Annotated in this window: 55 protein-coding genes; all 55 read right to left on the bottom strand. The window is 35.6% G+C overall.

Annotated elements, in window-relative coordinates:
* The coding region (locus KQI76_RS07435; RefSeq protein WP_216399526.1) for a transposase at window positions 1–96 on the bottom strand (96 nt) is incomplete at its 3' end.
* A gap of 141 nt (window positions 97–237) precedes the next feature.
* Window positions 238–1,935: a proline--tRNA ligase gene (locus tag KQI76_RS07430; protein WP_216399694.1), complete on the bottom strand. Its 1,698-nt coding sequence runs from the start codon at window positions 1,933–1,935 to the stop codon at window positions 238–240.
* Between the two features lie 182 nt (window positions 1,936–2,117).
* Window positions 2,118–3,374 (bottom strand): RIP metalloprotease RseP, encoded by a 1,257-nt coding sequence (gene rseP / locus KQI76_RS07425; RefSeq protein ID WP_216399693.1) that lies wholly within the window; start codon window positions 3,372–3,374, stop codon window positions 2,118–2,120.
* A gap of 399 nt (window positions 3,375–3,773) precedes the next feature.
* A complete protein-coding gene (locus tag KQI76_RS07420; RefSeq protein WP_216399692.1) occupies window positions 3,774–4,565 on the bottom strand; it encodes a phosphatidate cytidylyltransferase in 792 nt (263 codons plus the stop codon).
* A 23-nt stretch (window positions 4,566–4,588) separates the two neighbouring features.
* Complete coding sequence (locus tag KQI76_RS07415; protein ID WP_216399691.1) at window positions 4,589–5,353, bottom strand: undecaprenyl pyrophosphate synthase; 765 nt, start codon at window positions 5,351–5,353, stop codon at window positions 4,589–4,591.
* Window positions 5,354–5,764: 411 nt separating this feature from the next.
* Entirely contained in the window at window positions 5,765–6,322 is a 558-nt protein-coding gene (gene frr, locus KQI76_RS07410; protein ID WP_216399690.1) for a ribosome recycling factor, read from the bottom strand.
* A 2-nt stretch (window positions 6,323–6,324) separates the two neighbouring features.
* Entirely contained in the window at window positions 6,325–7,047 is a 723-nt protein-coding gene (gene pyrH / locus KQI76_RS07405) for a UMP kinase (protein ID WP_216399689.1), read from the bottom strand.
* A 232-nt stretch (window positions 7,048–7,279) separates the two neighbouring features.
* Window positions 7,280–8,164 (bottom strand): translation elongation factor Ts, encoded by an 885-nt coding sequence (tsf, locus tag KQI76_RS07400; protein WP_216399688.1) that lies wholly within the window; start codon window positions 8,162–8,164, stop codon window positions 7,280–7,282.
* Between the two features lie 139 nt (window positions 8,165–8,303).
* Window positions 8,304–9,062 (bottom strand): 30S ribosomal protein S2, encoded by a 759-nt coding sequence (rpsB, locus tag KQI76_RS07395; RefSeq protein ID WP_216399687.1) that lies wholly within the window; start codon window positions 9,060–9,062, stop codon window positions 8,304–8,306.
* 173 nt (window positions 9,063–9,235) lie between these two features.
* Window positions 9,236–9,697 (bottom strand): hypothetical protein, encoded by a 462-nt coding sequence (locus KQI76_RS07390; RefSeq protein WP_216399686.1) that lies wholly within the window; start codon window positions 9,695–9,697, stop codon window positions 9,236–9,238.
* 13 nt (window positions 9,698–9,710) lie between these two features.
* Entirely contained in the window at window positions 9,711–10,022 is a 312-nt protein-coding gene (locus tag KQI76_RS07385) for a hypothetical protein (protein WP_216399685.1), read from the bottom strand.
* 21 nt (window positions 10,023–10,043) lie between these two features.
* Window positions 10,044–11,414, bottom strand: a complete 1,371-nt coding sequence (locus KQI76_RS07380) for a flagellar assembly protein A (RefSeq protein ID WP_216399684.1) — start codon at window positions 11,412–11,414, stop codon at window positions 10,044–10,046.
* A gap of 263 nt (window positions 11,415–11,677) precedes the next feature.
* Window positions 11,678–12,436 (bottom strand): FliA/WhiG family RNA polymerase sigma factor, encoded by a 759-nt coding sequence (locus KQI76_RS07375; RefSeq protein WP_216399683.1) that lies wholly within the window; start codon window positions 12,434–12,436, stop codon window positions 11,678–11,680.
* 63 nt (window positions 12,437–12,499) lie between these two features.
* Window positions 12,500–13,000: a chemotaxis protein CheD gene (locus KQI76_RS07370; protein ID WP_216399682.1), complete on the bottom strand. Its 501-nt coding sequence runs from the start codon at window positions 12,998–13,000 to the stop codon at window positions 12,500–12,502.
* The gene (locus KQI76_RS07365; protein WP_216399697.1) at window positions 12,997–13,632 is read right to left on the bottom strand and encodes a chemotaxis protein CheC; all 636 of its coding nucleotides are present in this window, start codon (window positions 13,630–13,632) and stop codon (window positions 12,997–12,999) included. Before KQI76_RS07365 ends, KQI76_RS07370 begins: the two co-directional genes overlap by 4 nt.
* A gap of 2 nt (window positions 13,633–13,634) precedes the next feature.
* Complete coding sequence (locus tag KQI76_RS07360) at window positions 13,635–14,114, bottom strand: chemotaxis protein CheW (RefSeq protein ID WP_216399681.1); 480 nt, start codon at window positions 14,112–14,114, stop codon at window positions 13,635–13,637.
* 17 nt (window positions 14,115–14,131) lie between these two features.
* The gene (locus KQI76_RS07355; RefSeq protein WP_216399680.1) at window positions 14,132–16,126 is read right to left on the bottom strand and encodes a chemotaxis protein CheA; all 1,995 of its coding nucleotides are present in this window, start codon (window positions 16,124–16,126) and stop codon (window positions 14,132–14,134) included.
* Between the two features lies 1 nt (window position 16,127).
* Window positions 16,128–17,201: a protein-glutamate methylesterase/protein-glutamine glutaminase gene (locus KQI76_RS07350; RefSeq protein ID WP_216399679.1), complete on the bottom strand. Its 1,074-nt coding sequence runs from the start codon at window positions 17,199–17,201 to the stop codon at window positions 16,128–16,130.
* 257 nt (window positions 17,202–17,458) lie between these two features.
* Window positions 17,459–18,334 carry a MinD/ParA family protein gene (locus KQI76_RS07345; protein WP_253288857.1) on the bottom strand — a complete coding sequence of 292 codons (876 nt, stop codon included), beginning with the start codon at window positions 18,332–18,334 and terminating at the stop codon, window positions 17,459–17,461.
* On the bottom strand, window positions 18,321–19,445 hold the full coding sequence (gene flhF / locus KQI76_RS07340) for a flagellar biosynthesis GTPase FlhF (protein WP_216399678.1): 1,125 nt from the start codon (window positions 19,443–19,445) through the stop codon (window positions 18,321–18,323). The genes KQI76_RS07345 and flhF overlap by 14 nt, the downstream gene beginning before the upstream one ends.
* Window positions 19,442–21,475, bottom strand: a complete 2,034-nt coding sequence (flhA, locus tag KQI76_RS07335; RefSeq protein WP_216399677.1) for a flagellar biosynthesis protein FlhA — start codon at window positions 21,473–21,475, stop codon at window positions 19,442–19,444. The genes flhF and flhA overlap by 4 nt, the downstream gene beginning before the upstream one ends.
* Window positions 21,476–21,499: 24 nt before the next feature.
* The gene (gene flhB / locus KQI76_RS07330) at window positions 21,500–22,582 is read right to left on the bottom strand and encodes a flagellar biosynthesis protein FlhB (protein ID WP_216399676.1); all 1,083 of its coding nucleotides are present in this window, start codon (window positions 22,580–22,582) and stop codon (window positions 21,500–21,502) included.
* A 2-nt stretch (window positions 22,583–22,584) separates the two neighbouring features.
* Entirely contained in the window at window positions 22,585–23,364 is a 780-nt protein-coding gene (gene fliR / locus KQI76_RS07325) for a flagellar biosynthetic protein FliR (protein ID WP_216399675.1), read from the bottom strand.
* A 3-nt stretch (window positions 23,365–23,367) separates the two neighbouring features.
* Entirely contained in the window at window positions 23,368–23,637 is a 270-nt protein-coding gene (gene fliQ / locus KQI76_RS07320; protein ID WP_216399674.1) for a flagellar biosynthesis protein FliQ, read from the bottom strand.
* Window positions 23,638–23,660: 23 nt separating this feature from the next.
* Complete coding sequence (gene fliP / locus KQI76_RS07315; protein WP_216399673.1) at window positions 23,661–24,329, bottom strand: flagellar type III secretion system pore protein FliP; 669 nt, start codon at window positions 24,327–24,329, stop codon at window positions 23,661–23,663.
* A 2-nt stretch (window positions 24,330–24,331) separates the two neighbouring features.
* Window positions 24,332–24,997 carry a flagellar biosynthetic protein FliO gene (locus KQI76_RS07310; RefSeq protein ID WP_216399672.1) on the bottom strand — a complete coding sequence of 222 codons (666 nt, stop codon included), beginning with the start codon at window positions 24,995–24,997 and terminating at the stop codon, window positions 24,332–24,334.
* 4 nt (window positions 24,998–25,001) lie between these two features.
* The gene (locus tag KQI76_RS07305; protein ID WP_216399671.1) at window positions 25,002–25,364 is read right to left on the bottom strand and encodes a response regulator; all 363 of its coding nucleotides are present in this window, start codon (window positions 25,362–25,364) and stop codon (window positions 25,002–25,004) included.
* 20 nt (window positions 25,365–25,384) lie between these two features.
* Window positions 25,385–26,542, bottom strand: coding sequence for a flagellar motor switch phosphatase FliY (gene fliY / locus KQI76_RS07300; protein ID WP_216399695.1), 1,158 nt, complete (start codon window positions 26,540–26,542; stop codon window positions 25,385–25,387).
* Window positions 26,532–27,533 carry a flagellar motor switch protein FliM gene (gene fliM, locus KQI76_RS07295; protein WP_216399670.1) on the bottom strand — a complete coding sequence of 334 codons (1,002 nt, stop codon included), beginning with the start codon at window positions 27,531–27,533 and terminating at the stop codon, window positions 26,532–26,534. The genes fliY and fliM overlap by 11 nt, the downstream gene beginning before the upstream one ends.
* A gap of 28 nt (window positions 27,534–27,561) precedes the next feature.
* On the bottom strand, window positions 27,562–27,978 hold the full coding sequence (locus KQI76_RS07290; protein WP_216399669.1) for a flagellar basal body-associated FliL family protein: 417 nt from the start codon (window positions 27,976–27,978) through the stop codon (window positions 27,562–27,564).
* Complete coding sequence (locus KQI76_RS07285; protein WP_216399668.1) at window positions 27,959–28,189, bottom strand: flagellar FlbD family protein; 231 nt, start codon at window positions 28,187–28,189, stop codon at window positions 27,959–27,961. The genes KQI76_RS07290 and KQI76_RS07285 overlap by 20 nt, the downstream gene beginning before the upstream one ends.
* A gap of 44 nt (window positions 28,190–28,233) precedes the next feature.
* Window positions 28,234–29,094: a flagellar basal body rod protein FlgG gene (flgG, locus tag KQI76_RS07280; protein ID WP_216399667.1), complete on the bottom strand. Its 861-nt coding sequence runs from the start codon at window positions 29,092–29,094 to the stop codon at window positions 28,234–28,236.
* 235 nt (window positions 29,095–29,329) lie between these two features.
* Entirely contained in the window at window positions 29,330–29,704 is a 375-nt protein-coding gene (locus KQI76_RS07275; protein ID WP_216399666.1) for a TIGR02530 family flagellar biosynthesis protein, read from the bottom strand.
* A 13-nt stretch (window positions 29,705–29,717) separates the two neighbouring features.
* Window positions 29,718–30,167: a flagellar hook assembly protein FlgD gene (flgD, locus tag KQI76_RS07270; protein WP_216399665.1), complete on the bottom strand. Its 450-nt coding sequence runs from the start codon at window positions 30,165–30,167 to the stop codon at window positions 29,718–29,720.
* Between the two features lie 3 nt (window positions 30,168–30,170).
* A complete protein-coding gene (locus KQI76_RS07265) occupies window positions 30,171–31,466 on the bottom strand; it encodes a flagellar hook-length control protein FliK (protein WP_216399664.1) in 1,296 nt (431 codons plus the stop codon).
* Window positions 31,467–31,506: 40 nt separating this feature from the next.
* Window positions 31,507–32,097 (bottom strand): MotE family protein, encoded by a 591-nt coding sequence (locus tag KQI76_RS07260; RefSeq protein WP_216399663.1) that lies wholly within the window; start codon window positions 32,095–32,097, stop codon window positions 31,507–31,509.
* Between the two features lie 5 nt (window positions 32,098–32,102).
* Complete coding sequence (fliJ, locus tag KQI76_RS07255; RefSeq protein ID WP_216399662.1) at window positions 32,103–32,549, bottom strand: flagellar export protein FliJ; 447 nt, start codon at window positions 32,547–32,549, stop codon at window positions 32,103–32,105.
* A 5-nt stretch (window positions 32,550–32,554) separates the two neighbouring features.
* Window positions 32,555–33,862 carry a flagellar protein export ATPase FliI gene (fliI, locus tag KQI76_RS07250; RefSeq protein ID WP_216399661.1) on the bottom strand — a complete coding sequence of 436 codons (1,308 nt, stop codon included), beginning with the start codon at window positions 33,860–33,862 and terminating at the stop codon, window positions 32,555–32,557.
* Complete coding sequence (fliH, locus tag KQI76_RS07245) at window positions 33,849–34,613, bottom strand: flagellar assembly protein FliH (protein ID WP_216399660.1); 765 nt, start codon at window positions 34,611–34,613, stop codon at window positions 33,849–33,851. Before fliH ends, fliI begins: the two co-directional genes overlap by 14 nt.
* Complete coding sequence (fliG, locus tag KQI76_RS07240) at window positions 34,606–35,619, bottom strand: flagellar motor switch protein FliG (RefSeq protein WP_216399659.1); 1,014 nt, start codon at window positions 35,617–35,619, stop codon at window positions 34,606–34,608. Before fliG ends, fliH begins: the two co-directional genes overlap by 8 nt.
* A gap of 12 nt (window positions 35,620–35,631) precedes the next feature.
* On the bottom strand, window positions 35,632–37,236 hold the full coding sequence (gene fliF, locus KQI76_RS07235; RefSeq protein ID WP_216399658.1) for a flagellar basal-body MS-ring/collar protein FliF: 1,605 nt from the start codon (window positions 37,234–37,236) through the stop codon (window positions 35,632–35,634).
* Window positions 37,237–37,771: 535 nt separating this feature from the next.
* Complete coding sequence (fliE, locus tag KQI76_RS07230) at window positions 37,772–38,077, bottom strand: flagellar hook-basal body complex protein FliE (RefSeq protein ID WP_216399657.1); 306 nt, start codon at window positions 38,075–38,077, stop codon at window positions 37,772–37,774.
* 19 nt (window positions 38,078–38,096) lie between these two features.
* The gene (flgC, locus tag KQI76_RS07225) at window positions 38,097–38,552 is read right to left on the bottom strand and encodes a flagellar basal body rod protein FlgC (protein ID WP_216399656.1); all 456 of its coding nucleotides are present in this window, start codon (window positions 38,550–38,552) and stop codon (window positions 38,097–38,099) included.
* A 2-nt stretch (window positions 38,553–38,554) separates the two neighbouring features.
* Entirely contained in the window at window positions 38,555–38,947 is a 393-nt protein-coding gene (flgB, locus tag KQI76_RS07220) for a flagellar basal body rod protein FlgB (RefSeq protein ID WP_216399655.1), read from the bottom strand.
* A 694-nt stretch (window positions 38,948–39,641) separates the two neighbouring features.
* A complete protein-coding gene (gene codY, locus KQI76_RS07215) occupies window positions 39,642–40,427 on the bottom strand; it encodes a GTP-sensing pleiotropic transcriptional regulator CodY (protein WP_216399654.1) in 786 nt (261 codons plus the stop codon).
* Between the two features lie 30 nt (window positions 40,428–40,457).
* Window positions 40,458–41,855 (bottom strand): ATP-dependent protease ATPase subunit HslU, encoded by a 1,398-nt coding sequence (hslU, locus tag KQI76_RS07210; protein ID WP_216399653.1) that lies wholly within the window; start codon window positions 41,853–41,855, stop codon window positions 40,458–40,460.
* Window positions 41,856–41,877: 22 nt separating this feature from the next.
* Window positions 41,878–42,423 (bottom strand): ATP-dependent protease subunit HslV, encoded by a 546-nt coding sequence (hslV, locus tag KQI76_RS07205; protein ID WP_216399652.1) that lies wholly within the window; start codon window positions 42,421–42,423, stop codon window positions 41,878–41,880.
* A 15-nt stretch (window positions 42,424–42,438) separates the two neighbouring features.
* Window positions 42,439–43,347 carry a tyrosine recombinase XerC gene (xerC, locus tag KQI76_RS07200; RefSeq protein WP_371817666.1) on the bottom strand — a complete coding sequence of 303 codons (909 nt, stop codon included), beginning with the start codon at window positions 43,345–43,347 and terminating at the stop codon, window positions 42,439–42,441.
* A gap of 388 nt (window positions 43,348–43,735) precedes the next feature.
* Complete coding sequence (topA, locus tag KQI76_RS07195; protein WP_216399650.1) at window positions 43,736–45,814, bottom strand: type I DNA topoisomerase; 2,079 nt, start codon at window positions 45,812–45,814, stop codon at window positions 43,736–43,738.
* 323 nt (window positions 45,815–46,137) lie between these two features.
* Window positions 46,138–47,058 carry a DNA-processing protein DprA gene (gene dprA / locus KQI76_RS07190; protein WP_216399649.1) on the bottom strand — a complete coding sequence of 307 codons (921 nt, stop codon included), beginning with the start codon at window positions 47,056–47,058 and terminating at the stop codon, window positions 46,138–46,140.
* A 171-nt stretch (window positions 47,059–47,229) separates the two neighbouring features.
* On the bottom strand, window positions 47,230–47,505 hold the full coding sequence (locus KQI76_RS07185) for an EscU/YscU/HrcU family type III secretion system export apparatus switch protein (protein WP_216399648.1): 276 nt from the start codon (window positions 47,503–47,505) through the stop codon (window positions 47,230–47,232).
* The gene (locus KQI76_RS07180; RefSeq protein ID WP_216399647.1) at window positions 47,502–49,268 is read right to left on the bottom strand and encodes a hypothetical protein; all 1,767 of its coding nucleotides are present in this window, start codon (window positions 49,266–49,268) and stop codon (window positions 47,502–47,504) included. Before KQI76_RS07180 ends, KQI76_RS07185 begins: the two co-directional genes overlap by 4 nt.
* Window positions 49,249–50,049 (bottom strand): ribonuclease HII, encoded by an 801-nt coding sequence (locus KQI76_RS07175; RefSeq protein WP_216399646.1) that lies wholly within the window; start codon window positions 50,047–50,049, stop codon window positions 49,249–49,251. Before KQI76_RS07175 ends, KQI76_RS07180 begins: the two co-directional genes overlap by 20 nt.
* Before the next feature lie 175 nt (window positions 50,050–50,224).
* Window positions 50,225–51,073 carry a ribosome biogenesis GTPase YlqF gene (ylqF, locus tag KQI76_RS07170; RefSeq protein ID WP_216399645.1) on the bottom strand — a complete coding sequence of 283 codons (849 nt, stop codon included), beginning with the start codon at window positions 51,071–51,073 and terminating at the stop codon, window positions 50,225–50,227.
* A 10-nt stretch (window positions 51,074–51,083) separates the two neighbouring features.
* Window positions 51,084–51,650 (bottom strand): signal peptidase I, encoded by a 567-nt coding sequence (gene lepB / locus KQI76_RS07165; RefSeq protein ID WP_371817665.1) that lies wholly within the window; start codon window positions 51,648–51,650, stop codon window positions 51,084–51,086.
* Window positions 51,651–52,388: the final 738 nt, after the last annotated feature.

Below are 52,388 nucleotides of genomic sequence, written 5' to 3'. Positions count from 1 at the left end.
TATTTCATTATCAAATACTTGTCTGCGATATTTTACAACCAGCACAAGATGATAGTGCAATAAGAACACTGAATGATTATTGTTATCTAATTTCATTGGTATATCAGTCCTTTATCCAGATAAGACTGATTATATCACAAGCTTTGGCTAAAGCCAACCGAAATTCATCTCCCATCTACTCATTGGGCTATCGCCCTTCTCATTCCTTGTGGATGGGAGACTTCTTTCGGAAATCCGTTAAAATAATTCTCTAAAGTAATCTAATAATTCACTTTCATGTCGCTCGTCTTGCTCATTTGATTGACGAATCTTACATTCTACGATTCCATCACTGGCTTTTTTACCAACCGTAATTCGATAAGGTATTCCAATCAAATCACTATCAGCAAATTTAACCCCTGCACGTTCATCGCGGTCATCATATAAGACTTCAAAACCAGCTTCTGTGAGTTGTTGATAAATTTGATCAGCGAGTTCACGTTGCTCAGCCTTTTTATGATTCAACACGAGTAAGTGAATTTGATATGGTGCAAGATGTGTAGGCCAGGTAATCCCTTTATCATCATGGTATTGCTCTACAATTGCTGCCATAACACGTGAAATACCGATGCCATAACAACCCATCGTAACTGTCTCAGCTTTTCCTTGCTGATTCAAATAATTCGCACCTAACTTTTCCGCATAAAATTTTCCTAGTTTAAAGACTTGGCCAATTTCAATCCCTTCGGTGAATTTTATGATCCCTTTACCATCTGGAGATCGGTCACCTTCTTTAATAAAGCGTAAATCCGCGTATTCTACGTCTGGTAAATCGCGAGATGGGTTTACGTTAATATAATGTACACCATCCTCGTTAGCACCACAAGATGCATTAGCTAATGAGCGAACAGCTAAATCACAGATGACTTTTATTTCATCCGACACACCAATTGGTCCTAAAGAACCAAAACCGGTTTTCATTAATTCTAAAGATTTCTCCTCATCTACCAAAGTTACCTCTTTGGCATGGAGGTGATTCTTGAGTTTTATTTCATTAACTTCATGGTCTCCCCTTGTGACCACCAGTACATAGTCTTCATCTACTTTAAATAATAAAGATTTCATTCCTTGATCCAAACTATGATTTAAGAAATCCGCTACTTCTTGCATTGTCTTTTGGTTTGGTGTCTCAACTTTTGCTAATGGTTTTTGTTCTTCGGTTGATACTTCATAAATATCAAGAACCTCTGCTGTTTCGATATTGGCGGCATAGTCCGATTCAGTTGAAAAAGCAATTGTGTCTTCACCAACCTCGGCTAAAGCCATAAATTCGTGAGTGTCCTTACCCCCCATTGCTCCTGAATCAGCAATTACAGCACGGAAATTTAGTCCTAATCGTTCAAATATCCGGCAATATGCTTGGTACATTTCCTGATAACCTTGATCTAGTCCCTCATCGGTATCGTGGAAGGAATAACCATCTTTCATAATAAATTCACGTCCACGCAATAAACCAAATCGTGGCCGGCGTTCATCACGGAACTTCGTTTGAATTTGATAAAGTGTTAAAGGAAGTTTCTTATAGCTTTTAACTTCATCACGAATTAAACTCGTTACAATCTCTTCATGAGTCGGGCCAAGAACAAACTCACGACCATGACGGTCATGTAGGCGAATTAGTTCTTCTCCCATCTTGTCCCATCTCTCTGTCTCTTTCCATAAATCAGCGGACTGTAGAGCGGGCATTAGCACTTCATTAGCACCGATATTATCCATTTCTTCACGTACAATTGCTTCTATTTTATCAAGGACACGCTTTCCTAAAGGAAGAAAGCTATAGACCCCAGAAAAGTTCTGTCTAATATAACCAGCACGTAAAAGCCATTTGTGACTACTTGTATCGGCATCAGCTGGTGTTTCTTTTAGTGTTGGAATTAATGTTTTACTTTGTTTCATCTTATATCCACCTTTTTAATCTATTTATTATATCTAAGTCATTTTAATAAGTGTATTGGCTATTGCCAACCGACTTTCATCTCCCGCCTTTCACTGGCTCTGGTCCTTTACATGCCTTGAATGGGAGTCTTCTATCTGAAATCAAATGAACCGTTAATATCCGATTCCTTTGTCTTAAATACTTACATAAATAAACGTTGTATATCATTCCACGTCACGATAATCATCAAAAGCATTAATAAAGCAAAACCGATAAAATGAACTAATCCTTCTTTTTCACTTGATATCGGTTTACCTCGAACAGCTTCAATACCAATAAACAGCAGTCTTCCACCATCAAGAGCAGGTAATGGTAATAGATTAATAATCCCTAAGTTAACACTTAAAGCAGCTGTCCAATTCATAAAATTCCAAAAACCCGTTTGAACAATTTGATCTGTTGCATCATAAATAGCAACTGGTCCACCTAACATATCAACAGAGAATTGACCGGTAATTAACATCAAAACACTCTCAAAAATAAGCCTAGACCATTCATATGTCTCAGTTAAACTATAAGGTATCGCCTTCATTAGAGATTGTTCTACATATGGCATCACACCAATTTGACCAATCGTTAAATCTTCAATTTGTTCCATACGCGGAACCACATCGATCTCAAGTTTTTCACTATTTCGATCAACAATCATTGTTAATTCCTGTTCTGGATTTTCACGAACGATAGACTGAAACTCAGTCCATCGCGAAATAGACTGATCATTAATAGAAACAATTTCATCCCCCGGTTGAAAACCGGCTAAATCGGCGGGACTATTAGGTTGAATTTCCCCTAGTTTTGCATCTTCACTAGGAACACCTTGAGCCGCACCAATAATTAAAAACAAAATAACAGTTAAGACAAAGTTCATCAATGGACCAGCAAATAATTGCAGGGCACGTTGCCGTTTGTTCTTTGAGCCAAATTGTCGATTATATGGAGCAATTTGAGTTGCTACTTCATCCATTATATAATCAGCATTCTCTGCTACCTGGTAACTCATTGATTGCTCTTCGCCGACTAAACTCCCTTTAATAATTAGATCATGAGTAAGGTCTGCGCTCTCCACCTCAATCACATGTGCGTTTGGATACATGGCTTTATTGTTAATAATTATTTGTTGAACTTTTTCCTGGTCATTAAATAGTAAACCGATATGTTGCCCGGGTTTTAAATCAACGATTTCAGGATCTTCACCTGCTACACGTACGTATCCGCCCATCGGAAGTATTCGAATTGTATAAAGCGTTTCCGACTTTTTAATTGAGAATATTTTCGGGCCAAAGCCAATCGCAAACTCTCTAACGAGCATACCTGTTTTTTTGGCAACAATAAAATGACCAAATTCATGCACAAAAACTAATAATCCAAACATGAGTATAAACGCAATAATTGTGTTCACTGAAACCTCACTCCTCCATACCATCTTATATTTGTGTCAATCTCTCTTATAATAAGCAACTCTTGCAAGCCATTGATCAAGAATTCACTTAGCTAAAACAGATGAGTTCAAACCCCGTACATTAGACTATTCTATCATTTTAATTGTAGATAAGATCAATGTTTCCATCTAAATATATGCCTAACCATAGCTTTATTATAATATAAATTTTTATTTAGAGACTGACAGCCGGATAAACTGCTATTAAATACTAGATCTTTATCAATATAATATTAGTTACTCACTGTAATCTTTTTCGCACTACCTAACATAGCATCATTAACGGATAGATAGACAATTATACGTAACCAGACGAAGTTTTTGGCCAGAAAAATATGCCTGAAAACGCACCTTCTTTTTTCATGCGACAAAATAGATGAAATGTAAAAATGGAAAAACAAATAACCAACTATCAAAACGGTCTAATATACCTCCATGTCCCGGTAATATTCGACCAGAATCTTTAATATCATAATGTCGTTTAAAAGCTGATTCAACAAGATCCCCCATCTGACCAACAATACTTGCAGTAAATGAAACAACTACAACAATTAAAGCTGAATCATGAACAGGTATAATGAATTGATAGACTAGTCCAGCAATGGTTGCTAAAACAATGCCACCAAGTGCTCCTTCAACTGTCTTTTTAGGACTAATTTCCGGCCATAGTTTATTTTTTCCAAATAAACTACCCGAGAAATATGCCCCCGTATCTGTTGCTAAAATAACAACAATTCCATAAAAAATATATTGCAGGCCAACTTCCTGAATTACGATAAAGTAGTGAAAACCTAATCCGATATATACTGCTCCTAGTAGCATGAAACTAGCATCTTCAAAAGTAAATTTATTTTTAACTAAGACTGTATATATTAATAACAATAAAGCTGTAATAAGTAACAAATCCATCCGATCGATCATGGGAAGAGTAAATCCATCTATCTTTAGATTTTGCAATAATAGAGCCCATAGCAAAAGCATGGTTATCATCATAGGAAATTTATAAGTCGTCATCTTACGCATTCTTAGTAATTCAAATAAACCAATTGAACTAATGAGTAACATAACTAAATAAAATGGCCATCCCCCAATAATAACAAATGGAAAAAAAAGCAGAATAGCAACAATCGCAGTGATTGTCCTCTTTAACATAAATAAACACCTTCCTCTAAATATTATAAACCACCAAATCTTCTTTTTCGTTGTTGATAAGCCTGTAATGCTTCTTCAAACTCATGACGGGAAAATGATGGCCAATAAGTATCAGTAAACCAAAACTCTGTATAAGCAAGTTGCCATAAAAGAAAATTACTTAATCTAATTTCTCCACTTGTTCGAATTAATAAATCTGGATCAGGCAAGTGCCCAGTAAATAATCGATCATTTATTAATTTTTCATCAATTTGATCTATCTTAACCTTATTATTTTGCACATCCCCCGCGATTGATTTCGCGACCTCTACTAGCTCAGATCGACCGCCATAGTTCATTGCAATGTTAAGAATCAAACCGGTATTATTCTTGGTTTGATCAATGGCATGTTGAATAGACTTTTTAGTATGTGATGGTAGTTGTTCAAAGTGACCAATCATTTCTACTTTAACATTTTCCTTGATTAAATCTGGTAAATATACTTTGAGAAAATCATGGGGTAATTTCATCAAATAATTCACTTCTTTTTCTGGCCTTTTCCAGTTCTCTGTTGAAAATGCATACAATGTCAAAATTTTTATTTGATACGCATTTGCAACTTCAACAATTCGTTTTACGTTATCCATCCCTTGCTTATGTCCAGCGATACGAGGTAATCCTTGTTGCCGGGCCCAACGACCATTTCCATCCATTATAATCGCTACATGTTCTGGTATAATTGTAATCTGGTTATTTTTTTCATGATTAGTTTTAATTTTTTTTAAAAAAGGCCATTTACTAAATGCCATCATTTTTCCTCCATAACTAAACAGTGATCTAATGTATCATTCACTTTACAGATCTTTTTTCTTTGAATATCTTTTTACAGTTTACCATGTAATAGCTTAAGATTCACTAATAAACTTTAATTATAGTTTGCGTTTTTAAAAAAGAGGATCCAAAATTTAACGACAGTTTAGTCAACACAGGCCGCAATTACTCATCTTACTAAATTCATTTGTAACTAATTGGCTTTCGAATTAAAAAGTTGCTCGCGATCTACAGATACCTTTATATGTACTTTTGAGTGGTATGTGGGGTGAAATGACAAGCCAAGCAAAGGAGCTCTAGTAAGTGTCAGCAATCTTCTTCTACAAGTATTAAAAGAAAAAGGTGCAACAAAAGAGCTATCTTTTGTAACACCTCATCTTCTACATAAATCACACTTCCATAATTTCTGCTTCTTTTTCTTTTACTAAAGAATCAATTTCATTAATAAACTTATCAGTTTCAGCTTGAACATCGTCTTGTGCATGACGTAAATCATCTTCAGTTAAATCGCCGTCTTTTTCTGCCTTTTTCAATTGATCGTTTGCATCTCGTCTTATATTTCGCACTTGAATTTTAGCTTCTTCTGCAAATTTACCTACCACCTTAACGAGTTCCTTACGACGCTCCTCAGTTAATGGTGGAATTGAAATCCTTACGACATTTCCATCACTAGATGGAGCTAATCCTAAATCAGCCTTTTGTATTCCTTTTTCAATATCACCGATTGATGATTTATCAAATGGGGTAACCATCAATAGCCGGGCTTCAGGTACTGTAATCGTTGCTAATTGATTTAAAGGTGTTTGTGCACCATAATAATCAACGAATACACTATTGAGGAGAGCTGGATTGGCCCGTCCTGCCCGAACAGTAGCTAAATTTTTAGAAAAAGACTGAATTGCTTGTTGCATTTTTTGTCGAATATCTTTAATAACTGTTTCTGACATTTTCATTTCCCCTTTACAATTGTACCGATTTTTTCACCTAAAACGGCCTTTTTAATATTACCTTCTTTGGAAATTGAAAAAACTAATAGTGGTAAATCATTATCCATACATAAGGATGATGCCGTTGAATCCATTACGCCTAGTTCTTCATTAAGTACTTGCATATAAGTGAGTTGCTCATATTTCTCTGCATGAGGGTCTACTTTAGGATCAGCAGTGTAAACGCCATCAACATTATTCTTAGCCATTAAGATCACTTCGGCATCAATTTCAGCAGCTCGTAATGCAGCGGTTGTATCTGTAGAAAAATAAGGATTGCCCGTTCCGGCGGCAAATATGACGACGCGTCCCTTTTCTAAATGGCGAATTGCTTTTCTCCTAATATAGGGTTCTGCAACTTGTCGCATTTCAATTGATGTCTGAACACGCGTTTCAATACCGAGGTTTTCCAAACTATCTTGTAGCGCCAGTGAATTCATAATTGTTGCTAGCATGCCCATATAGTCAGCATTTGCGCGATCCATTCCCATCTCACTACCTACCTTACCACGCCAAATATTCCCGCCGCCAACGACAATAGCAACTTCAACACCTAGATCGGCAACTTCTTTAACTTGCTTGGCAATCGATTGGATAATTTTTGGTTCAAGACCGTAACCAAGTTCACCACTTAATGCTTCTCCGCTTAATTTTAGTACAATTCTTTTATAGTGCGCTTTCGTCATGTTAACCTCCATTATGTAGAATTTACTTATATCTTACACTAACTTTTAATAGGAAACAATTCTTTGCAATATAGTGAATCTTCACTCAGTAGGAGATAATTGTAGATATATCTTTTGTCTCCTAAATTTAAGTCTGTTCCTTTCTTAAAAGTGATTAATGCTATACATTAGATCGTGTAAGAAAAGGGAACACGATGTGCTCCCTTTCCACACTACCGCTACATTTAGTAGTTTAGTTTTTCATTTGGTTGCGTACTTCTTCAGCAAAGTTTTCTTCGCGTTTTTCAATACCTTCTCCTACTTGGTAACGTGTAAATGTTTGAATTGTTGCCCCTTTATCGGCAATAAGTTTTTTCACTTTAACATCTGGATCTTTGACAAAATTTTGTTCTAGTAAACAAATCTCTTCAAAGAATTTACCCAGGCGACCTTCAACCATTTTTTCAACAATTTTTTCCGGTTTACCTTCGTTTAGTGCTTGTTGTTTTAATACTTCTCTTTCTTTTTCAACTATTTCTGCATCAACAGCATCACGTGACACAAAACGAGGATTTACCGCAGCGATATGCATAGCAATGTCTTTTGCAAAGGCATCATCTGTTGTACCCTCTACTACTGTTAAGGCACCAATTGTACCTCCCATGTGAATATAGGCTCCAAAAGCATCAGCATCTGTTTTTTCCGCGATAACAAAACGACGCAAAGTGATTTTTTCACCAATTGTCGCAACATTTTTATTAATAAATGTTTCAACTGTATCGCCGTCACCATTAAGTGGTTGACTTAATGCTTCTTCTACATTTGATGGTTTATTTGAGAGTAAATGTTTTGCTAGCTCATGTAAAAGATCTTTAAATTGATCGTTCTTCGTCACAAAGTCTGTCTCACAGTTCACTTCTAGTAAGACAGCTGTATTACCTTCAATTAATGTATAAGCAGCACCTTCAGCAGCAATACGGTTTGCTTTCTTGGCTGCATTTGAAATTCCCTTTTCACGTAAATAATCACTTGCTTTATCCATGTCACCATTTGTTTCTTGTAAAGCTTTCTTACAATCCATCATTCCTGCACCAGTTTTTTCACGCAATTCTTTTACCATACTTGCTGTTACTGTCATTTAAATTTCCTCCTTATTATGATTAAGTAAACAAATGCTTTTTCAAGCTTAGTCTTTAACATATTTAATAAGATTTATATCACTAATATCGTAGAAAAGGTGATAAAAGGTTCCCCTCTTATCACCTCTGTAACCTTTGTTATTCTTGTTCAACTGCAATATCTTCAGTTGACGCTTCTTCTGTTGCTTCTACTTCTTCTACTTCTTCAGTCTCTTCACCCTGTTTAACTTCTAAAATAGCATCAGCCATTTTTGCAGTTAATAATTTAACTGCGCGAATTGCATCATCGTTTGCAGGGATAACATAATCAATTTCATCAGGATCACAGTTTGTATCTACAATTCCGACGATAGGAATATTTAATTTATTTGCTTCTGCTACAGCAATACGTTCTTTACGTGGATCGACAATGAATAACGCATCTGGGATGGTTTTCATGTCTTTAATACCACCTAAAAACTTAACTAAACGATCTTTTTCCTTTAATAATTCAACTGTTTCTTTTTTAGGTAATACATCAAATGTACCATCCTCTTCCATACGTTCGATATCTTTCAATCGGTCAATACGTTTACGGATTGTACCAAAGTTAGTAAGTGTACCACCTAGCCAGCGTTGGTTAATGTAATATTGTCCAGAACGGATCGCTTCTTCTTTGATCGATTCTTGGGCTTGTTTTTTGGTACCCACAAATAATACAGTACCACCGTTTTCTGCAACTTCTCTGATGAAGTTATACGCTTCATCAACCTTTTTCACAGTTTTTTGTAAGTCAATAATATAAATGCCGTTTCTTTCCGTAAAAATGTATTTCTTCATTTTTGGATTCCAACGACGTGTTTGATGTCCGAAATGTACACCAGCTTCAAGCAATTGTTTCATTGAAATAACAGCCATCTTAACTTTCCTCCTAATTTGGTTTTTTTCCTCCGCTTATTTCATATTGATAGAAAAACTAACAAATCTTGTTCATTAGCACCCTTTCTATTATCCATAAGCGTGTGTAATTAACACCACAAGTAACTATACCACAATGAAGTGTGACAGGCAAGGAATTATTTTAGCTAGATTTATTTCTTTTTACTTTGATGAAATTTGATCAATAGTTCAATTTCCGTTTTGCCTCGATTTAATTTTTTTGCGATTACCTCAGGTGTATCACCTTTTTCATATAAAGAAAGCACCTGGGCCACAAATGATTGCTCAATAATATCTTCTCGATCGTCTGGTACAATCGGTTGATAATCTTGATACTTATCGGCTGTTAAATCTAATTCAGCTTCGATTGGTCTATCTTCCGTTTCAAGATGTGATGATGTTTCTTGATGGCTTCGGTTAATTATATCGATTAATTTTTCATTTTCTTCTCTTATTTCAAGCAAATATACGGCTAAAAGATCCTCGATTTGCTTTTGCTGCTGAGCTAGCACTTCTTTATCTTCACGTGGTTGATTAAGTTTTTCTTTTAACTGTTTAATCATCACCAATGTTATGACATGGATCAGAAAACTGATCAATATTAAATAAATCATCTCTTAATCCCTCTTAACTGTTGATATCAATTCTTTTTCCCAGATACGGATGATCTACCTTCATCTGATACTCTGTTTGCTTATCTTTCTTCGAAATCGGTTTACCATCGTGCTTGGATTTTTCCTTATTAGCTTTATCATTTTTTAATTGATAGCTTCGTTCTAAATCTGAGATTGTTCTACGTTTTGTTTCTTCTGATTGCAATTGGGCCTGCGAAATAATATCTTGCATAAATTGCCCGCGTTGTTGAATTTGTTCTTGTATTCGGCCTGCATCTTGAGTTCGTGGCAAAGCAACTTGCATCTCAACGGCTTTCCAACTCACAATGAACACATCCTTCCAACTTTAAAGAGAATTTATTTTAATTTCTCCATCATCGATATAAACCTGAGTATACTTGTAAGTCCGATCCGTTGTTATCTGATATTTACCAAATCGAAGATCTACATTTGGATAAATGATCTTTTTGACAATTAATCGTGCTTTGTCTTCATCACCAATCTGTACCTTAAGCGATTCTATTTGTTCTTCAATTTTATCGAGTTTACTTTTTGTAACCTTCATCGTGTTTCTTTGCTTTAAAAGTAAAATCCGTTCTTTTGATGATAAACCATGCTCTGATTTTGATTTTCTCGCAAGATTATCACCTAATCTTTTTAGTTTATCTAATTCATTAATTAGTGTTTTTCTTGCTGCATTATAATAGTTTTCTTGTTGAAACTGTTCTTGATCAACACTAATTGATATTTCAGTTTTCGTATCCATTTTATTACCGACTTCATTTGCTTGGATTGTCTTTCCGGCAGAGCAAACCCCTCCAATGATACTACCCGAATGACAATAGATATGCTCTTTAGCAACACAATTGCTATGCATAATTGAATTTTGGACGATAATATTATTCTCCGCTTCTACCTTAGCCTGATTAATATAACCAATTTTGACATCTCCACCAGCATAAATCCTTCCTTTTTTTAGTCCTGCAATTCCCTCAGTTATTGTGACATTTCCAGATGCCTTAATCAGACTTGCCTCAACTAAACCAAAAATGTGAATGTCTCCTTCAGCCTCAACTCGATAGCCCGCAGGAACATTTCCCCGAATAATAACAGAACCAATAAAATTAATGTTTCCTGTTTTCATTGAAAGGTCTTCATTGATCTCGTATGTATTATGCACATGAATTTGACTACCTGTTACACTTAATTTTCCAGCTACTGTTGAATAAAAAGTATTTTCCTCTTTATTAAAAAGGACATTCTTTCCTGCCTTCATTTTTACTGGTCGTGCCCTTTTAGCTGGTAGTTTTTTACCGAAGATATTATATCCTACCTTGCCATCAATTGGATCTGTAACGATTGCAATTTTTTCATCTATCTCCAATGAGGGAATCCTCTTAATATCACGAAAATCTCTTTTTTCATCTATTTTAAAATAATCATCACGATCACAAACAAAATCAATTGTACCATCAACGCCGTGCCTCGGTTCTTTCCCTTCTGCAATATTCATCGGAAACATTGATGAATCAGATTGACTAATAACTTTTTTTATTGTCTCTTCATTTAACCCATAAGTCACCTTCATACTTTTCAACCAATTAATAAGGTCTTGTTCGGTAAAATCCCCCACACTATATTCATCAAGTATTTGAATGGATGCGATCATTTGATCCTCGGATACAAGCAATGTAAAATAATCATTTAAATCTAACATCAATCATTCTCCTTTTTTTGGTGAAGTCTCATTGAAATCAATAATGATTAATTTTTTTTGAAGCTCATACATAATATTAGTAATCGCTTCCTTCCTTAACGGATTAACTATTCCCTTTTGTTAGGACGATCTCGATGAATCATCGGGCTTTTCTAACCTTTATCTTCTACTTATCCATTCAGCACTTTCTCAGAAGTTCTTTAAAGGATGTCTATAGCCAGTTAAGGTGGGGTAATTCTATTCATTGATATGTGACTTCTAATTTATGATAGTGCTTCTTTCAACTTGAAGATTGCCTGTTTATGAATTTGAGAAATTCGTGATGTCGTTAAAGAAAGGACCTGTCCAATCTCAGTAAATGTTAATTCTTCTTGATAAAATAAACTAATAACCAATTGTTCATTTCTATTTAACTTTTTTATAGACTCTGCTAATTCTGAATAATCTTCTTCCTGTAAGAGTTGTTCTTCTGGCGATAGTTGTTTATTATCAATAATTTTATATCCAATACCTTCTCTATGATCGTCTGAATCATCACCAGATTTTTGTTCAATTGATAATAAGTTAGCGAAAAGGACATCTTTATAGCTTGTTTCTACTTCGTCAGTTGAGATCTTTAAAAAATTGGCAATCTCCTCCGAACTTGGCTTTCTTTGCAGCTGTTGAGTTAATTCATTAGATGCTTGCTCTATCTTTTTGGCCCTCTCTCTTGTTGATCTAGGAAGCCAGTCTTCTTTTCTTAATCCATCCATAATTGCTCCACGAATTCTGAAAGAGGCATAAGTATCAAACTTCAATTCTCGCTCATAGTCAAACTTCTGCAAAGCATCATATAATCCAAATAACCCCAAACTTCTTATTTCGTCACGCTGAATATTACTAGGTAGATGACTAGAAATACGTTGAGTGTGATAATCAACTAGGTATAAATAATGTTCAACGAGTTGATTGGTTATTTCTGCATCTTTCTGTTCTGTCCATTTTTCCCAAAGTTGATCGATTGCCTTCTCTTTAACTACCATCCAATCACCCCGCTTTCATTATTATTTGATAACTAACTCATTTATTTAGCAATAAAATATAGACTATACTACCTTTGTGGCTTGACTGACTGTTCGGATATGAAGCTCAGATGTTTCTGGAGAGAACTCGATTGTTCGCCCACTACTCCCATACACATCTTCGGCAATAATAGGGATACGATATTCTTCAAGAATTCTCTTTACCGCTTCAACATTTCGTTCACCAACTCGGAGCATGTCATTTTTCGAACTAAAAGAAAACATTTGTGCCCCACCAGCAATTTTTGCTTTTAGGGCAAACTTTCTTGCACCATCATTTATTAAGGTTTCAATTAATATTGGAAGAACTGTATCGGCATATTTGTATTGGTTAAAATTCAACTTCTTAGCTGATTTAGAATCTGGTAACATGACATGCGCCATACCGGCAATTCCCATTGCAGTATCGTAGACAACCACACCTACACATGATCCCAATCCTGATGTTCTAATTGTATTTGGTGCTTTGACAAATTTTAAATCGGCAATCCCTACCTTAATTACTTTACATTCTAAGACTTTCACTGATCTGCCACACCTAATTTATTAAAAATTTTTGAGAAAGAATCTGGATCTGGCAACAAAAAGAAGTGTCCTTTGATTTGTTGTTTATTCTCACCATGATAATCAATAATTGTTTCGATTATAATGGCATAATCACTCACTTGAGAAAGTTCCATTAAACCCTCAGCTAATATCGCACCAGCCATATCGATCGTCAAAATGGGGACGGATGGCTGTATTGAAAGTTCAATAAAATCTGATAAGGCCGATAAATAAGAACCGGCTAAGATATTCCCTGCCTCTTGTAAAGCTGAAAATGCCATCTCATCACATGGTGTTTCTAGAACTGAAAAATTAGGTCGATCGGTCATCTGTTTGACAAAATGACTTGCTTCTTCGGGAGTTAAAACAAAAAACATATTGCCTGGTGTATCTCCTTCGATGCGCAAGAATACAGAGACAATAATTGTCTCGGCACCGCCAACTAAATCCATCATCTCATTATAATCAACAATACGTATAGCCGGTATTTTCATATCAATTTTGCAACCTAACAGCATTGATAGTGATGTTGCCGCATTTCCCGACCCAATATTCCCCACTTCTTTTAAGGCATCTAATTGATCATCTGATAATGAATCAATAAATGACATACTCACACCAGCTTCTCTTTATTATCAAAGTGAACTTCTAAAGCACTCTTAGTTAGAATTTCATCGATGTTTAATAAAATAAGTAACCGATCTCCGAATTTAGCCACACCATCGATATAATCAATCTGCACAGTGCCCACCACTTCTGGTGCCGGTTCAATAGAATCGATCGGAATATCAACAACATCATAGGCTGCATCAACAATTAAACCAACATCCATATTCTGATGATGAATAATAATTGTTCGGGTACTATCGGTATATTCTTGTTCTTCGAAACCAAAACGCAATCTTAAATCAATCAAAGGTGTCACAACACCACGTAGATTAAAAACACCTTTGACAAAATCAGGTGTCCCTGGTATCCGCGTGATATGCATCATCCGTTCAATTGCCCCAACTAGCTCAACAGGCATAGCATATTCTTCATCATTTAATTGAAATACAATAGACTTAACACTTTCTCTTGTAGTCTCAACCATTGAGATGACCTCCCCTACTATTTAATTAATGCATTCGTATCAACAATCAAGGCAACTTGTCCATCACCCAGTATTGTAGCTCCTGAAATGGCGAAAATATCCGTTAAATAATTTCCAAGTGATTTTAGTACAACTTCTTGTTGCCCAATAAATGAATCAACGATCAAGCCGGTCATTTTATCACCTTGTCGAATAATAACAACCGAATAATAATCTCCCGTTTCTCCTTCACCAGGAACGTCAAATACTTTCTGCAATGAAACAAGTGGGACAACCTTTCCTCTAAAATCTATCACTTGTTTATTATGAGCTGACATAACCTCGTCTTTATGTACAATGGCAGTTTCAATAATTGAGGATAGTGGAATCCCATATTTTTCATCCTGTACTTCTGTTAACATTACCGAAATAATAGATAAAGTTAAAGGTAGTTTAATTAAGAATGTTGAACCATTTCCAAAGTCAGAATCAATTGAAATTGATCCACCTAGTGATTCAATCGTATTCTTAACTACATCCAGACCGACACCTCGCCCAGAAATATCAGATATCTGATCAGCTGTTGAAAAACCACTTTCCATAATTAAATGGTAGACTTGCTGGTCTGTGAAATGAGCGGCTTGTTCTTTTGTTGCTAAACCATTAGCTATTGCTTTAGCTAAGACTTTATCGCGGTTAATTCCAGCACCATCATCTGATATTTCAATAAACACATGGTTCCCACTATGATAAGCACTTAATTTTAATATCCCTTTTTCAGATTTACCATTTGCCTTACGCACCTCTGGCGTCTCAATTCCATGATCTAATGCATTACGAATAAGATGAACAAGAGGATCTCCTATTTCGTCAATTACGGTACGATCAAGTTCAGTTTCAGCTCCAATTATTTGTAGCTCAACATCTTTATTTAAATCTCTTGTTAGCTGACGGACCATTCTTGGGAAACGATTGAATACTTGATCAATTGGAACCATTCGCATATTTAAAATAATATTTTGTAAATCACCTGAAATTCGTGTTATTCGTTCAACTGTTTCTTGAAGCTCACTATTTCGTAAGGTATTTGCAATTTGTTCAAGTCTTCCTCTATCTGTCACTAATTCTTCAAATAAATTCATCAGTGTATCCAGTCGATCAATATTAACCCGGATCGTTTTACTTGTTAGGTGCTGATGTGATTTTGCCTTTTCCTTTTTAACTGCACCTTCTTCAGCCTCATCTGTTTGGGATTCAATGCCACCATTATTTTGACTGATTTCTAGTTCACTCACTGTTACTTTTTCAATTTCTGAGACTTTCATAATTTTTTGCTCGACAGCATCAGCCATATCTTTTGTGACAAGAATAACTGTAAATTTATATCCGAAATTCTCATTCTCCAATTCAGTTACGGATGGTGTTGATTTAATGACTTCACCAATTTGTTCAAAAATTTCAAAAACCATATAAACGCGGGCCGCCTTTAAGAGACAGCTTTCTTGTAATTGCACAGTGACTTGATAATTATTGAAGCCTCTTTCTTTAGATTGTTGTAGAACAGTTAATTCAAATTGATCTAATCCTTCTTGAATATTGCTAACTTCACTAACAGATGCTTTTGTCTCACTTGATGAATTCGAGACATTCAGCTCTCCATTTTCAATAGCATCTAGTTTCCTAACTAGATTGGTAACATCCTTTTTTCCTTCACCACCATCAATAATATCAAATACCATTGATTCTAAAGCATCAACAGCATTAAAAATAACATCAATCGTATCAACATTTAGTGTCAATTTTCTATTTCGCACGGCATCAAGAACATTCTCCATATTATGTGTTAAATTAGCTAAGTCCTGATACCCCATAGTTGCGGACATCCCTTTTAAGGTATGAGCAGATCTAAATATTTCATTGATGATTTCGATGTTCTCGGGGCTTTTCTCTAATTCTAATAAATGGTCATTTAAAGATTGGATATGTTCTTTACTTTCCTCAATAAAAACATCAAGGTATTCATTTACTTCCATCCTATTCACCTCTTATTTTCAATTGATTTACAATCGTATCTGCAATATCTGGTAGTTCAACGACAAAGTCAACTAGATTTGTTCTCTCCGCTACCTTTGGCATACCGTAGACAACGCATGTTTTCTCCGCCTCAGATAATATGATTGTATTTTTCTTTCTTCTTTTCATTTCAATTAAACCGTTTACCCCATCTGCACCCATTCCAGTCATGATGACAGCTAATAATTGATGTTTTGGTAAGGCAGCTAAAGATTCAAATAATACATCAACAGAGGGTTGATGACCATTTCTACTCTCTTCTTTTGTTACTTTCGCTCGTAATCCACTTGGTGTATCAATCACTCTAAATTGATAGCCACCTGGTGCGATATAAGCTTTTCCATTTTCTAACCTCTCACCATCTTTTACTTCACAAACATTTACATGTGACAGTTGATCCAAGCGTTTGGCTAAAGATTCAGTAAAACCAGCAGGCATATGTTGAACAATGGCAATAGGGGCTGGTATATTCTCAGGTAATCTTGTGATGACTTGTTGTAATGCACGTGGACCACCAGTTGACGTTCCAATACCTATGATACATTTTTTATCATTCTTTAGTCCTGATTCTATTTTATCATAAAACTGCTTGTTATGTTCAAAATTTTTTGCGGAATCTCTAAATATATCAATTTTTGCTTTAGTTGCCTGTAAGACCTTACTTATAATCTCGGTTTCCTTTTCCTTAATGTTTAGTGATATAGAGCCTGAAGGTTTGGCAATAAAATCAACAGCTCCTAGTTCCATTGACTCAAATGTTTTATCTGCACCATCTTTTGTCAAGCTAGAAAGCATGATCACTGGGCGGGGCTTTTCTCTCATGATCTTCGCTAGAAGTGTTAATCCGTCCATTTCTGGCATTTCTATATCTAGTGTGATAACATCAGGATCTAAATCATCTATTTTTTTAAGCGCATCAATACCATTTCTAGCCGTCCCAACAACTATAATTTGAAAATGCGATTCTAAAATACTCGAAATCATCTTCCTCATAAATGCAGAATCATCGACCACTAGTACTTTTATTTTCTCCACATTCATCTACCTTTCTACGAAAAAGTGAATCTTCACTCAGTAGGATATTTTCCCCCTACCACTGACTAGGACTGGAACCAAGACTCAGAACAAGAAAAATAGTTACGCTTATGATATAAACATTTCCTGGCATAGCTTATACGGTTACTCGTCCTTACTAAGATATTTATTAAATGAGCTATTCAAGTTTCTACCGAATGTAGATTTCTACCTGTCATACCCAGTTCCTTTATTCTTCTTGTGGAAAGGATTGAGAATCAGTTAAACTGCGATAATCTTTTCAATTTACTAATAAATGATGATGGTGCCTTTTTATCAATGTTAATTGTATTTGTTAAGTATTGATTAACCAGTTGAGCAATCGTTCTAGAAGCTAGGGCTTGTGGATCATATAAGGTAAATGGTACTTGAGCAATCACAGCCTTTGCTACTTTTTTATCATATGGTAAAACACCCAATGCAGTAATTGATTTCGCTAAAAAATGTTCCGATACTTTTTGCAATTTCTGAATGACCCGCTTCCCCTCTTCGATTGAACTCGCCCGATTGATTAACAAATAAAAGGGGAGATTGGGATTCTTTTGATGAATATGTTTGATCATGGCGTACGCATCCATCATTGCCGTTGGTTCTGGTGTTGTCACAACAATACATTCGTCGGTTGCAAGTATAAACGAAAGACTGTCATCACTTGCTCCGGCCCCCATATCAAAAAATATATAATCGAAATCACTTGTAATCGTGCTAAATTCGTCTAGAAAATAATTAAGCATTGCTTCATTCATGGTAAAAATTTTAGAAAGCCCCGATCCGGCAGCTATGTATGAGATAGAATTAGGCCCTTCTTCAATGATATCCTGAATGGATAGGCTATTCTCGTACATTTGCACAATGGAATATTTAGCTTGTAGACCTAATAATATATCAATGTTTCCCATTCCTATATCTAAATCAATGATTAGAACTGATTTCTTCTGTTCACTTAGTTTTAAAGCAAAATTAAGTGTGAAATTTGATTTTCCTACACCACCTTTGCCACTAACTACAGAAATTGTTTTAGCATGTTTTTTGCTATTATTAATTTGCTCCATTTTCCGTCGCAGACTAGATGCTTGGTCATTAATCATGATCATCATCTAATTTCATTAATAAATTAGCCAATAGAGTCGGGGTTGCTTTATTAATGTCATCAGGGACATTTTGGCCATTTGTTAGATAAGCGATGCCTATTTGACGTTCATAGACAAGATTTAAAATGGCTCCATAAGAACTTGTTTCATCAGTCTTAGTGAAAATTAGCCTTTTAATTGGAATGTTTTTAAACTGATTAAATAAAGTCGTTAAATCGCGTGCTTTCGTCGTTAAAGATAGTACCAAATATGTTTCAATATCATGTTCAAGGTCTACAACTTTCCCTAACTCTGCAATATATTTAGGATCACGGAAATTACGACCAGCAGTATCAACAAAAACAAGATCATATTCTTGAAATTTCAATCTCGCTTTTTGATAATCTTCCATTGTGTATGCAATTTCTAAAGGAATATCTAAAATATTTGAATATGTTTTTAATTGCTCAATTGCAGCAATTCGATAAGTATCTGTTGTGATTAAGGCAACTTTCTTCCCATCTTTAATCATGCTATTTGCTGCTAGTTTAGCAATAGTCGTTGTCTTCCCCACACCTGTCGGACCAACAAGATGAATAAATTTTTTCTGATAATCAAACGCTCCACAATTAAATTGAGTAAATAACTCTACCAAATATTGCTTTACCACTTGTTTCGCCTCTTGAAAGGTAAGGTCTGTTTGCTTTACTTGTTGAAGAACATTAGCTATCACCTGATCAGCTAAATGATTTTCAACTTCATGATGAATAAGTAGCTCTTTTACAGATTGAAAGGCAACTGGAAAACTTTTTTCTGAATGATCTGTCGTTTTTTCCATCCACTTTCGTAATGATCTTAGCTCTTCAAGTACGATTTGCTGTTGTTTGTCTATTCCTAACTCAGGAAACTTATTTTTATATTGTATGTTTGTTTGTTGTTTTTCAATTGAAGACGGCTTAATCGTACGAGGTTCATATGCCGCAACAACTTCAATATTTCGTTTTTTAAATAAACCTAAAAAGCCTCCTGTATAAATCACCTTTGAACTTAGAATAACTGCATCTTCACCAAATTCATTCCTCACTTTTTCAAGTGCTTCTGGCATACTAGGTGCAATGTATTTTCTTACCTTCATCCAGCTTTCACCACCCCAATACTTTGAACATCAAGATCTGGCTCTAATTCATTATAGGATAATACGACCACCTCTGGTAAAAAGCGATCTAAAAGTTGTTTCAGATACATTCTAATCGTTGGTGAACATAAAATAATTGGTGTCTCTTCTTGCAATGAAACCTTTTCTACTTTTTCAGTTACTGAACTGATAATTTTCTGCTGACTTTCTGGATCTATCGCTAGGTAATTGCCATGTTCAGTCTGCTGAACATGATCTGCTATCATTTGTTCAACTTCACCTGATACAGTAATCACACGTAATGATCTTGAATCAGTAATGTATTGCTTAGTAATTTGTGATGCCAAGGATTGTCTAGCATATTCTCCTAATAGCTCTGGATCATTTGTCATTTTCCCGAAATCAGCCAATGATTCAAAGATAACAGGAAGGTTACGAATAGACACTTGCTCACGGAGTAGTTTGGATAAGACTTTTTGGATCTCTCCTATACTCAATGGCTCTGGTGTAACTTCTTCAACTAAAATAGGATATGATTCTTTTAAGTGATCAATTAATTGTTTCGTTTCCTGTCGACCTAATAATAAGTGAGAATGTTTCTTTATAACCTCTGTTATATGGGTAGAGACAACTGACGGTGGATCAACAACTGTATATCCGGACAATTCTGCTTCATCCTTCACATCTTCACTGATCCATTTAGCAGGCAAACCAAAAGCTGGTTCGGTCGTTTCAATCCCTTCAAAATCATCTCCTTCTATACCTGGTGTCATGGCTAGGTAATGATCAAGCATTAATTCACCACTTGCCACTTCGTTACCCTTTATTTTCAATTGATAGGCATTTGGCGGTAATTGAATATTATCCCGAATTCGAACAACAGGAATAACAATCCCTAATTCGATAGCCAACTGTCTACGAATCATTACAATCCGATCCATTAGATCGCCACCTTGACTCGCATCAACAAGTGGAATTAATGAATAACCAAATTCAAATTCAATGGGATCCATACTAATCAGATCAACAACATGTTCTTGTGATTCCATCTGTCTGGTTGCTTCTTCATCTTCAACCGTTGCTTGATCAATCGCTATTTCTTCCTTAGGACGATCAAGTAGGTAAGCACCTGTGAATAAAATAGCTGAAATTCCAGTCGTTAACCAAAAGTTAATTGGTGTTAAACCTAACAAGAATATCGTCCCGCCAGCTATGTATAATAATTTAGGAAACTGTAGTAATTGTGTGGTAACATCACTACTTAAATTATCTTCTGAAGCTGCTCGAGTGACAATAATACCAGTTGCAGTAGAGATTAATAAGGCCGGTATTTGAGTTACCAGACCATCACCAACAGTCAAGTTCATATAGGTTGAAATTGCCTCATTAAAGTCCATCCCCATTTGAAGCATGCCTATAATAATTCCAAAAACAATATTAATAATAACGATTATGATACTAGCAATCGCATCTCCCTTAATAAACTTACTGGCCCCATCCATAGCACCATAAAAGTCGGCTTCTCTTTCAATTTTACTTCTCCGCTCTTTTGCTTGTTGTTCATTAATTAATCCAGCATTTAAATCGGCATCAATACTCATTTGTTTACCTGGCATAGCATCCAAAGTAAATCGGGCACCAACCTCAGATACCCGTTCGCTCCCTTTAGTAATGACTAAAAATTGAACAATGACTAATATGATAAAGACAACGAACCCTACTAACGGATTACTCCCAATAACAAATGTCCCGAATGTATCGATAACATTACCTGCATCTGCTTCAGCTAAAATCGAGCGTGTTGTTGATACATTTAATCCTAAGCGTAGTAAGGTTATAACTAACAATAATGATGGCAAAACTGAAAACTGTAGGGGTTCAGTTGCATTCATTGCAACTAATATAACAATCAATGATATGGAAATATTCATTAAAATAAGAATACTTAATAACCATCCTGGTAATGGCACAATTAGCATAACAATAATAACAATCACAAATAATAAGACTGAAATATCTTTTACTTTCATTTTTTTCTCTCCTTACAAGCTGTACTATGCCCTTTGATCAACCTGATAAACATAAGCTAAAACCTCTGCTACAGCTTGATAAAACGATTCATCTATAACTTGTCCAATTTCAATATTAGCATATAATGCTCTTGCTAAAGGGCGATTTTCAACTATACTGACTTTGTTTTTTTGAGCAATTTCGCGGATTTTAAAAGCGACATAATCTGCACCTTTAGCAACAACATAGGGAGCATCAGCCTCTGATTCATCATATTTTATTGCAACAGCATAGTGCGTTGGGTTGGTTATGACGACATCTGCATGGGGTATTTCACTCATCATCCGTCGCATCGCCATCTGGCGTTGGTTTTCCTTCATTTTTGATTTAATTAAAGGATTACCTTCAATATTTTTGTACTCTTCTTTAATATCATGCTTTGACATTCGAATATTCTTCTCGTAATCAAAACGTTGATAAGCATAATCTAAAACTCCTAATACTAATAAAGCGATCGATGCAGAAAGACCCATTCGTGTAGTTGTTGAACCAAAAAAACTAAGTGCGCCATTTAAATCAGTTTGTGCTTGCATTAAAATTTCATCTTTGCTGTCCCATAATACAGAAAAAGTAACAGCACCAACAACAGTAATTTTTAATAAAGATTTAATTAGTTCAACAATTGCACGGATAGAAAAGATTCGTTTTGCACCCGCGATTGGATTAAGCTTTTCCAACTTTATTTGTAAGGGTTCGGTTGTATATAAGAAGCCAAATTGCATAAGGTTTGATGCAATCCCAACGACAATGGCTACCCCCATAATCGGAGCAATTGTTACACCAATATAAATTAACGTATCGATAAAAATTAAATGAATTTGATCAAGTGTTAAAGGTCGTGTTAAATATTCAGTGAAAACATGTATATAAAGGTTAGTGAATCTCCCCTTCCAATAAGGTCCAATTGCTGTGAAAGTAATAAACATAAAAAAAAGTAGCATTGCTGTATTGATATCTTGACTTTTAGCCACTTGTCCCTTTTTACGGGTATCTTCACGTTTTTTTGGTGTAGCCTTCTCAGTTTTTTCACCAGAAAAAAACTGGATGTCTAGCCTTAACCACTCCATATTTACACTCCCCCTAGAATACGCATAAAGGTATCCATAACATCCAATGTATAGCCAAACAACCGTCTAACTAAACTAATATAAAACACTATAAATATACTAATTGAAAAAAAGGAAACTGTTATTTTTAAAGGGATTCCTACAACAAACACATTAAGTTGTGGAACTGTTCTAGCGATAATCCCTAAGGCAACATCAACTAAAAATAGACTACCGACAATTGGAATAGCCATTTGAAAAGCAATTAGGAAAATTTGATTAAACATTGTGACAACAGCTATTATATAATTAGGGTTCGAAAAATCGATAAACTGATCAAGTTTAATAAGTTCAAAGCTGTAAAATGCACCGTTAATAAGTAAATGGTGTCCATCGATAGCTAATAAAAACATTAAGGCGAAAGTATAAAAGTATTGGCCGATAATTGGACCTTGGGCACCAGTCTGTGGATCCATCACGTTTGCAATTGCAAATCCCATTTGAAAATCAATAAAGCCACCAGCAATTTGAACAGCAGTTAAAATTAAAGTTGCTACTAAGCCAATGATTAAACCAACAAGTACCTCTTTAAGAATTAAGACAATAAACATGAGATCTATCTCTAAAACTGGAAGATCCATGGTAATCACTATTATCCAACTCATAAATAAAGCAAATCCAATTTTAAACGGATTTGGTATATTTCGATACGAAAAAATCGGAACTGTTGCAACAAATGCAAGAAGCCGAATGAAGATGAGCAAAAATGCAGGTAAATAATTCAAATCAACTAAAGTTAACATATTCTAACCAACATACTGATTTAAATTTTGCAATATATTTGCTGCAAATTGAGTAAGTTGTGTTAGCATCCATGGACCAAAGAAAACAATTCCTATTAATACAGCGACAATTTTCGGAATGAATGCTAATGTTTGTTCTTGAATTTGTGTTGTTGCCTGAAAAATACTGACTAATAGACCTACTGCTAAAGCAAGGATCAATAACGGACCTGCAACCATTAATATTGTAAAAATTCCTTGTTCGGCAAGTGTAATAACTAATTCTGTACTCATTCTTCAAAACCCCTTTTAACTTGCTAATTAAATCCCGATAATAAAGACTCTATTATTAAATGCCATCCATCAACTAATACAAACAACAGTACTTTGAACGGTAAGGAAATCATCACTGGCGGTAACATCATCATTCCCATTGACATCAGAATACTAGCAACAGTCATATCAATGACTAGAAAAGGAATGAATATTAAGAAGCCCATTGTGAAAGCTGTTTTAAGTTCGCTGATTGCAAAGGCAGGAACAAGGGCAGTTAATGGGATATCTTCAATTGTTTCAATAGGCCCCGGATCTGAATAATTTAAAAATAATTGCAAATCATTTTGCCTTGTATGGTCTGCCATGAAATGTTTAATTGGTGCACTTGCACGATTATAAGCCTCTTCTAAACCAATTTCCTCATCCATTAAAGGTGACAAGGCTTCTTGATTAATTTCTTGAAAAGTTGGCGCCATAATGAAAAAGGTAATAAATAAGGCAATTCCAATAAGCACTTGATTTGGTGGCATTTGCTGTGTTGCCAAAGATGTTCTAGTAAATGATAAGACAATAATAATTCTAGTAAAACTAGTTAATAGAATTAATATACTTGGTGCCAAAGAGAAAATGGTTAATAGGATCAATAATTGGACAGCTGTTGAAACTGTACCTGGATCAGTACTAGAAAAAATATCAATAAATTCATTCATAGTTATTCTTCTTCCTTAAATTTGGCTCTAATTTCTTTTCTCTTCTCTTTCATTGTATCGAGTTCTCCTTTAAATAAAGCAGCAAAGTTATCATTCACATCAATTTCAGCTTGTTGATGATTTGGTTTATTTGTTCTCTTTTTAATGTTAAATTGATTAACTAGGGCGTTAATCGGTAAAGATGGTGCTTCACGTTTCTCAAGAACTTGCTGTTTAAAATCCTCATCCGTTATTTCCGTTAAAATAGAAACATTATCGCCAACACCAATAAGATAAACTTGTTCACCAACTTTTATCATCTGAACAGATTTATTCGATCCCAATGACAGGCCACCTAAATTTATTAGCGACTCTCCCTGCTTATTAAATCGACTCGTCTGATTAAATATTTTTAATAAAATATAAATTAAGCCAATAATTAAAGCTAAGACAAGAACAACTTTGACGATTAATCCAAATAAATTGGGAGTTTGATTATTCAGCAACGGGGGTTGATCCTCTCCCCCGTCTTCCTGATCAAGAATCTGATCCTCACTACCTGGCTCTATTGAGTCCGTTTGATCCTGATTAAAAAAGTCAGTAACGGAATCATCCTTAGTTTCAGCTGATAGCACCAGTACATTTATTGTAAAGAAAAACAGTATTATTAAAGATAATAGCTTTTTCATCATATCAATCCAATGCTTTAGTAATAGCCTCAATCACTCGATCAGCCTGAAATGGTTTTACGACAAAATCCTTCGCACCTGCCTGAATGGCATCGATAACCATTGTTTGTTGACCCATCGCTGAGCACATAATTACCGTGGCATTCGGATTAATTTGTTTTATTTCCTTTAATGCTGCAATACCATCCTTTTCAGGCATCGTAATATCCATCGTGACAAGGTCTGGTTTTAATTCTTCATATTTATCAACAGCTTGCTGACCATCTTGCGCTTCTCCAACTACTTCAAAGCCATTTTTTAATAAAATATCCTTAATCATCATCCGCATAAATGCGGCATCATCAACAATTAATACCGTATGTGCCATCAATCTTCCTCCTAGACATTTTATTTAAGGTTTTTTAAGCGATCAGATTGGCTAATAATATCTGTCACTCGAACCCCAAAATTCTCATCAATAACGACAACTTCACCTTGAGCAATTAATTTATTATTTACATGAATGTCTACAGGCTCACCTGCTAATTTATCAAGTTCGATAATTGAACCAGATGATAATTCTAATATATCTTTAACTGCTCTTCTCGTACGACCTAATTCCACAGTTACTTGAAGTGGAATGTCTAATAACATATCTAAATTACGCTGCTCAGCTTCTGGTAAATCTAATGGTTCAAAACTTGAAAATTGAGCATCTTGAACACTTGCATTCGCTTGTGTTGGCTCACCAATATGACGTGGGCCTCCCCGGTTTTCTTGTACTGTTTGACTATAAGTTCTTGTATGCTGATTCATCTGTACAGCCTCATTTTTTAATTTTTCTTCTTGTATAATCTCTGATTTTGGTTCTGAAATTGGTGCATTAAGTAATCCATCTACCATTTCTTTTGCGAAAGAAGGAGGTAAAAGTTGCATGATATTCGAATCAACCAATTCCCCAATTTTCAATTGAAATGACACTTTAATTAAAATATCATCATTCGGAATATATTTTTCACTAGATTTTTCAGTTACATCTAACATTACAGTCGAAGGCGGCGATATATCTACACGCTTTGAAAAGATCGTTGACATACTTGTTGCAGCGGTACCCATCATTTGATTCATTGCCTCTTGAATCGCACTCATATAGATATCATTCAAACTCGTTTCTTCTGTCTTGCCATCCCCGCCGAGCATTAAGTCTGCAATAACCAGTGCGTCATCTGTTTTCAAGACAAATAGATTGTCACCTTGAAAACCGTCTGTATACTTCACTTCTACTCCAACATGAGGTTTGGGAAACTCTTTATCTAATTCATTTCGGCTAACAAATGAAACTGTTGGTGTTGTGATATCAACTTTTTGGTTTAAAAGTGTAGCTAATGTTGTTGCTGAACTACCAAATGAAATATTACCAATTTCACCTAAGGTATCTTGTTCTAATTCTGATAAGACTTGGGAGACTTCTGAAGGATCCTCATTAATATCCTCTACTTCTTCATCCTCAACAGTATTTAATAGTGCATTAATTTCATCTTGTGAAAGCATACCATCATTCATGATCTGGTGCCCCCTTCTTAATTTCTTCTAATATTTGAACGGCAACCTTGTTTTTGTTATGACCTGGTTGTACAGTGTACAGACGCTCATCATCAGATTGCAATGCCAACGGTTCATGGATGGATTGATCTAAATGAAGGATATCTCCTTTTTGAATCTGTAGAAAATCACTGACTGTTATCTTTGTTTGTCCAAGTAAAACTTTTAAATCAAGGAAGGTTGATTGAATATTTTCAGTTAAATTTTCATATTCTTCTGGCTTACGTTCTTTTTGTGTTTCAGTTTGCATCCAGTAGTGAACAGATAGTCTTGGCATAATCGGTTCCAATACAACATGTGGAATACAAATATTAATCATACCTGTAGTTTCGCCTATTGTTGTATTTAAGGAGACAACAACCACTGTTTCATTTGGCGATACAAGCTGTAAAAATTGAGGATTAACTTCAAACTCTTCTAATACCGGGTCAATATTGGCTACTGAAGACCAAGCCTCTTGTAAATTATCCAACGACTTTTCAAATAAATTCGTCATAATCGTCGATTCAATTTCAGTTAAATTATCAATTTTGTTTAAACTACTCCCTCTTCCGCCTAATATACGATCGAGCATCGCATAAGCGATATTTGGGTTAATTTCAAAGATTATTCTCCCATCTAACGGTGCCATACTAAAAATATTAAGTACCGTCATTGTTGGAATCGAACGAATAAACTCTTCATACGGGATTTGGTCAACAGAAGCAACAGAAATATGTACATAGGTACGCAACTGTGCAGAAAAATATGTTGTTAAAAGTCTCGCATAATTTTCATTAATTCTTGAAATACTTCGAATCTGATCTTTTGAAAAACGAAGTGCCCTTTTAAAATCATAAACTCGAACTTTTCGATCTTGTTCTTCCTGTTTCAATTGATTAGCATCCATTTCTCCTGAAGATAGCGCTGATAATAGCGCATCTATTTCATTTTGAGATAGAATCTCATCTGCCATCGCTCTCACCTCCTACAAAGGAGCTATACTACTGTACAATTTTACCCACAATGAAAATGTCGGTAATTTCCCCTTCTTCCATTAAATTGTTCATTTCTGTTTTTAAAGTATCTTCAAACTCGTCTAAATCCGCTTGGAGTTGTTCAGATGTCATATCAATCGTCTCTTTAATTAAGAGATTTTTAAATTGAAATTCTCTTAATTCTACTTCATCACGCGCATCACTATTATTTGTTAATATATTAAACTGTAATTGCACATATCGATCATCTTCCAAGTCTAAGTTAATTTCCTCCGTTGTATAAGCATATTCAACTTGTTCATTTATTGTTAGTTCACGATTTGGATCATCATTATTCGTTAAGAGATAGACGATACCACCTATACCAGAGATTGCAATAATCGCTAAAATAGTTAAAATAATTTTAAACGATTTGTTCGTCATCTTTTTCACCTACTTTTAATTGAAAACCTACCAAACCAATTTTCTCAAAAAATTGAGTAGATAGTGCTCTCACTTCTAATTCAGATTCTTTCACAACTAGTTTCTTGCCGTTAAATAGAGTAATTGTCGTGTCTGGGAATGACTGGATACGTTCTATATAGACAGCATTTAATGTAAATGTTTCGCCGTTAAAGTTCGTCAATTGAATCATTTTTATCTTAGGAGCAAGTCAATTAACCTGCTCCCTCCTCCTATCTATCGCTTAAGGTTAACTAATTCTTGTAAGATTTCATCAGATATAGTAATAATTCTTGTGTTAGCCTGGAAACCACGTTGAGCAACAATCATATCAGTGAATTCTTCTGCTAAATCAACGTTAGACATCTCAAGTGCACCAGAGACGATTCCTGCAGTCCCTTGTTCTTCCGGTGCAATCAGCTCAGGAATTCCATCAACACCAATCATTCCATCATTAACTGTAGAGCGATACATATTGGACCCAACTTGCTCCAAACCACCAGGGTTGGCAAACTTAGCCAACATAATTTGACCGGCAACTTGCGTTTCATTATTCTCATCAACATAATTAACGACTCCATTACCTTGGATACTAAAGCTACCCGCATCTTCGGGGATCTGGATTCTAATTTTTTCACCACTCTCAGGATCAATACCAACAAGGTATTCTCCATTAGCGTTGACAATATAATTATTATCATCTAAATACATGTTACCAGCCCGTGAATACAATAAATTGACGTCTTCTAGCTCATAGCTCTCAGCATCAGCATCAACACCGGACGCAAAAATAAACATCCCATCCCCTTCTAGAGCAAGGTCTAATGTCCGGTTAGTTGTTTGTCGGTTACCTTGTGTGTGGATCACATCAATTGCACCAATTTGAGAACCCAGACCAACTTGCTGTGCATTAATCCCACCACGAATATCAGTTGGAGCTGAAGCACCAGCAACGGTTTGGCTCATCATATCTTGAAAAGCAACCCGAGATTTTTTATAACCTGATGTATTGACGTTAGCGATATTATTACCAACTACATCTAATTGTGTTTGAAAACCTTTCATTCCAGAAATACCAGAATACATTGATCTTAACATTGATTTATTCCTCCTATTATATGAAGTTCTAAAAAGTTTGGTAAAAGGACCGAGAAGTTCAAAACAGTGTAACCTCGTGAGGTGGAGCGTGTATGATTACATCCATGACTCTCCCTCAAAAAACAAGACCAGGCAATCATTCGATCAGTCCTTCTGTTTAACTTTTCAACCTCCATGATTAGACTACTGTATCATTCAATCAACAGTGTCAATGGCCTCCTGTTAAGGTCCAGCCTTAATCTAATAAAATGGTTCCATTAATATTAGTGAAAATCCGACTTTCTGCCTCATCACGATCCAACGCCGTTACAACCGTATGGTTTTTTGCACTGACTAATAGCGTTGCTTCATTTGTTATCACTAATGAATTTGTAATCCCCTTTTTCTTTGCTTCCTTTACCTGATCAGCTATTTCATTCCATTTATCACTAGAAATATTGATATTCCGCTCATTAAGTCGATCTTGTGCATGCTTACTTATCTTTAATTGTGTTTGTGTTTGACCTAAAACAGTTTGAAACGATGAAGCTTGTGAATTTGTTTTAACTATTTTTGGCTGTTTATTTTGAAGTAAAGCATGACTTGGTACTTGTTGAATGCGATGGTCCATTTAATCTCCTCCTCTAATCATTTGAAGGTTGATTAATTCTTAATATTTCATCTGTGTATATTTTCACGCCATTTTCTAATTCAATAACTGCATAACCATTGCTTTCACTAATTGCGACAACTTCACTTGTTTCAATTTCCTTCGGTTCTTTAACTTGGCCAGTTTCCTCATCAATTGCATAATAATTAACTTCTGCACCAATTAAATGACTGTATTGAATAACTGGTGACATCAACTGATTATTAACAAGTAAACTGATGGACTCATTCATATTGATCATTTGCTCTAATGAAGAAAATGTCGTCATTTGAGAGATGAATTCTCGATCATCCATCGGGTTTAAAGGATCTTGGTTTTGAATTTGGGTCATCAGTATTTTCAAAAATTCATCTTTTCCAAGTTCAGAACTTGGTGCACTTTTAGTTATATTCTTTAAGTAATAAGATGGATCAATTTTCGTCATATTTTACACCCTTTCCTGGAATAAGACATCTTCAAAACGAATCGAATCTTCATCATGATGGTCTTGTTCGTTTGGTGTCTGTTGCTGTTCTTGTTCATTTAACTCTTGTTCGTCTTGTGGCTGCTCAAATGGTGATTGCTGTTCAACAAAAATCGGTTGACTTTCCTGTTTCTCAATCACTACATTCTGTGGGGCAAACATATGACGTAACTCCTTAATATTTGCTTCTAAAGCTTCCTTGGCCATTTGTGAACTTGCTGTTAACTTAACGAGCATTTCACCATCAATTTCTGTAAGTTCAACCAAGATTGTACCTAATGAGTCAGGAGCCAATTTCAATAGTAATTGCTGACTACCATCTTTACCTTGTAAGAAGGTGCTTTGACTAATTGCTTTTTCAAACTTGCTAATCAGTTCTTCACTCATTTGTTCTGGCGTTTGAACCTGATTAGCTAATTGGATTTGAAGTTGTTCAATGGCTGTATCTGTTCTTTGTTGACTAAAGAGTTGGCCAAAGGTATTCCCTTCCTGTTCGCCTTGTCCCTTTATTTGTTCAATTGCCCCTTCAACCCACTTAATAACATCTTTAGAGGTCACCGTTGTATCCGATTGATAGCTAGTCTTCTGAGCTAGTGCGAATTTATTTTGAAAATTATCATGAACCTTTATTAAAATATCCAGATCCGTTTTACTGCTATCCCCTCCTTCCAATTGGTCAAGGATAGTCGTTAATGTTTGATTAGGTTCTTGCATTTGTTTCAATAAATTTAATAATTGTTTCGCATCCTCTTGTGTAAATGCATCGAAAGTATTGATTAATTGATTAAGGGCATCCACGAGAGAGCCGTTATTGATCTGGCTATCATTTACCATCGATGATAAATTGGTAACTGGATTTAGATTTGGTGTTACGTACTGGAAATGATCTATTCGCTCAGCCTGGATGTCTAATAATTGAATAAGTCCAAATAAAACTTGGATTTCTTGGCTTTCTTGATCGATATCAATCTCCTCAAATTCTTTCAACTTAGCAATCACTTGCCCCTTATCATCAAATTCAAGGTCAAATTCATCTGCAAACCAGCCGACTAAAAAATTCAATTCTTCATCGGACAAATCTTCTAGCCATCCCGCTAACTTATCTTCCTCAGATTGGATCATTTCTGGATCATCAATTTTCCTTTCAGTGATATGATCAATCACATCTTCAAAAGAAGTTTGATGACTCGAACTAACTATGGAACGTGTTGATTGACCTAGTTTCGATTGACTAGTAAAAAGTAGCGCATCGATATTCATCCTTTCACCTCCCTTCAAAAAACTTTTAGCCTATGATGAATTAATCAAGCAACTGTTCAGTTAACTTTGCGGCATGCTCAGGATCCATCGCACTTAAGATAGCTGCTCGCTGTTCCTCGTCAATTCCCTGTAAAATGCTAAGGGCAACAGAATTACTCATATTTGTTAATATTGGCGCTGCCTTTTTTGCAGCCATTTCTTGATAAGTATCGATTAATGCAGTTATTTGATTATCTTCATCCCCTTCGTCTTCTATAGGGGACTCGTCTTTGAAGTTCTCAACTTGCTTATTTAATCGAGCCATCTCCTGAGTTAATTGATCAACTTCTGTTGAACTAATGATTAAATCTGACTCTAATATTTCTATTTCGCTCTCAAGCTCATTAATTCGCTTTTGATATTGCTTCTCTTTTCGTTCAAATTCACCCTCTGCTTCTGTCGTAACAAAATGATTAATAACCGGGATTTTATTTGCAAATTCCTTAGTTTTATCAATTGGATTTAAATCCAATAGTGATAGGACAATAAACACTATTGAGATGGCTAAAATTAATGGAATAATAATTAGAAATATCCATTGTAAAAAAGTTATTTTCTTAGTTTCATTTGATTGATTTGAGATTTGTGCCATCTTTATCACCTGTTTTCATGATTAAAATACTGTCTGGTCGAAATTTCATCCATTGTTTGGTTTTCTAGATACTTTTCTTTTTCTTGAACTTTTTGATGCTTTTTCTCAATAATTTTTTCGAATTTCTTCACTTCAATATGTGCTTCAGTAAGCAGGTCGCGTTTTTTCTCCATCACTGCCCGCTTTTGATTCACTTCGATTTGCACATAATGAATTCTTTCTTTGATCTGTTCAATAAAAGCATAATGAGTTGCTAAGGTTGTTACTGTCCCAGAAGATGACAAGTAATAATAGTATTCTTTTTCGACCTGTTCTTTTTTTTGTAATAGTAGAAGGAGCTTTTCAGCACTTTTTTCAAAATCATTAAGTGCCTGTCTATAAGCGAGTTGAGCCTGGTCCTTTAACTGCTCTTGATGATTTAAGATTTTATTGAAAGCTTCTACTGTGGCCATCTTGCTTATCCTCCATTTAACACTGACTTCATTAAGTCTACTGCTTCTGATCTTGTACATTTTTCATCAATATTTTGTTTTAAAAATGAAATGATCTTTGGTTGTAATTGAATTGCCCGATCAACTTGAGGACTGGTTCCTTTTTTATATGCACCGATTTGAATAAGTTCATAATTTTCCTCGTATGTTGATAAGAGCAGCCGCATTTCATTTGCTAATTTCTGTTCATCTGCTGTTGTAATTTGGGGCATTACCCGACTAATTGATTTCAAGACATTTATCGCAGGGAATTGCGCTTGTTCCGCTAACTTTCGATCTAAAACAAAGTGACCATCAAGAATACCACGTGTTGTATCGGCGATTGGATCATTTAAGTCGTCCCCGTCAACTAAAACCGTATAAAAAGCCGTAATAGTCCCTTTATCACTTGTACCTGTTCGTTCTAAGAGCTTTGGTAATAAAGCAAAAACAGAAGGTGGATACCCTTTTGTTGTTGGAGGCTCTCCAGTTGCTAAACCTACTTCACGTTGAGCCATTGCTACACGTGTAACTGAATCCATCATCAGATTTACGTTATAACCTAAATCTCTAAAATACTCACTAATCGCAGTTGCGGTATATGCACCTTTTATCCGCATTAATGCCGGTTGATCAGAGGTTGCAACAACGACAATTGACCTTTTCAAACCCTCTGTTCCTAAATCCTTCTCGATAAACTCTTTTACTTCCCGACCTCGTTCACCAACTAAGGCAATGACATTGACATCTGCTTCGCTGTTTCGCGCAATCATTCCGAGTAAAGTACTCTTTCCAACACCACTTCCAGCAAAAATACCAACCCGCTGTCCCTTTCCTACAGTCAACATCGTATCGAGAGTTTTTACTCCTAATTCAATAGGTTCCAATATTCGTGGTCGTTGCAGTGGATTTGGTGGTGTTTGTTCTGTTCTAACACTCTTTAGGCCCAATGGTAGTGCTGATTGATCTAAGGGTTGACCTAGTGCATCGATCACTTGACCAATAAGTCCCTTTCCTACTTTAACCATTAAAGATTGATCAGTCGCTTCTACTAAGCTTCCTGGACCAATATCAGTAATCTGTGAATATGGCATCAATAATACATTCTCATCTGTAAACCCAACGACTTCTGCCATAATTTTCTCACCCCTATCTGGATGAATATAACAGACATTACCGATATTTACTGCAGGTCCAACCGATTCAATCATCAAGCCAACGACACGTTTTATTTTTCCAAATCTTGTGTATGAATCGATTCGATCAATCGCTTCTATGTAGCTATTGATGTTCACGTTTGATTTCCTCCATAACTTCGGTCAATCGTGTTTTTATCTTTGCTAATTGGTGATCGACTGACACGTCTAACTTTGAATAAGGTGTTTTTATCACACAATCACCTTGTTTCATCTCATCTACTGGATGGATCGAGAGGACGATCTCGGGATCGATTAAAGTCATTAATTGATCCCGATGATCTGTTAATAAATGATAATCATCGATACTTGTATAGATTTTAATTGATGGTTGGCTATGAACCTCCCCAATTGCTTGTCTAACCATTGTAAAAAACGCATCATTTTCATTGATTTCTACAGCAACAATTTTTTCTGCTATTTTTATTGCAAGTTCTAAAATGATAGCTTCACTTTGTTCAATGATTTTTTCTTCTTCGCTTCTTGCTATTTCTACGATTTGATCTGCTTGAGAAATTTTATCTCGAACCGACTCTAGTCCTTGGTTAAGGCCATCTTGATAACCCTGTTCAAAAGCTGATGTCTTCGTTTCTTCAATTAAAATTTCTCTTTCTCGTTGCCATTCTTCCCTTGCCTCTGTCAATTCACGATCAATTGCATTACGTTTGGTCACTATTTCTTGATTAATCTGTTTTAATTGATCCTCTGCATGGTTAATTTGATTCAATAGTATTTTCAGCTGATCGTCTTTTTGTTGGGGTACAAGATCATTCGACTCCTCCGTGTGAGAAGTAGAGATAGGTCTTAGCTTAATTTGCTTCATTTGTTTTTTATGATGAAGATCAGACAATCACATCATCTCCTCCACCACGAGCAATGACTATCTCTCCCACTTCTTCCAATCGGCGAATGGTTGCAACAATACGTTGTTGTGCTTCTTCTACATCGCGAAGTCGAACGGGTCCCATATATTCCATTTCTTCTTTAAAGGTTTCAGCCATTCTTGTTGACATGTTACTGAAGATAATCTCTTGAACTTCCTCACTAGCAACCTTAAGTGATAAACGTAAGTCATCGTTTTCGACATCACGAATAACACGTTGAATCGCTCGATTATCCAACGTAACAATATCTTCGAAGATGAACATTCGTTTCTTGATCTCCTCAGCTAATTCAGGATCCTGAACTTCAAGCGCATCTAGAATCGTTCGTTCTGTACTTCTGTCTACACCATTCAACACTTCTACAACTGCTTGAATACCACCTGTTTGTGTATAGTCTTGCGTAACCGTAGAAGATAACTTTTGTTCCAAGATTTGCTCTACCTCATAAATAATCTCTGGAGAAGTAGAATCCATTAAAGCGATCCGTTTTGCTACGTCCGCTTGCATTTCTTGTGGTAATTCAGATAAAATTTGACCCGCTTGCTCATTATCTAAATATGAAAGGACTAAAGCGATTGTTTGCGGATGCTCATTTTGGATAAAGTTTAAGATTTGAGCCGGATCTGACTTCCGTGCAAAATCAAACGGCTTGACTTGTAATGAAGATGTTAAGCGTGCAATAATCTTTTGTGCTTCATCACTGCCGACTGCTTTTTCCAACACAGTTTTAGCATAGCTAATCCCACCTTGGGAAATATAATCTTGCGCTAACGCTATTTGATGGAATTGTTCCATAACCACTTCTTTTTGCTCTGACTCTACCTTTTTTACTGAAGATATCTCTAAAGTTAACTTTTCAATTTCTTCTTCTGTTAAATGTTTGTATATTTGTGCTGATACATCGGGACCAAGTGAAATAAGCAGAATCGCTGCTTTTTGGCGACCGGTAAGTACATTTTTTTGTCTAGCCATTCAGCTCTCCCCCTAATCCTCTGAAATCCATGTACGTAATAATTTAGCAAATTCATCCGGCTTATCTTTTGCCATTTTTTCAAGCTGTTTTCTTTTGATTGTACTATCTGTATCTTCAGGTTCATCCATCTCTGGAATTTCCGTTTCAATTTCCTCAAGCTCTGTTGTATAGGCAAATTCATCCTCAACTTGTTGTCGTCCACGGACTAATAAGATGATAAGAATAATAATTAAGAGTAATAAAACTCCACCAAGGATTATCGCCCACAAAGGAAGTCCTACTGTAGTTGGCTGTTCTGGTGTATCGATTCCACTGAACTCTTGAAATACTATTGAAGTATTTGGGCTAGCATCAAGATCACCCTCACTAAGATAGGAATCATCGACTGTCGTTTCGATAATTGAATCCAAAATGGAGGCAATTCCTAATTCCACATTTGCTTGTTCAGCAGGTGTTAACAATTCAAGTTCACCATTTTCCCCTACCGAATCCTTTCGATTATCTACAGCTACTTGAATCCCTAGGTCTCTAATTTTATATGGACTTTCATTAATTTCACGTTGGATACGATTAAATTCATAATTAATTGAGTCTTGAATTAATTCATATTCACCATCACCACCATCACCAGCTGGATAATTAGCGATATCTTCCTCACCAACACCAACCTGTGCTTCTAGGGCTCCCTCCCCAGAATAACTTTCATGAATATTTTCAATACTAACAGGCAAACCCTCAATTTCTTCGCTAACAGGTTCAACTAGCTGTTCAACACGGTTCTCTTGAGTGAAATCAATATCCGCTGTTACTGAAGTCACAACTTTATCTGATCCAATCATTGTAGCTAACATTTGTTGAACGCGACGTTGAATGTCACGCTCGATATCTTGTTTAATCGCTTGTTGTGACGCATAAACATCTCCGTTTGTATAGGTATTGCTATTTTCCATATCGTAGTAATTAAAATTCTGATCTAAAATACCGATATTCTCTACAGGGAGATTGGGAACTGATTTAGAAACAAGATGATAAAGTGCATTAATTTGTTCTGATTCAAAATGATGTCCAGGGGCAACACTTATGACGATGGATGCCGTTCCTTCTTCTGCCTCATCACTCACAAAAATTTGCTGTTGTGGCATACTAATCATGACATTAGCCTGCTCAATTCCCTCTATACTAGTAATAAGGTCCGCTAATTCTGTCTGCATAGCATCTAATTTGATAATATCAAATTCGTTATCTGTCACACCCCAAGAGCTGTTTTCACTGAAAAAGGAATAGTCAATGCCGCCACTTTGCGGGATACCCTGTGCTGCTAATTCAACTAGCAAACTATCTGCCATATTTTCTGGCACATGAATAGTCGTTCCAGAATCACTAACTTCATTTTGTACACCTCTTAAATCGAGTTCCTCTTTAATTTGACCCGCTTCTTGCAATGACAAATTACTATATAACGGAACCATTGTTGTTCTAGTAGCAAACAGACTACCTCCAACAACAATGATTAAAAAAATTAAAATAGAAGAAAGTATAAGTCCTTTTTCCTTTTTAGTTCTTGCATTCCAAGTTTCAATAAATTTATCTTTATACTGATTCAGTTTTTCTTTCATTATGTGCCTCCATACCAAACAACTTTCAATTGAAGTGCTTTGATTTATCGCAGTGTAACTGTCAATAAGACTCCCACTCTAGCATTCGAAGGAAACTAAGTATTGTAAGTGGTAGATCAACTGACAGTAACGGCCCGATTGGTTCAACTAACGATCAGTGGGGATATAGGAAGACAGACTATACTTACCAGGTCCTATAGGTCCTCCCCACTGATTGAAGTTTCACTTTATCGCAGTGTAACTATCAGTAAGACTCCCACTCTAGCATTCGAAGGAAACTAAGTATTGTAGGTGGTAGATCAACTGGCAGTAACAGCTTGATTGGTTCAATGGCCTTTAGGTCATCCCCTTGTGATAGTAACAAATGTTTCCGGTGTAACGAGTAACCGCAAATTACTTCGATGGGACGAGTAACCACAGTCCCAGTCCCAATCAATGGGGATATAGGAAGGCAAACTAAACCCACAAGGTCCTGTAGTAATGTCTACATGACCTAGTTCCTATAGGTCCAACTTTCACTGATTAAAGTTTCATTTTATACTTGCATTCTCATCATTTCATTGTAAGCATCGATTACTTTACTTTGCACTTCAACGGCCAAACTCATCGATAATGATGATTTCTGAGCTGCAATCATCACGTCATGTAGTTGGTCGATTTGACCATTAACTAACATTTCTGTTTTCATTTCCGTCTCAAGCTGAGCATTATTTAACTGTTCAAGCGCTTGTTTAAGCTGATTTGAAAATTGATTGTCAGTAGAGCTATTTTCAGTTTTATTCAATCTATTTATGTAAGATGTTGGCTGGATTGATTGTAAGGCTTGAAGATCTATGCTCACTATGTTCACCCTTTCTGTATTATCTGCCTATTTCCAGAGTTTTTGTTAACATACTTTGTGAGGCATTTAGTGCTGTTATATTTGCCTCATATGATCTAGTTGCACTCATCAAATCTACCATTTCTTGCAATGGATCAACATTAGGCATTTGGACATACCCATCATCACCAGCGTCTGGATGCGACGGATTATACACTAGTGTAAAAGGCTCATCATCCTCAACAATCGCTGTTACCTTTACACCTTTACTCATATTAGCCTGGTTACTTTTTACTCGGCTTAATTGAGTGGAAAATGACTGGCCATTTTCCTGAAAACGAACAGTCTTCCGTCGATACGGTTCAAATTCGTCGTTTTCATTAAGTCTAGCTCGAGTTGTTTCTGCATTCGCAATATTTGATGAGATAACATCCATTCTCAACCTTTGAGCAGTTAAAGCTGATCCACTACTATTAATACTATTAAATATACTCATTTCTAACTTCCTCCACGTATAAGATTTTGTAATGTGCTAAAACTACCATTTAACCTTTCAACCAATGCCTGTTGATAAATCTGGTTGTTACCAAGTTCAACCATTTCCTTATCTATATCAACATTGTTACCGTTATGGTTATATTGCGTGTTATTATTCACATGAATCTTAAAGCCTTTTGTCGCTTGACTAAAGTCTATATGGCGTGGATTTGTCAATTTAGCCTGAAATTGTCCACCTTTTTCTTGTTCTAATAGACTTTTAAACTCAACAGATTTTGCTTTATAGTTAGTTGTGCTTATATTAGCTAAATTGTTGGAGATTGCTTCGTTTTTCACAAAAGCATAATCCAAACCATGGTGTAGATTGTCAATTGAACTTCCGAATATCGACACTTTTCTACCTCCTTTGTGTATATTTGACTATTTCCGCTAAGAAGATCCGACTATCTTTCTGAAATAAATCCTAGTCTTTTCTATCATAATTCAAACTAATTGTATTAGAAATAAGGGTAGTTGTCACTAGAATATATAAAATTCCGACAAAAGTTATTAATAAAAGGTTAAATTGTCATACTATTTGCCCAATTAAATATTTGGTCATAAAGAAATTTGGTAAGATCCTCATGTTTTATTATACACAAACAATTTAAAAAGCCAACAAAAATCGATTTTTTATGTCAAAATTAATCAATCCTTTACAAAAACATAGTACTATGAGACTATATTAATTCCACTAAAAGTTTTTTAGTATGTGAGTTAGGTCTAACGTCTCTTAATAGGGATACTAAATTCCTATCACATTAGTCTATAAAGTGAGACTTCAATCAGGGGGCCTAGAAGACCTAAATCACGCAGACCCTATCACAGGACCTGGCTTCTTTAGACTATGTAAAATACTTTCCCGGGCATTAAAATCAAGATTTGTCATGAGGCGTCACAGCTCCTGTTTTTTTATTATGAAATCAAAAATGACGTTAGTGAATTTCCATCACATTCCCCATCCCATGAGAAATCTGATTTTTCTTCACTAACGTCATATATTTTACAGTCAAAAAAGCCTTGCATGAAAAATTCATGCAAGGCTTTTTTAATTTCCTTCTGCTTTCAGCTTTTCAAGTTCATAAAGGAACTTATCATTCAAAACTTTGATATAAGTACCTTTCATTCCTAACGAACGTGATTCAATTACTCCTGCACTTTCTAATTTACGTAAAGCATTAACAATTACAGATCTTGTAATACCCACTCGATCGGCAATTTTACTCGCAACCAACAAACCTTCCTTACCATCTAGTTCATCGAATATGTGTTCAATTGCTTCTAATTCACTATAGGACAATGAGCTAATCGCCATTTGAACAACTGCTTTAGATCGTGCTTCTTTTTCAATTTCTTCTGACTTTTGATGAAGGATTTCCATACCTACAACAGTAGCACCATATTCAGCTAATAATAGATCATCATTATTAAAAACTGTATCTAATCGGCTTAAGATTAATGTCCCTAATCGTTCACCACTACCTATGATTGGTACGATCGTAGTTAACCCTTCTTTAAATAAATCTTTATTTTCAACAGGAAAAGCCGTATAAGGACTGTCTATACCGATATTCGCAGTTGTCGTATGAATATTAAATAGACTTTCCGTGTATACTTCAGGAAATTGTCTTTCCTCAAGCATTGCCTTCATTCGTGGATTTTCAATCTTTTGGTTAATCGAAAACCCTATTAACTTACCCTTTCTACTCACGACAAAAATATTTGCCCCAATAATCTCCTGTAATGTAACCGCCATCTGGTTAAAGTTCACTGTTTTAGTTGTTGCACCCTGTAATATTGAGTTTATTTTTCTTACCCGCTCTAACAGTTCCATGTTACTCCTCCGTTTCCTTTACTACCGCTTTTACAAAATATATTGACTTAAATCACGGTTTTTTACAATTGCCTTTAATTTTTCATCTACATACTGTGGGGTTATATTGATTGTTGGCATGGTTATATCATTAGCCTCAAACAATAAATCTTCCAATAATTTTTCTAAAATGGTATGCAAACGTCTAGCACCAATATTATCTGTTTCCTGATTTACTTCATAGGCGATCTCGGCAATTCGAGTAATCGCATCATCCGTAAAAACAACATCTATATCCTCTGTTTTTAATAAGGCTTGGTACTGTTTTAGCAAAGCATTCGATGGTTCCGATAAAATCCGCTTAAAATCATCTACTGAAAGCTTCTCTAATTCAACCCTGATCGGAAAGCGACCTTGAAGCTCTGGAATTAAATCAGATGGCTTGGTCATGTGGAAGGCTCCCGCAGCAATAAACAGAATATGGTCAGTCTTAACCGGACCATACTTAGTCACAACCGTTGAACCTTCAATAATTGGTAGGATATCGCGTTGAACACCTTCACGCGAAACATCAACTTGGCCTTCACTTTTACCGGCTACTTTATCAATTTCGTCAATAAAAACCATACCTGTTTGCTCAACTCGATCGAGGGCAATTTGTGTTACCTCTTCCATATCAATTAACTTTTGAGCTTCCTGTTGAGTAAGTAGTTTACGTGCTTCGCTCACTGGAAGTCTTCGCTTTTTCATCTTTTTAGGCATGAACTGACCAAACATGTCCTGCATGTTAATTCCCATTTGTTCCATTCCGGTTCCTTGGATCATATCGAACATTGAATGTTGGTATTCTTCAACTTCTACAGTGACTATTGTATCTTCTAGTTCTCCAAGTGCCAACTGGTGTTCAACTTGTTTTCGTTTTTTTAATTTATCTTCGTTTATATTTGCGTCATCCTCTAAATCCTTCTCTTCTTCAGTTTGTTGAAAGAAAACTTCAAATGGATTTTTTAGATGATTTGATTGTTTCTTTGTTAATGGAACGAGTAACTTTACTAGTTCCTGATTGGCAATTTGTTCTGCTTTTGATTGGACTTCTGCCATCTTTTCTTGTTTAACCATGCGAATGGACATCTCTACTAAATCTCGGATCATTGATTCTACATCCCGACCAACATAACCTACTTCTGTGAACTTGGTTGCTTCTACTTTAACAAAGGGAGCCCCTACCAATTTAGCTAATCTTCTAGCAATTTCTGTTTTCCCAACACCGGTCGGTCCAATCATTAAAATATTTTTTGGGACAACCTCTTCTCTGAATTGATCATCAATTTTCATACGACGCATTCGATTTCTTAATGCTATAGCAACAGATTTCTTTGCTTGATTTTGACCAACAATATATTGATCAAGCTCCTTGACAATTTCCTTGGGTGAAAGATCTACTCTCAACTCACCACCTCCCAACTTACTGTTAGTCAAGTTTTTCTAAAATAATTTGGTCATTTGTGTAAACACAAATCTCACTAGCAATCTCTAAAGCTGACCGAGCTATTTCACTTGCTGTTTTCTCAGGGCTATAACGCTTCAACGCTCGCCCAGCTGCAAGTGCATAGTTACCACCAGAGCCGATGGCAAGTACACCGTCATCTGGCTCAATTACCTCTCCAGTTCCTGAAACTAGGAAAAGCTTTTCTTTATCCATAACAATTAACATTGCTTCTAATTTACGAAGCATCTTATCACTCCGCCATTCTTTAGCTAATTCAACTGCAGAGCGTTCTAAATTCCCATTATAAGTTTCGAGCTTGACTTCAAACTTCTCAAATAAAGTAAAGGCATCTGCTACTGAGCCTGCAAATCCAGCTAGCACCTGCCCCTTAAAAAGTCGGCGGACCTTTCTTGCCTTATGTTTCATAACAACAGAATTTCCCATTGTCACTTGACCATCACCACTCATTGCACACTGATTATTGTGATGGATGGCAAATATCGTTGTTGCATGAAATTGTGATTCCATTTGCTCACCTCATTACTATTTCTTCGCTCTTGGATGCGTTTTCATATATACACCCTTCAAACGATCCTTTGTTACGTGAGTATAGACCTGCGTTGAAGAAAGATGATCATGACCTAACAATTCCTGAACACTTCGTAAATCAGCGCCTTCATTTAGCATATGTGTTGCAAATGTATGGCGCAAGGTATGAGGATGAAGGTTGATCGTCATAGCAGCTTCATCAACTATTTTATTTAGTACAAACCGAATACCACGCGCCGTAATTGGCTTTCCTCTTGCATTTAGGAAAAGGATATTCGTCCCTTCTTTACTTTTCTTTAATAGTTGTTCTCTTCCGTCATTAATATATTGATGTAATGCCCTTTCAGCAAAAGAACCAAAAGGTATGTAACGTTCTTTCCTACCTTTTCCCATGACCAATATCGTTTGCAGAGAAAAATCAATAGCATCCAAAGTTAAGTTAACACATTCACTTACTCGGATACCAGTTGCATACAGAAGTTCTAGCAAAGCTTGATTTCTTTGTCCAATTGGCGTAGTCAGATCATTTACTGTAAATAATTCTGCTAACTCTTCTTCATATAAGAAATCTGGTAGTACTTGTTCAGATTTGGGTAATGAAATTGACAAAAAAGGGTTATGTGTCGTTATATTTTCCCGTTCTAAAAAACGATAAAAGGTTCTCAAACTAGAAATTTTCCTTGAGACACTTTTTCTACTTAACTTCTGTTGATAGAGATAAGTAAGAAAATACCGGACAACTCTATCATCAACCTCATCAAAACTCCCTACATTTTCTAGATTTAAAAAGTTTACAAAAACAGTAATGTCCTGGTTGTAATACTCCAAAGTATAAGCTGAAACATTTTTCTCAACTTCTAAATATAGACTAAACTGTTTCTGAATCTCACTGTCATCCATCATTACACCTCATTAATGCAGGCGATTAAACCGTACCATATTGTTATTAATTACGCAACTTATTTACCGAATAATAATAAAGTTCAGAATCATTTACATATTTATATCATATCACAACAAATATTCGTCAAGCAAATTTACTTACCGTCCAAAAATTATAGACTTAGCTTTAATAAAAGTCAATTATTTTATTACAGTAAATTATTTCAGTGGGACGAGTAACCGTAAGTCCCAGTCCCAATCAGTGGAGGTAGGAGGTGGCAAACTAAACCCACCAGGTCCGGTGGTAAAGTCTACAAGATCTAGATCTTGTAGACTCAATCCCTACTGATTGAAGTTTCACTTTATTTAAAAAACTGTACACTTGACAAAAAGCAAGTGTACAGTTTAGTTATTGTTGTGTTTCTTCTTTATAGTCACAGGCAATACATTGAATACTTACACCTTTTTTGACTTTCTTCTCAACTAATTGTTCATTACATTTTGGACACTTACGGGGAACAGGTTTATCCCATGATACGAAGTCGCATTTTGGATATTGATCACAGCCATAAAAAGTTCGCCGTTTTTTTGATTTCCGTTCAACGATTTGACCTTTTTTACATTTTGGACATACAACACCTATTTCTTTCAAGATAGCTTTAGTATTTCGACATTCCGGGAAATTAGAACAGGCCATAAATTTACCGTATCTCCCCATTTTATAAACCATCTCATGCCCACACTTCTCACACTTTTCTCCAGCTGGCTCATCTTTAATTTCGATTTTTTCCATTTCATCTTCTGCAATTTTCAGGCTTTTTTCAAAGTCTTGATAAAAGCTATCGATAATCTCAACCCAATCATGCGTTCCTGCCTCAATAGCATCAAGATCATTCTCCATTTTAGCAGTAAAGTCAATATCAATGACTTTAGGGAAAAATTCTACCACAAGATCAATAACAATCTCACCTAACTCTGTCGGAACAAACCTTTTATTATCAAGTGTGACATAACCACGCCGTTGAATAGTATCTAAAGTAGGAGCATATGTTGATGGACGACCAATCCCCTTTTCCTCCATTGTTTTTACTAAACGTGCCTCTGTATATCTTGGTGGTGGTTGAGTAAAATGCTGATTAGGTACGATTTTATCAGCCTTGACAATCATTCCTTCTTCTAGCGAAGGTAATAACTTGTGCTCTTCTTTTTCATTATCATCATTTCCCTCAATATATATCTTCATAAAACCCTTAAATTTTATCTTAGAACCTGTCGAACGAAACCCTACACCATTTTGTTCTAATTGCACTGTCATTGTATCCATTACAGCTGGAGCCATTAAACTTGCAATAAATCGATCCCAGATTAGTTTATAAAGGCGATATTGATCCCGGGATAAAACAGATTTTAATGTGCTGGGCTCTCGAAATGCTGATGTTGGTCGAATCGCTTCATGGGCATCTTGAGCATTTTCTTGGTTCTTTGTTTTTCTTGTTACACCTAAAAACTCCTTACCAAATTGTTCCGTAATATATTGTCGTCCCTCTGTACGAGCGATATCTGAGATCCGTGTTGAATCAGTACGCATGTAAGTGATGAGTCCAGTAATTCCACCATCTTTTTTTCCTAAGTCAATACCTTCATATAATTGCTGGGCCAACATCATTGTTTTACGTGCTCGAAAATTCAATTTCCGGGCTGCCTCCTGTTGTAATGAAGAGGTTGTAAATGGTAGTGCTGGATTGCGTTTACGCTCCGTCTTTGTCACTTTGCTAACTTTAAAGTTTTTCTCCGGGATCCGTTGTAAGATTTCATCAACAGCTTCCTTATTTATTAACTTAGTCTTTTTTCCATCTAAACTATAAAAGTAACCCTCAAATGGTTCTTTATTTGCTAAAAACTGACCATCAATCGACCAATATTCTTCCGGTTTAAAATTTTTAATTTCATTTTCCCGATCAATTATCATTTTAACCGCAACAGATTGTACCCGGCCAGCACTCAATCCTTTTTTTACTTTCTTCCATAATAATGGGCTAATATTGTACCCTACAAGTCGATCTAAAATGCGACGTCCCTGTTGAGCATCAACAAGATCCATATTTATTTGACGCGGGTGTTTAAATGATTCCTTAACAGCTTCCTTTGTAATTTCATTAAAAACAACTCGACAATCAGAGTTTGGATCAACATTTAAACTATGAGCCAAATGCCACGCAATAGCCTCTCCTTCGCGATCAGGGTCAGCTGCAAGATAAACTTTCTTCGCTTTTTTAGCTGCCGTTTTTAATTCCTTTAAAACAGGGCCTTTTCCTCGAATCGTTATATAATGAGGATTGTAGTTATTATCAAAATCTATTCCCATTTTACTTTTTGGTAAATCACGAACATGCCCCATTGACGCTTTGACTGTATACTTTTTCCCAAGATAGCGTTCAATTGTTTTGGCTTTTGCCGGTGATTCAACAATTACTAAATAATCTGACATTACTTTCCCTCCAAGAGGTCTGTTTTTTATTTGTTAATTTCATATTAGAAAAACCTGTATTTATCTACTTGCTAGGATAAATACCTTGTTTCTCTGACTATTGATATATTATCATAGCTTTATTTCTTTAGAACTAGGGCTCAACATAAGAAAGAAACTTAATTTAGTATCATAAATCCTTCATATTTATTTAATAAGTGATTTTCGCCCCCACGAATAGATATTAAACTTTATCCTTCGTTAGCTTAAAAATTAAACTTTCATTATTATTAAATACTTTCTACTCATTTGTCAAATTTATCGAAATTTAATTGGTCCTTTAATTAACGAAAAGGGTTGGATTCCATTAATATTTGTTGCCAAATGTGTCTAGTTCTTTCCCATTCCTCAATAATATCATAGGTATTTTGTATTAATTTTGCTCCATTTTGAATGAGCCTGTGACAGCCTTTTACTTGTTGAAAATTGATATCACCTGGTACTGCCATTACTTCTCTTCCCTGTTCTAATGCTTGATCAGCCGTTATTAATGACCCGCTTCTTTCTTGTGCTTCAACAACAAGTGTTGCAAATGATAATCCACTAATTAAACGATTACGCTCTGGAAAATGATAGCGTTCTGGTCTTACTTGAGGTGGATATTCTGAAATAACGAGGTGATTCTTAGCTAAACGATTAAATAATTCAAGATGTTGTGCTGGGTAAGGATGATCTAATCCGCCAGCCAAAACTGCGATTGTCCTTCCATTATAGTAATCTGCAATGCGATGCGCATAACCATCAATCCCTTTCGCCATTCCACTCACGAATAGCCACTCTTGATCAATTAATGGTTTCAACAATTGATACATATGTTGTTTAGCATATTGGCTCGGATGTCTTGTTCCAACTACAGCTAGTGACGGCAAATGTTTGAAATAATCAGGATTACCTAAACCATATATTATAACTGGTGGATCAGGAATTATCTTTAATAAGATCGGATAATCATGATCTAAGATGGTCCATATTTTAAATTCAGCTAATTTCTTTAGTATTGAATGATTGTCCTGATATAATTGAATATATGAATGGAATTGTTCTGCTTTTTCTTGAGGAAGATGGTAAATACTTATCAGATCCTTAGTGGAGTTATCAAAGATTTGTGAGCATGTTGGATCTATTCTGATTATTTTATGTAATAGGGTTCTTGTTGCTAATGGACTTTGTGCAAGATAGATGAGGCGATTTCGTGGGGAAGTCAATACATACACTCCTTTTTTAATCATTTTGATTTTAACTTATCTTACTTGATCAATCTCGAACTACTCACCACTTAATTAATCACAAAATTTAAAATGGGAGGCTTCTGTCGGGGTCAAATAATTTCTACTATAAATTCTACAACTCAGCTGGATAATCCTGCTGAGTTGTCTTTATTTCTTTTTACTTTGATCAACCTTATATATATAAGCAAAGACTTCTGCTACAGCTTGATAAAGTTCTTCTGGAATCCGTTCATTAATATTCAATTGGCTTAAAACTTCAACTAAACTTTTATCTTCTTGAATAGGGATACCTGATTCTTTCGCACGTTTTAATATTTCTTCAGCAAGGTAGCCTTGTCCTTTAGCTTTAACTATAGGTGATGGTGCTTTTTCCTGATCATATTGTAAGGCAACTGCCTTTTTATATTGAAATTCATTATTCATACTCTCACATCCAAACTACTGTGCTTAAAACCTTTTTGGCTTCGTTCTGGTTGAATCATGAAATCTCCTCGATCATTTGGAAGAGCTTTATAACTAATGGTTGATAGCTGGTAGTTCAATCTAGCTAAACCTTCTTTGACCAAACCTTTATGTTGATCGAGTGATTCGGAAATATCTTCTCCATTATAAACTGTTAAATGAACAACTCGATCTTGAACATTCATATCAATAATTGTCGAACCCAGTTGAGCTAGTTCAAGATAAAAGGCAATCCGACAATAATTGGTATCTATTTTCTCTTCGCTATCTTTCCGACTGTAAAATTCAATCTCTATATCTTCTTCCATCCCGAATAAGCCTGGTATATGTGTTGATAAATGTAGAAAACTAGCATCCTCTTTCACCAGTGTTAACTGCTGTCCTGTTAGCAAGTTTAATAAATTCTCCGTTTCTCTCATCGAAGTTGATTGTTCAGAAAGGACCTGCAACAATAACTGTTTGATCGTCATTGGTTGTTCATTTAATTGCTGACTATGCTCATATATATTATATTCAAGGTCGAGGCCGCTATTTAACATGTAATTTTTCATATGGATAAAAAATTGATCTTTAACGGGAAACAAATTTGGCTCTACTTGATTGATTTGACTTAAAAGTTCAAAAATTTGTGGACTGTTTTCCTTTGGAATTTGGAGTTGAATAAGTTCTGTTAATGGGCGAATAAATTCCAATAATTTATCTGGGGTAGCTTGATCCATATACTCATATAAGGATGCAGCCACCTGATTTGGTAACTGTTGGGCTATTTTAGTCACAACATGATTGTTTTTCAGCAAAGTTTGAAGCTGTGCTAAATCTTTATCCGTTGGCTCGATTTGTTGATTATTTAGATTAGCAAGTACTTTGTTAAATTGAAAGACCTGTTTGTCTGATAGTGCCAATTGTTTATTCAATTGATTAAGTAAAGAGTCACTTGCTATTGTTAATTTTGAATTTAAACTTGATACATTTTGATTCTGTAATTGGACCCGGTCAGCTAGCTCTTGAATAGGCCCTTTTGCTTCTTGACCTAGCTCCGAATTTATTATTTGTTCACGATTCACTATATAATTAGCTTCAATAGTAGGTTGTTTGTTTATGATTGTTGCTAATTTAGCTTGTAATTGCTGTGCCGATTGGCTGAGAATAGAACTGTTTTCCATTGAATTAAATAGATTTTTTATTTGTGAATTTAATCCCAAACTTGAATTAACAGCTTTGATTGATTGGAGTGTTGTTTCGGTAATAGGTAGTTCTTCATTAAGCATATTAAGTAATAATGTTTTCATTTCCTGGCTCTGATCGTTTTTAAACAATAACATAGCTTGTTCTAAATCGGTTTGCCGAATTGGAATTTGCCTAGTGATCATTTCCAGAACCATCTGTTGATTTTCCTTAGTCGGATTCAACTCTAAATCAGCTAGAATGGATAAAATCTGATCAGTTAATGATAGATTAGCTCCAAGTGATGACATAACTTTTAGTTGGGGCAAATCGCCAACGGAGGTCACCTTAAATAAATAACTTTGCTCAACAGATAATGGAATTTCTAATTTAGCGACCATATTACTTTTACCAAACTGGATAGATGCAATGTGATCTGGGAAAATGTCTGTTATTTTCCCAAGTATAACCTGACCTTGTCTTAAAGCTAATGGTCTACTTGTTTGATCTCTTAGCATCATTTGAAGAGGTGATGAAATATTACGAAGTTGGAATTCCATCATCTTTTCCTCCTTCTAAATAATCTTTGATTGGTGCAAATGTTTTGCGATGAATGGGCGTTACACCATATTCTTTTATACCTTGTAGATGTCCAGCAGTCCCATAACCTTGGTTTTGATCAAACTGGTAATCAGGATATTTCTGATGATATTCAGCCATCACTTGATCACGATATACCTTAGCAACTACACTAGCAGCTGCAATTGAAATGCTCTTTTGATCCCCTTTAATAATGACCTCGCTTGAACATGATATTTTTTGAAGTGGTACTGCATCTATTAACAAGTGGTCTGGTCTTACATCTAACTCATTTATAGCCCGTTCCATTGCCAAAATTGATGCTTGATAAATATTCATTTGGTCAATATCTTCACTATCAACCAAACCAATCCCTATTGCGACTGCCTGTTTCTTTATTTCTTGAGCAAAAATAGCCCGCTGTTTAGCACTTAACTTCTTTGAATCTGTCAAGCCTAATAGTGAAAAACTCTTAGGAAGAATAACAGCAGCTGCCACCACTGGTCCAGCTAATGGCCCCCTACCAACCTCATCAACTCCTGCAATATATCTTTTTCCTTGACTTTGATAATAAAGCTCATACTTTTTCATGGTAAGGAACTGTTCTTGCAAAATGCGATCTTTTGCTTGTTTCTTTAAATAGACTTGAACTGCTTGTTGAACGCCTTTTCTCGGATCTTGTGCTAATTCCTTCAGTATCTTTTCATCCACTTCTTCTTCATGTAAGTATTGTTTGATTTCAACTATTGAACGATCTCTCATAAGACAAACTCCTTTGATCGATTAATCTTAATATCGGCATGTTTATATAAGTTTTAAGAATAAATATCTTTCATCATCATGAATGATTTACATAATTCCTTAGTTTAAATGGACCAATCTTGACCTTGTTTAAAACATTAAAAAGCGCAAAGATATGATTTGCGCTTTTCTTTCATTAATCATTAGGTTGCTCTAAAGTTATGCGACCAATCTTTCCATTTCGAAAATCCCGAATAAATAATTCTGCTGTTTTATTTAAATCTACACTACCACCCGGGGCTAGAGCTCCTCTTTGTTGACCGATCTCTTCCAGTATTGTTTCGAAATTTGCGTCAAAGTTTTTGAGCTGGTATCTGTCCATTAATAAATCTGGATACGATTTCTTAATATGATTTAAGGTGAATCGAGCAATATCCTCTATTGAAAGTAATTGATCCTTTATGGTACCAATAGCTGCTAATTGATAGCCTACTATTTTATCTTCAAACTTCGGCCATAAAATACCCGGCGTATCTAACAGCTCAAAATCTTTCTTCACTTTAATCCATTGTTGTTGTGTTGTTACTCCTGGTCGATCACCTGTTTTAGCAATTTTTTTATTTGCTAAGCGATTGATCAAGGTCGATTTACCAACATTAGGAATACCAATAATCATCGCCCGTCCCGGTCTTGGGCGTACTCCCTTACTTGCTAATCGTGCCATTTTTTCTGCTGTCATACTCTTTGCTGTTTTAATCACATTTTGAATATCTTGCTGATTCTGAACATCTACTGCAATTGCCTTAACACCTGACTTATTAAGGTGTTGCAACCATCTTACCGTGAGATCCGGATCAGCTAAATCTTCTTTCATTAATACTTGCATCCTTGGTTTTTGTTGAAGTATTTCTTGTAACATTGGATTTTGTGATGCTTCCGGAGCTCTAGCGTCAACAAGCTCTATCACAAAATCGACTAACTTTAGTTTTTCTTGTACTTCCCGTCTAGCTTTTGCCATATGGCCCGGAAACCATTGAATTGTCATTTTTCCACCCCTAGTTTACTGAACTGATTCGATTGAATGGCCAATAAATAAATCTTGCTTTGCCCATAATATTCTCTTTAGGAATTAGCCCAATCATCCGACTATCTTTTGAATCTTGTCGATTATCGCCAAGTACTAAATAATAACCCTCTGGTATCGTTTGGTGTTGGCCAGGAATATCCTCAGTTAAGGTAAAGTTGTTCGTATAAGGAGAGGAAAAGTTATTTTCACTTAAATAGTCTGAAAGAAAGGGTTCTTCTACTAATTGATCATTAATATACAATTGATCATTCTTATATTCGACCGTTTCTCCTGGTAAACCAATAATTCTTTTAATATAATCTTTGTCTTCCGTTACGTGAAAAACAATGATATCGAAACGTTTTGGATTTGAAAATTGATAAGATATTTTTTCAACTATTAGATAATCTTGATCAATTAGAGTTGGGGACATCGATGGACCGTCAACTTCTATGGGAATAATTATAAATGTTCGAACAATCCATACTAATAAAAGAGCGACAATAAACGCTTTAAACCATCCTACCCATTCACTTTGTTCTTTTTCTTTCGTCATCTTCATCTCACCACCGTCATCCAAACCAATTAAAGTTATTTTATTTTTTTATGTATCATTAAACACTCTTACCCTTTTAATAAAATCATAAAACGTACTTGAACTATTTTAAACTTATCTAGGGAAAAGAGCAAGTGTCCCCAGATTGGGGGAGGTTAGATAATTCCTAATATGTATAAAGTGAAACTCCAATCAAGGGGAGGTGGGCCTATAGGACCTAGGTCATGCAGAATTTACCACATGATCTGGTGAGTTTAGTCTGAGTCCTCCTATCTCCACTGATTGGGACTAGGACTGTGACTGGGACTGGGACTGTGGTTACTCGTCCCAGCGAAACATCTGTTAGCACCACAAGGGGATGACCTAAAGTCCCTTAAACAAATCGGGCCCTTCCTATCAGTTGATCTCCCACTTACAATCTTTAGTTTCCTTAAAAATATTGAAGTGGAAGTCTTACTGACAGTTGAATTGCGATAAAAATACTCGATAAAAGCCATGCTTACCAAGGACAATTTGATGATGAGGAATGACATCCATTTATTAAAAAATGTCTGATCGTATGAATCATCAATACCATTACAGGTCGAAATGAATACTGGTTCTAAATTTTAAAAAAGAAGGTTCTATAATTTATGGTGTTGGTGAGTTCTTTGAACTTACTAACACCTTTTTTGCATTTATATAGAAAAAGGTCAGTAGATTCCTTTATAATTAAGTCGACGAAAACCAATTAAAAGG

Origin of the sequence: Amphibacillus sp. MSJ-3 (assembly GCF_018919165.1) — a bacterium.
Lineage (GTDB): Bacteria > Bacillota > Bacilli > Bacillales > Amphibacillaceae > Amphibacillus.
The sequence above is the reverse complement of the archived record's forward strand: the minus strand, read 5'-3'. Positions and strand labels throughout refer to the sequence as shown.

What these genes read in the sequence shown, in the direction of transcription:
- rpsB (WP_216399687.1), bottom strand. Translation starts at nt 9,062, where the DNA reads ATGGCTGTTATTTCAATGAAACAATTGCTTGAAGCTGGTGTACATTTC.
- KQI76_RS07415 (WP_216399691.1), bottom strand. Translation starts at nt 5,353, where the DNA reads ATGGCATTTAGTAAATGGCCTTTTTTAAAAAAAATTAAAACTAATCAT.
- hslV (WP_216399652.1), bottom strand. Translation starts at nt 42,423, where the DNA reads ATGGAATCACAATTTCATGCAACAACGATATTTGCCATCCATCACAAT.
- KQI76_RS07420 (WP_216399692.1), bottom strand. Translation starts at nt 4,565, where the DNA reads ATGTTAAAGAGGACAATCACTGCGATTGTTGCTATTCTGCTTTTTTTT.
- fliQ (WP_216399674.1), bottom strand. Translation starts at nt 23,637, where the DNA reads ATGAGTACAGAATTAGTTATTACACTTGCCGAACAAGGAATTTTTACA.
- flhF (WP_216399678.1), bottom strand. Translation starts at nt 19,445, where the DNA reads ATGAAGGTAAGAAAATACATTGCACCTAGTATGCCAGAAGCACTTGAA.
- codY (WP_216399654.1), bottom strand. Translation starts at nt 40,427, where the DNA reads ATGGAACTGTTAGAGCGGGTAAGAAAAATAAACTCAATATTACAGGGT.
- xerC (WP_371817666.1), bottom strand. Translation starts at nt 43,347, where the DNA reads ATGATGGATGACAGTGAGATTCAGAAACAGTTTAGTCTATATTTAGAA.
- fliJ (WP_216399662.1), bottom strand. Translation starts at nt 32,549, where the DNA reads ATGGCCACAGTAGAAGCTTTCAATAAAATCTTAAATCATCAAGAGCAG.
- KQI76_RS07310 (WP_216399672.1), bottom strand. Translation starts at nt 24,997, where the DNA reads ATGAAAAAGCTATTATCTTTAATAATACTGTTTTTCTTTACAATAAAT.
- KQI76_RS07355 (WP_216399680.1), bottom strand. Translation starts at nt 16,126, where the DNA reads ATGGAAGTAAATGAATACCTTGATGTTTTTATTGAGGAAAGTAAAGAA.
- flhB (WP_216399676.1), bottom strand. Translation starts at nt 22,582, where the DNA reads ATGGAGTGGTTAAGGCTAGACATCCAGTTTTTTTCTGGTGAAAAAACT.
- flgG (WP_216399667.1), bottom strand. Translation starts at nt 29,094, where the DNA reads ATGTTAAGATCAATGTATTCTGGTATTTCTGGAATGAAAGGTTTTCAA.
- KQI76_RS07290 (WP_216399669.1), bottom strand. Translation starts at nt 27,978, where the DNA reads ATGACGAACAAATCGTTTAAAATTATTTTAACTATTTTAGCGATTATT.
- flgC (WP_216399656.1), bottom strand. Translation starts at nt 38,552, where the DNA reads ATGAGTATATTTAATAGTATTAATAGTAGTGGATCAGCTTTAACTGCT.
- flhA (WP_216399677.1), bottom strand. Translation starts at nt 21,475, where the DNA reads ATGAAAGTAAAAGATATTTCAGTCTTATTATTTGTGATTGTTATTATT.
- KQI76_RS07345 (WP_253288857.1), bottom strand. Translation starts at nt 18,334, where the DNA reads ATGATCATGATTAATGACCAAGCATCTAGTCTGCGACGGAAAATGGAG.
- KQI76_RS07275 (WP_216399666.1), bottom strand. Translation starts at nt 29,704, where the DNA reads ATGGACCATCGCATTCAACAAGTACCAAGTCATGCTTTACTTCAAAAT.
- KQI76_RS07260 (WP_216399663.1), bottom strand. Translation starts at nt 32,097, where the DNA reads ATGGCACAAATCTCAAATCAATCAAATGAAACTAAGAAAATAACTTTT.
- KQI76_RS07380 (WP_216399684.1), bottom strand. Translation starts at nt 11,414, where the DNA reads ATGTTAGATTTAAATGATTATTTTACATTGCTTGTATCCGAGGATCAA.
- tsf (WP_216399688.1), bottom strand. Translation starts at nt 8,164, where the DNA reads ATGACAGTAACAGCAAGTATGGTAAAAGAATTGCGTGAAAAAACTGGT.
- topA (WP_216399650.1), bottom strand. Translation starts at nt 45,814, where the DNA reads ATGTCAGATTATTTAGTAATTGTTGAATCACCGGCAAAAGCCAAAACA.
- lepB (WP_371817665.1), bottom strand. Translation starts at nt 51,650, where the DNA reads ATGACGAAAGAAAAAGAACAAAGTGAATGGGTAGGATGGTTTAAAGCG.
- KQI76_RS07175 (WP_216399646.1), bottom strand. Translation starts at nt 50,049, where the DNA reads ATGAGAGATCGTTCAATAGTTGAAATCAAACAATACTTACATGAAGAA.
- KQI76_RS07375 (WP_216399683.1), bottom strand. Translation starts at nt 12,436, where the DNA reads ATGGTAGTTAAAGAGAAGGCAATCGATCAACTTTGGGAAAAATGGACA.
- flgD (WP_216399665.1), bottom strand. Translation starts at nt 30,167, where the DNA reads ATGACGAAAATTGATCCATCTTATTACTTAAAGAATATAACTAAAAGT.
- KQI76_RS07180 (WP_216399647.1), bottom strand. Translation starts at nt 49,268, where the DNA reads ATGGAATTCCAACTTCGTAATATTTCATCACCTCTTCAAATGATGCTA.
- fliP (WP_216399673.1), bottom strand. Translation starts at nt 24,329, where the DNA reads ATGAATGAATTTATTGATATTTTTTCTAGTACTGATCCAGGTACAGTT.
- KQI76_RS07365 (WP_216399697.1), bottom strand. Translation starts at nt 13,632, where the DNA reads ATGTCATTTATTGATTCATTATCAGATGATCAATTAGATGCCTTAAAA.
- KQI76_RS07360 (WP_216399681.1), bottom strand. Translation starts at nt 14,114, where the DNA reads ATGGTTGAGACTACAAGAGAAAGTGTTAAGTCTATTGTATTTCAATTA.
- fliR (WP_216399675.1), bottom strand. Translation starts at nt 23,364, where the DNA reads ATGTTAACTTTAGTTGATTTGAATTATTTACCTGCATTTTTGCTCATC.
- fliM (WP_216399670.1), bottom strand. Translation starts at nt 27,533, where the DNA reads ATGGCAGATGAGATTCTATCTCAAAATGAAATAGATGCGCTATTATCA.
- KQI76_RS07265 (WP_216399664.1), bottom strand. Translation starts at nt 31,466, where the DNA reads ATGAATATCGATGCGCTACTTTTTACTAGTCAATCGAAACTAGGTCAA.
- KQI76_RS07185 (WP_216399648.1), bottom strand. Translation starts at nt 47,505, where the DNA reads ATGAATAATGAATTTCAATATAAAAAGGCAGTTGCCTTACAATATGAT.
- KQI76_RS07390 (WP_216399686.1), bottom strand. Translation starts at nt 9,697, where the DNA reads ATGATTTATTTAATATTGATCAGTTTTCTGATCCATGTCATAACATTG.
- fliF (WP_216399658.1), bottom strand. Translation starts at nt 37,236, where the DNA reads ATGAAAGAAAAACTGAATCAGTATAAAGATAAATTTATTGAAACTTGG.
- fliG (WP_216399659.1), bottom strand. Translation starts at nt 35,619, where the DNA reads ATGGCTAGACAAAAAAATGTACTTACCGGTCGCCAAAAAGCAGCGATT.
- frr (WP_216399690.1), bottom strand. Translation starts at nt 6,322, where the DNA reads ATGTCAGAAACAGTTATTAAAGATATTCGACAAAAAATGCAACAAGCA.
- KQI76_RS07305 (WP_216399671.1), bottom strand. Translation starts at nt 25,364, where the DNA reads ATGGCACATACGGTATTAATTGTTGATGATGCCGCATTTATGCGGATG.
- ylqF (WP_216399645.1), bottom strand. Translation starts at nt 51,073, where the DNA reads ATGACAATTCAATGGTTTCCGGGCCATATGGCAAAAGCTAGACGGGAA.
- KQI76_RS07430 (WP_216399694.1), bottom strand. Translation starts at nt 1,935, where the DNA reads ATGAAACAAAGTAAAACATTAATTCCAACACTAAAAGAAACACCAGCT.
- KQI76_RS07285 (WP_216399668.1), bottom strand. Translation starts at nt 28,189, where the DNA reads ATGATTCAATTGACGAACTTTAACGGCGAAACATTTACATTAAATGCT.
- pyrH (WP_216399689.1), bottom strand. Translation starts at nt 7,047, where the DNA reads ATGACGAAAGCGCACTATAAAAGAATTGTACTAAAATTAAGCGGAGAA.